Annotated in this window: 53 protein-coding genes (2 of these 53 cut by a window edge); 22 read left to right on the top strand and 31 right to left on the bottom strand. The window is 57.1% G+C overall.

From position 1 onward, the window contains the following. Together AC2FI9_RS07845 and AC2FI9_RS07840 are read right to left on the bottom strand one after the other, a co-directional pair. Positions 1–742: the 5' portion of a PQQ-like beta-propeller repeat protein gene (locus tag AC2FI9_RS07845; RefSeq protein WP_496766941.1), read on the bottom strand. Its footprint begins 581 nt before the window's first position; the window shows 742 of its 1323 coding nt (coding positions 1–742); it begins with the start codon at positions 740–742; its stop codon lies off the left edge, out of view. Between the two features lie 42 nt (positions 743–784). Continuing rightward, positions 785–1456, bottom strand: a complete 672-nt coding sequence (locus tag AC2FI9_RS07840; RefSeq protein WP_496766940.1) for a hypothetical protein — start codon at positions 1454–1456, stop codon at positions 785–787. Between the two features lie 225 nt (positions 1457–1681). Between AC2FI9_RS07840 and AC2FI9_RS07835 the strand changes: the two genes are divergently transcribed. Next, positions 1682–2914, top strand: coding sequence for an efflux RND transporter periplasmic adaptor subunit (locus AC2FI9_RS07835; protein WP_496766939.1), 1233 nt, complete (start codon positions 1682–1684; stop codon positions 2912–2914). After that, positions 2911–6708: an efflux RND transporter permease subunit gene (locus AC2FI9_RS07830; protein ID WP_496766938.1), complete on the top strand. Its 3798-nt coding sequence runs from the start codon at positions 2911–2913 to the stop codon at positions 6706–6708. The genes AC2FI9_RS07835 and AC2FI9_RS07830 overlap by 4 nt, the downstream gene beginning before the upstream one ends. Positions 6709–6767: 59 nt before the next feature. On the opposite strand, the gene AC2FI9_RS07825 is transcribed toward AC2FI9_RS07830, so the two are convergent. The 3 genes from AC2FI9_RS07825 to AC2FI9_RS07815 form a co-directional block, all read right to left on the bottom strand. Continuing rightward, the gene (locus tag AC2FI9_RS07825; protein ID WP_496740465.1) at positions 6768–7091 is read right to left on the bottom strand and encodes a hypothetical protein; all 324 of its coding nucleotides are present in this window, start codon (positions 7089–7091) and stop codon (positions 6768–6770) included. Between the two features lie 158 nt (positions 7092–7249). Next, entirely contained in the window at positions 7250–9049 is a 1800-nt protein-coding gene (locus AC2FI9_RS07820; RefSeq protein WP_496766937.1) for an ABCB family ABC transporter ATP-binding protein/permease, read from the bottom strand. 79 nt (positions 9050–9128) lie between these two features. After that, positions 9129–10466 (bottom strand): LysM peptidoglycan-binding domain-containing protein, encoded by a 1338-nt coding sequence (locus tag AC2FI9_RS07815; protein WP_496766936.1) that lies wholly within the window; start codon positions 10464–10466, stop codon positions 9129–9131. Between the two features lie 126 nt (positions 10467–10592). Between AC2FI9_RS07815 and AC2FI9_RS07810 the strand changes: the two genes are divergently transcribed. Further along, positions 10593–11144: an LOG family protein gene (locus AC2FI9_RS07810; RefSeq protein ID WP_496766935.1), complete on the top strand. Its 552-nt coding sequence runs from the start codon at positions 10593–10595 to the stop codon at positions 11142–11144. Positions 11145–11193: 49 nt separating this feature from the next. Here AC2FI9_RS07810 and AC2FI9_RS07805 read toward each other — a convergent pair whose 3' ends face one another. After that, the gene (locus AC2FI9_RS07805) at positions 11194–11646 is read right to left on the bottom strand and encodes a baeRF12 domain-containing protein (RefSeq protein ID WP_496740468.1); all 453 of its coding nucleotides are present in this window, start codon (positions 11644–11646) and stop codon (positions 11194–11196) included. Positions 11647–11925: 279 nt separating this feature from the next. On the opposite strand from AC2FI9_RS07805, the gene AC2FI9_RS07800 reads away from it, so the two are divergent. The 3 genes from AC2FI9_RS07800 to AC2FI9_RS07790 all read left to right on the top strand — a co-directional run bounded on the left by AC2FI9_RS07800 (position 11926) and on the right by AC2FI9_RS07790 (position 15378). Continuing rightward, positions 11926–12411 carry an IS110 family transposase gene (locus AC2FI9_RS07800; protein WP_496740469.1) on the top strand — a complete coding sequence of 162 codons (486 nt, stop codon included), beginning with the start codon at positions 11926–11928 and terminating at the stop codon, positions 12409–12411. A gap of 287 nt (positions 12412–12698) precedes the next feature. Continuing rightward, entirely contained in the window at positions 12699–13988 is a 1290-nt protein-coding gene (locus AC2FI9_RS07795) for a M16 family metallopeptidase (protein ID WP_496766934.1), read from the top strand. A 1-nt stretch (position 13989) separates the two neighbouring features. Beyond that, positions 13990–15378 carry a hypothetical protein gene (locus AC2FI9_RS07790; RefSeq protein ID WP_496766933.1) on the top strand — a complete coding sequence of 463 codons (1389 nt, stop codon included), beginning with the start codon at positions 13990–13992 and terminating at the stop codon, positions 15376–15378. A 223-nt stretch (positions 15379–15601) separates the two neighbouring features. On the opposite strand, the gene AC2FI9_RS07785 is transcribed toward AC2FI9_RS07790, so the two are convergent. Then, positions 15602–16513: a LysR family transcriptional regulator gene (locus AC2FI9_RS07785; RefSeq protein ID WP_496766932.1), complete on the bottom strand. Its 912-nt coding sequence runs from the start codon at positions 16511–16513 to the stop codon at positions 15602–15604. Between the two features lie 105 nt (positions 16514–16618). On the opposite strand from AC2FI9_RS07785, the gene AC2FI9_RS07780 reads away from it, so the two are divergent. Further along, a complete protein-coding gene (locus AC2FI9_RS07780; RefSeq protein ID WP_496766931.1) occupies positions 16619–17539 on the top strand; it encodes a tyrosine-protein phosphatase in 921 nt (306 codons plus the stop codon). 200 nt (positions 17540–17739) lie between these two features. Here the strand turns inward: AC2FI9_RS07780 and AC2FI9_RS07775 are convergent, their stop codons facing one another. Next, positions 17740–18339: a superoxide dismutase gene (locus AC2FI9_RS07775; protein WP_113789565.1), complete on the bottom strand. Its 600-nt coding sequence runs from the start codon at positions 18337–18339 to the stop codon at positions 17740–17742. Between the two features lie 101 nt (positions 18340–18440). Here AC2FI9_RS07775 and AC2FI9_RS07770 point away from each other — a divergent pair, with 101 nt between their 5' ends. Next, positions 18441–19202, top strand: a complete 762-nt coding sequence (locus AC2FI9_RS07770; protein WP_496766930.1) for an FkbM family methyltransferase — start codon at positions 18441–18443, stop codon at positions 19200–19202. Between the two features lie 331 nt (positions 19203–19533). Here the strand turns inward: AC2FI9_RS07770 and AC2FI9_RS07765 are convergent, their stop codons facing one another. The 5 genes from AC2FI9_RS07765 to AC2FI9_RS07745 form a co-directional block, all read right to left on the bottom strand. Further along, positions 19534–20100 (bottom strand): sarcosine oxidase subunit gamma, encoded by a 567-nt coding sequence (locus AC2FI9_RS07765; protein WP_496766929.1) that lies wholly within the window; start codon positions 20098–20100, stop codon positions 19534–19536. Continuing rightward, positions 20093–23107, bottom strand: a complete 3015-nt coding sequence (locus AC2FI9_RS07760; RefSeq protein WP_496766928.1) for a sarcosine oxidase subunit alpha family protein — start codon at positions 23105–23107, stop codon at positions 20093–20095. Before AC2FI9_RS07760 ends, AC2FI9_RS07765 begins: the two co-directional genes overlap by 8 nt. 43 nt (positions 23108–23150) lie before the next feature. Further along, entirely contained in the window at positions 23151–23480 is a 330-nt protein-coding gene (locus tag AC2FI9_RS07755; protein WP_496766927.1) for a sarcosine oxidase subunit delta, read from the bottom strand. A gap of 19 nt (positions 23481–23499) precedes the next feature. Next, positions 23500–24297 carry an FkbM family methyltransferase gene (locus AC2FI9_RS07750; RefSeq protein ID WP_496766926.1) on the bottom strand — a complete coding sequence of 266 codons (798 nt, stop codon included), beginning with the start codon at positions 24295–24297 and terminating at the stop codon, positions 23500–23502. Between the two features lie 109 nt (positions 24298–24406). After that, positions 24407–25651 carry a sarcosine oxidase subunit beta family protein gene (locus AC2FI9_RS07745; RefSeq protein WP_108860433.1) on the bottom strand — a complete coding sequence of 415 codons (1245 nt, stop codon included), beginning with the start codon at positions 25649–25651 and terminating at the stop codon, positions 24407–24409. A 196-nt stretch (positions 25652–25847) separates the two neighbouring features. Here AC2FI9_RS07745 and ccmI point away from each other — a divergent pair, with 196 nt between their 5' ends. From ccmI to AC2FI9_RS07730, 3 genes are read left to right on the top strand one after another with little or no spacing between them, the layout of a single operon-like run. Beyond that, on the top strand, positions 25848–27074 hold the full coding sequence (gene ccmI, locus AC2FI9_RS07740) for a c-type cytochrome biogenesis protein CcmI (protein WP_496766925.1): 1227 nt from the start codon (positions 25848–25850) through the stop codon (positions 27072–27074). Beyond that, positions 27071–27535: a Holliday junction resolvase RuvX gene (ruvX, locus tag AC2FI9_RS07735; RefSeq protein WP_496766924.1), complete on the top strand. Its 465-nt coding sequence runs from the start codon at positions 27071–27073 to the stop codon at positions 27533–27535. Before ccmI ends, ruvX begins: the two co-directional genes overlap by 4 nt. Positions 27536–27553: 18 nt before the next feature. Beyond that, a complete protein-coding gene (locus tag AC2FI9_RS07730) occupies positions 27554–27787 on the top strand; it encodes a DUF1289 domain-containing protein (protein WP_282151557.1) in 234 nt (77 codons plus the stop codon). A gap of 267 nt (positions 27788–28054) precedes the next feature. On the opposite strand, the gene AC2FI9_RS07725 is transcribed toward AC2FI9_RS07730, so the two are convergent. The 11 genes from AC2FI9_RS07725 to AC2FI9_RS07675 all read right to left on the bottom strand — a co-directional run bounded on the left by AC2FI9_RS07725 (position 28055) and on the right by AC2FI9_RS07675 (position 39190). Next, positions 28055–28783, bottom strand: a complete 729-nt coding sequence (locus AC2FI9_RS07725) for a SpoIIAA family protein (RefSeq protein WP_496766923.1) — start codon at positions 28781–28783, stop codon at positions 28055–28057. A gap of 33 nt (positions 28784–28816) precedes the next feature. Continuing rightward, positions 28817–29599, bottom strand: a complete 783-nt coding sequence (locus tag AC2FI9_RS07720) for a hypothetical protein (RefSeq protein WP_496766922.1) — start codon at positions 29597–29599, stop codon at positions 28817–28819. Beyond that, positions 29596–30420: a sulfite exporter TauE/SafE family protein gene (locus tag AC2FI9_RS07715; RefSeq protein ID WP_496766921.1), complete on the bottom strand. Its 825-nt coding sequence runs from the start codon at positions 30418–30420 to the stop codon at positions 29596–29598. The genes AC2FI9_RS07720 and AC2FI9_RS07715 overlap by 4 nt, the downstream gene beginning before the upstream one ends. Before the next feature lie 40 nt (positions 30421–30460). Further along, entirely contained in the window at positions 30461–31498 is a 1038-nt protein-coding gene (gene dusA / locus AC2FI9_RS07710) for a tRNA dihydrouridine(20/20a) synthase DusA (protein ID WP_496766920.1), read from the bottom strand. A gap of 185 nt (positions 31499–31683) precedes the next feature. Next, positions 31684–32130 carry a phasin family protein gene (locus AC2FI9_RS07705; protein ID WP_496766919.1) on the bottom strand — a complete coding sequence of 149 codons (447 nt, stop codon included), beginning with the start codon at positions 32128–32130 and terminating at the stop codon, positions 31684–31686. Positions 32131–33548: 1418 nt separating this feature from the next. Next, complete coding sequence (locus AC2FI9_RS07700; protein ID WP_496767051.1) at positions 33549–33740, bottom strand: IS66 family transposase zinc-finger binding domain-containing protein; 192 nt, start codon at positions 33738–33740, stop codon at positions 33549–33551. A gap of 149 nt (positions 33741–33889) precedes the next feature. Next, the gene (locus tag AC2FI9_RS07695) at positions 33890–34054 is read right to left on the bottom strand and encodes a hypothetical protein (RefSeq protein WP_496766918.1); all 165 of its coding nucleotides are present in this window, start codon (positions 34052–34054) and stop codon (positions 33890–33892) included. Positions 34055–34151: 97 nt separating this feature from the next. Continuing rightward, complete coding sequence (locus AC2FI9_RS07690) at positions 34152–34244, bottom strand: hypothetical protein (RefSeq protein ID WP_496767050.1); 93 nt, start codon at positions 34242–34244, stop codon at positions 34152–34154. A 517-nt stretch (positions 34245–34761) separates the two neighbouring features. Beyond that, the gene (locus AC2FI9_RS07685) at positions 34762–35949 is read right to left on the bottom strand and encodes an alpha-hydroxy acid oxidase (protein ID WP_496766917.1); all 1188 of its coding nucleotides are present in this window, start codon (positions 35947–35949) and stop codon (positions 34762–34764) included. 12 nt (positions 35950–35961) lie between these two features. Further along, the gene (locus AC2FI9_RS07680; protein ID WP_496766916.1) at positions 35962–38025 is read right to left on the bottom strand and encodes a TRAP transporter large permease subunit; all 2064 of its coding nucleotides are present in this window, start codon (positions 38023–38025) and stop codon (positions 35962–35964) included. 115 nt (positions 38026–38140) lie between these two features. Then, complete coding sequence (locus AC2FI9_RS07675; RefSeq protein ID WP_496723567.1) at positions 38141–39190, bottom strand: TRAP transporter substrate-binding protein; 1050 nt, start codon at positions 39188–39190, stop codon at positions 38141–38143. A 350-nt stretch (positions 39191–39540) separates the two neighbouring features. Here AC2FI9_RS07675 and AC2FI9_RS07670 point away from each other — a divergent pair, with 350 nt between their 5' ends. Continuing rightward, the gene (locus tag AC2FI9_RS07670; RefSeq protein ID WP_496766915.1) at positions 39541–40323 is read left to right on the top strand and encodes a FadR/GntR family transcriptional regulator; all 783 of its coding nucleotides are present in this window, start codon (positions 39541–39543) and stop codon (positions 40321–40323) included. 20 nt (positions 40324–40343) lie between these two features. Here AC2FI9_RS07670 and AC2FI9_RS07665 read toward each other — a convergent pair whose 3' ends face one another. Genes AC2FI9_RS07665 through AC2FI9_RS07640 form a run of 6 tightly spaced genes read right to left on the bottom strand, consistent with a single transcriptional unit; the run spans position 40344 to position 45076 of the window. After that, the gene (locus tag AC2FI9_RS07665) at positions 40344–41156 is read right to left on the bottom strand and encodes an energy transducer TonB (protein WP_496766914.1); all 813 of its coding nucleotides are present in this window, start codon (positions 41154–41156) and stop codon (positions 40344–40346) included. Then, positions 41153–41548: an ExbD/TolR family protein gene (locus AC2FI9_RS07660; RefSeq protein WP_496766913.1), complete on the bottom strand. Its 396-nt coding sequence runs from the start codon at positions 41546–41548 to the stop codon at positions 41153–41155. Before AC2FI9_RS07660 ends, AC2FI9_RS07665 begins: the two co-directional genes overlap by 4 nt. After that, complete coding sequence (locus AC2FI9_RS07655; protein WP_496705078.1) at positions 41545–41916, bottom strand: biopolymer transporter ExbD; 372 nt, start codon at positions 41914–41916, stop codon at positions 41545–41547. Before AC2FI9_RS07655 ends, AC2FI9_RS07660 begins: the two co-directional genes overlap by 4 nt. Further along, positions 41906–42550 carry a MotA/TolQ/ExbB proton channel family protein gene (locus AC2FI9_RS07650; RefSeq protein ID WP_496766912.1) on the bottom strand — a complete coding sequence of 215 codons (645 nt, stop codon included), beginning with the start codon at positions 42548–42550 and terminating at the stop codon, positions 41906–41908. Before AC2FI9_RS07650 ends, AC2FI9_RS07655 begins: the two co-directional genes overlap by 11 nt. A gap of 28 nt (positions 42551–42578) precedes the next feature. Then, positions 42579–43025, bottom strand: a complete 447-nt coding sequence (locus tag AC2FI9_RS07645) for a hypothetical protein (RefSeq protein WP_496766911.1) — start codon at positions 43023–43025, stop codon at positions 42579–42581. A gap of 20 nt (positions 43026–43045) precedes the next feature. Continuing rightward, the gene (locus AC2FI9_RS07640) at positions 43046–45076 is read right to left on the bottom strand and encodes a TonB-dependent receptor domain-containing protein (RefSeq protein ID WP_496766910.1); all 2031 of its coding nucleotides are present in this window, start codon (positions 45074–45076) and stop codon (positions 43046–43048) included. A 233-nt stretch (positions 45077–45309) separates the two neighbouring features. On the opposite strand from AC2FI9_RS07640, the gene AC2FI9_RS07635 reads away from it, so the two are divergent. From AC2FI9_RS07635 to AC2FI9_RS07620, 4 genes are read left to right on the top strand one after another with little or no spacing between them, the layout of a single operon-like run. Then, entirely contained in the window at positions 45310–46365 is a 1056-nt protein-coding gene (locus tag AC2FI9_RS07635; protein ID WP_496766909.1) for a hemin-degrading factor, read from the top strand. Continuing rightward, positions 46365–47240, top strand: a complete 876-nt coding sequence (locus AC2FI9_RS07630; RefSeq protein ID WP_496766908.1) for a heme/hemin ABC transporter substrate-binding protein — start codon at positions 46365–46367, stop codon at positions 47238–47240. Before AC2FI9_RS07635 ends, AC2FI9_RS07630 begins: the two co-directional genes overlap by 1 nt. Then, positions 47237–48313 carry a FecCD family ABC transporter permease gene (locus AC2FI9_RS07625; RefSeq protein WP_496766907.1) on the top strand — a complete coding sequence of 359 codons (1077 nt, stop codon included), beginning with the start codon at positions 47237–47239 and terminating at the stop codon, positions 48311–48313. The genes AC2FI9_RS07630 and AC2FI9_RS07625 overlap by 4 nt, the downstream gene beginning before the upstream one ends. A 3-nt stretch (positions 48314–48316) precedes the next feature. Next, positions 48317–49093, top strand: a complete 777-nt coding sequence (locus AC2FI9_RS07620) for a heme ABC transporter ATP-binding protein (RefSeq protein WP_496766906.1) — start codon at positions 48317–48319, stop codon at positions 49091–49093. 62 nt (positions 49094–49155) lie between these two features. Here the strand turns inward: AC2FI9_RS07620 and AC2FI9_RS07615 are convergent, their stop codons facing one another. Beyond that, a complete protein-coding gene (locus tag AC2FI9_RS07615; RefSeq protein WP_496737727.1) occupies positions 49156–49758 on the bottom strand; it encodes a TetR/AcrR family transcriptional regulator in 603 nt (200 codons plus the stop codon). A 139-nt stretch (positions 49759–49897) separates the two neighbouring features. On the opposite strand from AC2FI9_RS07615, the gene AC2FI9_RS07610 reads away from it, so the two are divergent. The 6 genes from AC2FI9_RS07610 to AC2FI9_RS07585 all read left to right on the top strand — a co-directional run. Further along, entirely contained in the window at positions 49898–50362 is a 465-nt protein-coding gene (locus AC2FI9_RS07610; RefSeq protein WP_496766905.1) for a (2Fe-2S)-binding protein, read from the top strand. Positions 50363–50365: 3 nt separating this feature from the next. Next, complete coding sequence (locus AC2FI9_RS07605) at positions 50366–52552, top strand: xanthine dehydrogenase family protein molybdopterin-binding subunit (protein WP_496766904.1); 2187 nt, start codon at positions 50366–50368, stop codon at positions 52550–52552. A 129-nt stretch (positions 52553–52681) separates the two neighbouring features. Next, positions 52682–54001, top strand: coding sequence for a glutamine synthetase family protein (locus tag AC2FI9_RS07600; RefSeq protein WP_496766903.1), 1320 nt, complete (start codon positions 52682–52684; stop codon positions 53999–54001). Between the two features lie 59 nt (positions 54002–54060). After that, positions 54061–54741, top strand: a complete 681-nt coding sequence (locus AC2FI9_RS07595) for a type 1 glutamine amidotransferase (RefSeq protein WP_496766902.1) — start codon at positions 54061–54063, stop codon at positions 54739–54741. Further along, a complete protein-coding gene (locus AC2FI9_RS07590; RefSeq protein ID WP_496766901.1) occupies positions 54741–56099 on the top strand; it encodes a glutamine synthetase family protein in 1359 nt (452 codons plus the stop codon). The genes AC2FI9_RS07595 and AC2FI9_RS07590 overlap by 1 nt, the downstream gene beginning before the upstream one ends. Before the next feature lie 8 nt (positions 56100–56107). Further along, positions 56108–57058 carry the 5' portion of an NAD(P)/FAD-dependent oxidoreductase gene (locus tag AC2FI9_RS07585; protein WP_496766900.1) on the top strand. The gene runs 354 nt beyond the window's last position, so only the first 951 of its 1305 coding nucleotides appear in the window; its start codon is at positions 56108–56110; its stop codon lies beyond the right edge, outside the window.

The raw sequence follows: 57058 nt of genomic DNA, 5'->3' as shown, positions 1-57058 counted from the left end.
ACACGGAAAAATCTGATGCTATCACTGGCGCCGGCGCACCCAGAACGTTTCCAACGCTTGGGGTGCCCTGAATTTGCCAGGCAATGCGGCCGTCCTTGGTGTTGACCGCCCAGCCAGTTTCGTCACCAGCCACCAGATACAGCAGACCGTTGCTGACCAATGGCGCGCCGCTGCCGGTCGCGTTCAACCTTTTTTGCCAACGAACTGCACCGGTTTTGGCATCCAGCGCTGTCAGGCGGCCGTAACCGGAAGACACATAAAGCACACCGTTGTCATAGGCCATGCCGCCACCCGTGGCATCCGAGTCGCCATCACTTGGCGGAATAAGATCGGTGTTCCAAACGACCTGCCCTTGCGGCGACACGGCAGACACCGTTGCGCCGGCATCAAGCGTGTAGATCAACCCGCCCGCAACAACGGGATCAGCCGTGATCCGCTGCTTGCGCGAGTCACCCTGACCGATTGAAGCGGACCAAATGCGCTGCGGTGTTGCGCGCAACTGTGCATTGGTGGTCCGGAACGCGGCCGTGCCCGGGCTTTGCGGCCAACTCGCGTTGGCTCTTTGCGCCGGAAGGCTGATCGGTTTTGAGCCGCGGGTTTCCACCGTTTCGGTATCGGCAGCAGGCCGGATATCTTCTCGCGGTCCCGGCAAGATAACCTCGGGTTCCCGGCAGGCGGCGACCAAGGTCAATGAAAGGGCTGCCATCGACAATCCAATACGGGAGAATAGACTTGCTACCATGATATTCCGAACTCGCCTGTAAGTTTTCCTGCCGCCACCGGATCAGCCCTGTTGGGCGATCAGTGGCTCTGGTTCACCGCCCAGCGCTACAATCAACTGAGCCGCACGCTGTTGCAGATCCACGCCAATTTCTGCGTCCTGACGCAAGGCCTGAAGCCGCGTGATGGCCGCGTCAACATTGCCCTCGGACACATCGATCAGGGCCAATTGTTCTTCGGCCAGCAACCGCAGCGGAGCACCCGGCGCAGCCAACGCTTCGAATTGAAGACGGCGATCGGCTGCAGGCAGAGTTTCGCTCTGCAGCAGCAGCGCCTTAAATGCCGCGATCGCGCGATAGATTTCCGGCAGATCCCCTTGGGACGCAATGGCATTCAGGCTGGCAACCGCATCCTGCTCTGATCCGGCCTCAACCTGAGAGGCCGACAACAGCATGTTAAGAACCGCATCCCCACCCGGCGATTGTGTTTCGACGGCGGCAAGACTAGCTGCACGGTCTTCTGACTGATTCTGTGCCAGCGCCGCCAGGATTGAATCACCCAAATCCTGCGCCTGACTGGTAGCGCGCGACTTGCGGACTTCATTGAACGCAGCACCGCCCACGATCAGGACAACCACAAGCACACCGACCCAACCCCATCTGCGCAATAGCAAGAACAGACGGTCCCGGCGCACCTCTTCGGTCACCTCATCAATAAAACTGTCGACGTCGCTCATCCCTGCCCTCCGGGGCTGCATCCTTGGTGTATGGCGCCATGTCATACCCCGGCGCAATCGCCAAGCCAAGAGCCCGATTTTTTACAATCCCGCCGGTGGCCTGCCCTCTTGTAGAAAAAAATAAACCGAACTATTCAGTTTAGTGTGGAAACGATACATAATCGTCCCCACTTTCTAGCATGACCGCAAAAAATATGTGGCGCAGAATTCTGGGAGTAGTCCTGCATGCGATTGATTTCATTAGTAAACGCCGCTTTGGTTATTGTTGTTTTGTTTTTTTTGGTTTTCGAACGGGACAGCCTGTTCTCTTTCGCCGGGCGCGCGGAAGCCGAGGCCAGCCCTGAGGTTGCCAGCGAATCTGGCGAAGTCGTGGACGTGGATCAGGCGACGATCGGCGTCGTTGCCGTAAGGTCAACTGCACGTGAAATTGACAGCGCCGTGTTGTTGCGGGGCCAGACCAAGGCCAATCGTCAGGTCGAAGTACTGGCCGAAACCACATCGACCGTCATCTCAGAGCCCAAGCGCAAAGGCACGTTCGTCGAAGCCGGCGATCTTCTGTGCGAGCTTGACCCAGGCACCCGCCCCGCCAGTCTGGCCGAAGCGAAGGCTGCCAAGTTAGAAGCCCAAAGCCGCATTCCAGAAGCCGAAGCCCGCCTGGAAGAAGCACATGCGCGTGTCGCCGAGGCCGAGATCAACCTGACGGCTGCGAATAAACTGTCTGACTCCGGGTTTGGATCTGAGACACGCAGAATCTCAAGCGAGGCGGCGATGAGAACCGCCGAGGCCGGTATCAAGACCGCCGAAGCCGGTCTTGAGGCCACCCGCGCCGGGATCGAAGCCGCAACTGCCGAGGTCAAAGCCGCGGAACGCGAAATCGATCGCCAGACGATCACAGCACCCTTCAAGGGATTGTTGGAAAGCGATACCGCAGAATTGGGCAGCTTGATGCAGCCCGGTGCGCTATGCGCGACCGTTATCCAACTGGACCCGATCAAGCTGGTGGGTTTTGTGCCAGAAACCGAGGTTAACCGCATCATCGTCGGAACCGAAGCCACGGCGCAGTTGGTCACTGGCCTGCAGGTTTCTGGTCGTGTGACATTCCTGAGCCGCTCGGCCGATGAAACAACCCGCACGTTCGAGGTCGAAATCACTGTTCCGAACCCGGAACTGGCCATTCGGGACGGCCAAACCGCCGACATCCGCATTTCGGCCGCCGGGGCCAAGGCGCATTTCCTGCCGCAATCGGCACTGACCCTGAGCAATAACGGTCAACTCGGTGTCCGCACCATTGGCCAGAGCAACGTGGTCGATTTCCAGCCCGTCGTTCTTCTGCGTGATTCAGCCGAAGGCGTTTGGGTCGGCGGCCTGCCCGAAACATTGGACGTGATCGTCATCGGGCAAGAGTTCGTGACCCGCGGCGTCACAGTTGAACCCACATATCGGGAAGCTTCGAAATGACTGGAATCGTCAGTTGGGCCGCCGGCCGGGCCAGAATGGTTCTGGCCTTCATCGCCATCTCATTGGTGGTTGGCGGCTTTGCCTATGTCAGCCTGCCGAAAGAAGGCGAGCCCGACATTGAAATCCCTGCCCTGTTTGTCTCGGTTCAGTTTCCGGGCATCTCAGCCGAGGACTCGGAAAATCTGTTGGTCAAACCAATGGAGACCGAACTTGCTGACCTAGATGGGCTGAAAGAGATGACCTCGACCGCCGCCGAAGGGTATGCGGGCGTGGCGCTGGAGTTCGATTTCGGCTGGGACAAGACCGCGATCATGGCTGATGTGCGCGACGCGATGAACAGCGCGCAGGCCGAATTCCCCGACGGAGCCGAGCAATACTCGCTGACCGAGATCAATTTCTCAGAGTTCCCAATCGTTATCGTCAACCTGACGGGTGCAGTCCCCGAGCGCACTATGGCGCGAGTCGCCAAGGCGTTGCAGGACGACCTTGAGGCGATGGATTCGGTGCTCGAAGCCGGTATCGCGGGCAACCGCGACGAATTGCTTGAGGTCATTATCGACCCTCTTCGGCTTGAGGCATACAACGTCACCGCCGCCGAGCTTATCGACGTTGTGCGTAACAACAATCAGCTGATCGCTGCCGGTGAGGTCGAAACCGCACAGGGCACATTCTCGGTCAAGATCCCCTCTTCCTTCAAAACCGCGCAGGATGTTTATGGCCTGCCGGTCAAAGTGAATGGCGACCGGGTCGTCACCCTGGGGGAATTGGCGCAGATCAACTATACCTTTGAGGACCGCGAAGGCACTGCCCGTTTCAACGGCGAACAAACCGTCGCGTTGCAGGTGGTCAAGCGCAAGGGCTACAACCTGATCGACACAGTCGAGGGTGTGAAACAAACCATTGCCGCTGCGCAGGCCAAATGGCCGCCCGAGATGCAGGCCGCAATCCAGCTGGGCACCTCGAACGACCAAAGCCGCATCGTCGGTTCGATGGTCAGCCAGCTCGAAGGCTCGGTTCTGACGGCCATCGCACTGGTGATGATCGTTGTTCTGGCCTCTTTGGGCACACGCGCGGCATTGCTGGTGGGTTTTGCGATCCCGACCTCATTCCTGCTGTGTTTCGCCTTCCTGGCAGTCATGGGCATCAGCATCTCGAACATCGTGATGTTCGGCCTGATCCTTGCAGTGGGTATGCTCGTCGACGGGGCCATTGTTGTCGTGGAATACGCTGACCGGCGCATTAAAGAGGGCGTTGGCCCGATGCACGCCTATGTCGAGGCTGCGCAGCGTATGTTCTGGCCTATCGTGTCATCCACGGCCACAACCCTATGTGCCTTCCTGCCCATGCTGTTTTGGCCGGGTGTCCCGGGTGAATTCATGGGCATGCTGCCTGTCACGCTGATCTTCGTTCTGTCCGCTTCGTTGATCGTTGCACTGATCTATCTGCCTGTCATGGGTGGTGTTTCAGGCCGCCTGAGCCGCGTCTTTGACCGCACATCCGACTGGCTGCGCGCACGCACCCGGTGGTGGGTTCGTGCGGTTATGGTGCCGCCATCGCTGTACCTGATCTTCCTTGGTGCGATGCAACTGCTGAATCCGACCTATCTGTTGCCCGAAGGCGCATTCGGAGCAGTTCTGCTTGGTGCCTTCCTGTTTATTTTCGGAGCATTTGCTGGTTCTGTTACGTTGAGTGCCGCGAAAATCGAACGCGCGCCCGATCAGCATGTGCATACGGCGCGCGAACACACACCCTTTGGCTATGTCATCAAGTTCCTGGTCGGCAACCCGATCATGCCGATTGTTTCGATTGTCGTCATTGGCTTCGCTGTGATGTCAGTCATGACCGCATTTGGGAACAATAACCGGGGCGTAGAGTTCTTCGTCGAAAGCGAACCCGAGCAAGCCACGGCCTATGTTCGTGCACGTGGCAACATATCGCTGATCGAAAAGGACCAGATGGTACTGGCGGCCGAAGAAATTATCAGCGCGCACCCCGCAGTCGTGAACGTGTTTTCCTTTGCCGGAGAAGGCGGGCTCAACCAAAACAATGGAGGTGCGCAAGCACCGGCAGACACTGTCGGTCGCGTCCAGTTCGAAATCATCCCGTGGGAAGACCGGCCCAACGTGTCCGAACCGATCTTCGGCGGGTTGATCGACCGTGAAACGGTTGCCCCGGAATATGACGGTGACTTCGTGCTCGATCAGTTGAACGCCGAACTTGCAAAGATTCCGGGCTTCATCGTCGAAATCCTACCGCTGGAACAAGGCCCGGCCTCGGCCAAGCCCGTTCATCTGCGCATCAAGGCGGACGGCTGGGAAGAACTGAACTCAGCCACTGTTGCGGCCCGAAAGATGTTCGATGAAACACCCGGCCTGATCAAGATCGAAGACACCCTGCCCTTGCCCGGCATCGACTGGCAGATCGACGTGGATGTTGCCAAAGCGGGTCGTTTCGGCGCGGATGTGGCAACCGTCGGCGCGATGGTGCAACTGGTCACGCGCGGGCTGCTGCTGGGCGAAATGCGCCCCGACAGCGTGGACGAGGAAATCGAAATCCGCGTTCGCCTGCCCGACGAAGATCGGGTTTTGTCGACACTGGATACGCTCAAAGTGCGAACGCCTGATGGGCTAGTGCCTTTGTCGAACTTTGTCACCCGCAAGCCAGTGGCCAAACTGGCCGAGATCAACCGGATCAACCAGCAGCGCTATTACGATGTGAAGGCCGACGTTGAGCCGGGTCTGAGCAAAGTTGTGATAGATAATGCGGACGGCACGGAACAGCGGCTGGCAGTTGTGAGCGGCGTCGTGGAAGGTACAGAACCCACAGGCGCGATCATCACTGGACCGACCGGCAACAATTTCGAGCTTGTCATGTTGACGGGTGCGGGAGATGTCGATGCAGTGCGCGCCGATCTGGAATCTGGAAACGCCCGGATTAGCCTGATCAATGCCAACGAACGCATTGCAGTGCTGACCGAGTGGCTTGAAACCAATCCCTTCGGCAGCACCGTCAGTTGGGAATGGACCGGCGATCAGGAAGATCAGGCAGAAAGCCAGGCTTTCCTGTCCAGCGCTTTCTTGGCTGCTTTAGGCCTGATGTTTGTGATCCTGCTGGCGCAGTTCAACTCATTCTACAACTCGGTGCTGGTTCTGCTGGCCGTTGTGCTTTCGACCACCGGCGTTTTGATCGGGATGATGGTCATGCAGCAGCCTTTCTCGATCATCATGACCGGGACAGGGATTGTGGCCTTGGCGGGGATCGTGGTGAACAACAACATTGTTCTGATCGATACCTATCAGGAATACAGCCGGTATATGCCCCGGATCGAAGCGATCATCCGCACGGCAGAGGCGCGTATCCGCCCGGTTCTGCTGACCACCCTGACCACGATGGCCGGTTTGACGCCGATGATGTTCGGATTGTCGCTGGACTTCATCAATGGCGGCTACTCCATCGACAGCCCAACTGCGCTGTGGTGGAAACAGCTGGCTACGGCGGTTGTGTTCGGGCTGGGTATTGCAACGGTGCTGACCCTGATCGTGACGCCATCGTTCCTGGCGCTGCGGGTGTGGGTCACCACCTATGCGGTATGGCTGGCCAAGGCGCTGGCACGGGCCACTGCAGGTCGTTCCAGCCAAATCGCTCAGGATATGGCGGTTGGTCATGCTGCCCGTCAGGTACAGGCCACCGAGGTTGTCTGGGGGGATGAGACGCCGACCGCGCCCGCACCGGATGCAGACAAGGATGAGCGTCCCGATCACCCGCCAACGTCACCCCTAAAGGCGGCCGAGTAATGCAAATGGCGAACCGCAAGGTTCGCCATTTTTCTTCGCCAGGACTTAGTCTCTAAGACTTAGTCGGTGAATACATATTCACCCAAATCACACAGGTTTAGACCGAAGTCTTCAGCCGACGACCCATCGTCGAACGCCCCCCGAATATCGTAGACACATGTGGTCAGGCCATCCGCGATGACAACATCGATTTCATAATCGGGCGCGACATAGCCACCGCTCAGCAGGTTTCCCTCCCAGCTGCCGGAAGACCCAGGCGAGACATTGAACTCGACCAGATCCGCGCTGGATTCATTCACAACCAGAAATTCAAGATCCTCGGCAAATGCCGAAGTCGCCGTAAGAACAGTTGCGGCCAAGGCTGCTGCTGCACGCATTTTCATTAGATATTCCTTTAGTTAAGGTCCGGCCAAAGAACCTGGCACCGTGTCTTTAGGTGATTTGTCACCAAGGAAAATGAACGTCAAATTAAACTTGGAGGAATGAACGCATTTTTGCTGCGCTGTTCTGCCTGGTCTCCTGAAATACCCCTGTGACCGGATCAGGCCGCGTCCGCTTGCTGGCGACTCCAGAGCTGCGCGTAACGGCCCTCGCGCTGCAAAAGCTGGTCATGGGTGCCTTGTTCAAGGATTTCTCCGCGTTCCAGAACAACAATGCGGTCCGCTTCGGCAATGGTGCTCAGGCGGTGCGCGATCGTCAGCACGGTCCGTCCCTCACCAGCCCGCGCCAATGCGTCCTTGATGTCCTGTTCGGTATCTGTGTCCAGCGCCGAGGTCGCCTCATCCAACAGCAGGATCGGCGGGTTCTTCAGCAGGGTACGCGCAATGCCCACCCGTTGTTTCTCGCCACCCGACAGCTTCAGACCCCGCTCTCCAACCTTGGTGTCATAGCCTTCTGGCAAGGTCACGATAAAGTCGTGGATCTGCGCAGCTTTGGCAGCAGCTTCGACATCTTCCTGAGTGGCCCCGTCCCGGCCATAAGCGATGTTGTAGCGGATGGTATCATTAAACAGCACTGTGTCCTGCGGCACGACGCCGATGGCTGCGTGCAGGCTGTTCAGGGTCACGTCGCGCACGTCCTGCCCGTCGATCTTCAACGCGCCCCCGGTGACATCGTAGAACCGGAACAGCAAGCGGCCTATCGTCGACTTACCCGAACCTGTGGCACCGACAATTGCAACAGTCTGGCCAGCAGGTACCGTCAGCGACACACCTTTGAGGATCTCGCGGTCCGCATCATAACCAAAGCGCACATTGTCCAATGCCACCTCACCACCACTGACCACCAGATCTGGCGCGCCGGGCTTGTCCTGCACCTCGGTCGGTTGTTCCAGCAAGTCGAACATCTGCCCCATATCCACCAGCGATTGGCGGATTTCCCGGTAGACAGTGCCCAGAAAGTTCAGCGGCACGGTGATCTGGATCATATAGGCGTTGACCATGACGAAATCGCCGACGGTCAGCGTTCCCTGTTGCACCCCCATGGCCGCCAGAACCATCACGCCGATCAGCCCGCAAGTGATCAGAAGGGACTGACCGAAATTCAGGAAGGCCAGCGAATACGCCGTTTTAAGCGCAGCCCCGGCATAGGCCTTCATCGACACATCATACCGTGCCGCCTCGCGCGATTCAGCATTGAAATACTTGACGGTTTCAAAGTTCAGCAGGCTGTCGATGGCACGTTGATTGGCCTCAGTATCCTGATCGTTCATTTCGCGGCGCAACTTCACGCGCCATTCCGTCACCGCAAAGGTGAACCAGATGTACAGCGCGATGGTGACAGCAACGACAACCAGATACCAGACGTCGAACAGCCACATCAGGATGATCGCGACCAACAGCAGTTCCAGGATCAGCGGACCAATCGAAAACAGCAAAAAGCGCAACAGGAATTCCACGCCTTTCACACCACGCTCGATAATCCGGCTAAGCCCTCCGGTGCGACGCGTCACGTGGTAACGCATGGATAGTTGGTGGATATGCTGGAACGTCTCCAACGCCAGCGCGCGCAAGGCCCGCTGCCCCACCGGAGCAAAGGCCGCATCGCGAAGCTGCTGGAAGCCGACGGTCATCATCCGCGCGACGCCATAAGCCACCGTCAGACCAATAGCACCCAACGCAAGCGGCGGTACGCCCTCACCCGCCAAACTATCAACTGCGCCCTTGTAAAGGATCGGAGTATAGACCGCGATAAGCTTGGCCAAAACAAGCATGCCCATGGCCAGAACGACGCGTCGTTTTACCCAAGGCTCGTCCTCGGGCCACATATAGGGCGCAACTTTCCGGATCGTGCGCCAGCCAGAGCTGCGTTCGTCGGACGTGGGCGTATCGGCTGATGTCATTGGCGCTGCTCGTCTCATCACGTACCTGATCTGCGGTCAGAGATAGACCGCCGGCCCACCGAGGGCCAGCGGCAATAGTTTATTCCGGGATGGTGAATATCTGACCGGGATAAATCAGGTCAGGATCGCGGATCGCGCCGCGGTTGGCCTCGAACAGTTTCACGTACAGGATACCATCACCGAACCGGTCGCGCGAAATGGCCCAAAGCGTGTCGCCTTCCTGCACGGTGACCGCGCGGATCGGGGGCGTATCTGGTTCGCCCTCGGGCTCATCACTGGCCTCTGCCGCGCGCAGCACCTCTAGCGGTTCGCGCTTGAACGGGGTTTCCAGGCGGCTGACCACTGTACCATCCGAGGCGATTTCATCGACGCGCAATGTATATATACCGGGATCAATTCCCTCGAGTTCGCTGCGCCATTTACCATCATCAACCGGCGACAGATCATCAACAAGCTGGTTATCCAGATACAGTCGCACCGCAGACCCGTCCGGGACCCGGCCGGTAAGCTCTACGTCGCCAACGTCGGAATAGCCGATCGTGTCCAAAGCCACCTCGTCCGAGGCGTCGGGTTCGGCGGTTGGAGACTGAACCAACTCAACCCCGTCCTCGCCGGAACGCAGAATGGCAACTTGTTGATTTTCATCGCCTTCTTCAGCGGTTTCTTGTGCCGTCTCCTGGGGTTGATCCGCAGACGGTTCTGCGGGCGCATCCGCCGTTTCGACATCCCCGGTCGTCGTTTCATCTGTTGGCTCTGACGAGGGTGTGTCTTGTGCCCCTGCTGTTTCGTCGCCGGAGGGCGCAGCGTCACCCGTTTCGGCAGCGGCGACCTGCTCGGTCGTCGGTTCAGGTTCAGGTTCAGGTTCAGGTTCAGGCAAGGCTGCAATCAAATAGTCGTCCGAACGAACGGGTTGATCCTGGCCCGCAGTTTCCAACGTAAGCCCGCGCGCATCGTCTGAAAATGGAATCGAAAGGAACTCGGCAAACTGACCGGTGTTATCGACGGTAAAGCTGTGCACTTGCTCACCATCCAGCAGGACACGAACATCCGTGCCTGGCTCTGCATTGCCAGAAAGAACGGTATTGCCGTCCGGCTCAACAAAGATCTGGTCCAGAGTCGGTGGCGCGACACCCGGGTCAGCCTCAGCCGTTTCCGTCGCCGGTGCGGTCTCGGAATCAGACGGATCAGCGGTTTCCGGTTCCTCAATTGCCGTGCTCTGATCCTCGGACGGGGTGGAAACCGAACTGGCCTCTTCCGTGGTTTGGACAGAGGTGTCTTGCTGCGGTGAAGCTTCCTGAGGACCCGTCCCGAAGACGCCGGACAGGTACAACCCGCCCGCCCCGACTAATGCAACGATGCCGGCAATCACCCCCCAGATGAAAGTACCGGAGCTTTCGCTTCCCGACTTGGAGTTCATTCTTTTCCTTTCGCTCCGCAGCGCAAGTGCTTTGAGTAAAACACAATCTGTCTGACGGTTGAGCCAATCTATCAATCCCGCTATCACGGGTCAAAACACCATATACAAGCCCGGAGAAGCCAACCCATGTCTCAGAAATCTGTCTGTGTGTATTGCGGGTCACGAAATGGCGCGAATCCGGCCTATTCCGACGCGGCGCAACACTTTGGAACCCTTTTGGCCAAAGAAGGCTGGCGGCTGGTCTACGGGGCCGGGGATGTGGGGCTAATGGGCGAGGTCGCGCGAGCCGCGCAAGCCGCTGGTGGTGACACGTTCGGCGTCATCCCGGTGCACCTTCTGCGACGCGAAGTCGGCAAGACGGACCTGACCCGTTTCGTGGTCACCGAGACGATGCACGAGCGCAAGAAGGTCATGATCATGAATGCCGATGCGGTTATTGTCCTGCCCGGCGGTCCGGGGTCGCTGGATGAGTTGTTCGAGGCGCTCACTTGGCGGCAGCTGGGCCTGCACGACAAACCCATTCTAGTCATGAATGTGGATGGCTATTGGGATACGCTGCACGAGCTGTTGCAACAGGTCATCGGCCAAGGCTTTGCCGACGCATCGCTGTCGGATTTCATCACTTGGGTCGATGGCCCGGAGGCTGCAATGTCAACGCTCAGGAAAGTTCTGACTTAGGCTGACAGATGTACGGGCGGCCAGAACCGCCCGTTTGCCATCGTCAAATTCAAGTCGCCGGAGCAAGGCGCTGTCGCAGCACCTGTTCGACCTTATGCATCGGATGATTGGTCAGAGTTTTATCGACCTCGGCAACCACTTTGCCCAGCACTTCGCTGTGCAACCGCCGGCGCAGCAACCCTAGAACATGCGGGCTGGCTACCAGGACCAATCGTTTATAGGCCCCTTTTAAACCCTTACGGTTCAACAGGTTGGCGACATCCTGCACGAACAGGGATTTCGCATGGGTTTTCCATTTGCTCTCTTCCACGGCCGATTTCTGATGTGGTGCCGTGTCAAAACGACGACCGGCCCGGTCCGAAGGCTTGGTCCTTGGTCCGTCGCTTTCTTCTACGGATACGACAACCAGATTGGGATCATCAGCGTCGGTGATATTCTCCATGAACAGCGCCTTTTCCCCGTCGGCGATGACAACCCATGTTCCCTGTGCAAGTTCGACCATTGTATTCTCCTGTAATGGCGTTTTTTTGGCCATCCCTCATGCGTCAGGCACAGCTTACCCGAGACGCGCCAAAGTCATTCAGCGCGGTGCCTGACCGTTTTCTTAGTGGTTTGCGGCTCTCTCCCTCCGCATACTTTAGCTAGGTATTGCGGGGCGGCGTACAATAGGTCTCAATTCGAAAGTTGACGTGAAGGCAGGTTTTCTCCTGCGGCGGAGTTGCAGGGTCACGCCGGCTCTGTCGAATAGCTTTTCGGCTAATATCAGCTTGCGGGACGAAGCATGGGTATTTGGGCTAACCAGATTGATGGGTCTGCCAGTCAGTGTCGGATTGAATTTGGTTCTGCTTCGATGAGCCTGCACCTGCGTCATGGGCTTCGGGCCGCTGGTCTTGATGTGGTCTGGATGGAAGCACGGCAAGTGAACGCGGCTCGTTCAGCGATGCGTAACAAGACCGACAAAACGCATGCGCGAGGGATTGCAGAGGTGTTGCGATCTGGGTGGTTCAGTAAATTTTTCATCAAGAGCCGCATGGCACACGCGTTAAGAACACTATTGAGAAGCCGCACGGCTGTTCAAAGGAAATGCATCGATTTGACCAACGAAGTCCGCGGCTTGTTCAGGGTCTTCGGCCAGCAATTGCCGTCGCATGTTGATCAGGGGTCTTTCGACGAACGGGTCATACCATTGATCGAGGCAGATCCAGATCTCGCGCGTGCACTTCTGCCGCTCCTAGGTTCACGCGTGATGCTGTACAGAACCTACTGAGAGCTGGATCGCCGGGCAAAGCAGACACTTCCCTCTTGATCTCTGGATAACTGCCACTCGCTGCTGCTCTACGATGTATTACTTTTGGGTGATCTCTCCATAGAGAGCTGAGGTACGGGTTCCGCGCGTATTTAGTCCCGTGTCGAACACATTTCGGCAAGTTTTCAATTGGCGGCTTGAAATAGCAGCTCGTATCCCACAAGCATTTAGTAAATCACTGTCGCATTCGTTAAACGCCTGATGACGGACGTTTTTTTGGACTAAGTGACATAATTTAAAGGATTATGATGCGCACAGTCGTATTGTTTTTTTCGCTTGTCCTCTTGGTGTTTTCTGGAACTGCTCATGCTCAAGGCGTCACCCCTCTTTCTGAGAAAGGCGGATTATACGCAGCCTATGTGGTTCCGAGGGATGACTTCGACCGTGTGGACGTGCAGCTAATTGTTCTATCGGGAGCGTATGATGATCCGGAACCATCCGGTACAGCTCATCTAGCTGAGCATCTGGCTGCGTTTTCAGCGGACGCCACAATACTCAGAAAGCCCCGAGAGCGCGATATCTACGCGACAACGCATAACGTATCAACGGTGTACACGAATTCCGGCGTACCTTCTGACATAGAAATGTTGCTGCAGCTGTCTCGGGCCGTCCTTGACACGCCATCGCTGCCAGAAGGATTTGCGGAAAGCGAAATTGGTATCGTACAGCGTGAAACATTTCTTCGTGAAAGGCAGTCTCCGCTTCGTTGGCTCAGAAGAATTGCACTTCAAAACCTCTACGGCACTTTGCGCGGCCGTGCAGACAACACCATTGAAGATCTTCCGCAATTGAACCTTGAGAAGGCCTATCAGTTTCACAAAACTCACTATACGCCGTCCAATGTGACGTTAATCGTGTCGGGAAAAATTGAACCTAGTAAAGCCGAAGAACTCGTTGCTCGTATATTTGGGGACACAGAACCTTCTGAGGCCCCTCAAAAACGCTGGTTAGACGACAAACCAGACCCTGAGGTTCGGTTTGTTGAACGCATTCGGTCGGACAAGTTGGCGCATGACACAATCCAGTTTGCGAAATTCGTGGACTTCGAAGATCGATCAACCAGCATCGATATGCAGGGCGCATTTTTTATCGCCACCGATGTTTTGAACGAAAGGCTTTACAAGGCCCTGTACTATCAAGACGAGCGCGTTTTCAGCGTCGACGCTGACTGGTTTTTTGCCAAAAATGCGGATCTGGAACTTACCATAGATTTGCACCTAATGCCCGGCTTCAGCTTGGACGCGGCGCATAACCATCTGACAGAAACTCTGGCCAATTTGTTGAACGAACCGATCACCAGGGATGAAATCAATCAAGCGCGCCGGATGCAGGTCGTTGGATCCAGAAATGCCGCGCGCCGGCCCACAGAGTTTCTATCATTCCTGTCGAATGTGGCTTCTGATGGTTTCCCCCCTCTCACACCGACTGTATTTGTCGACATCTTGAACGATACGACAGATCAGGACGTTATTGATTTTGCCGAAAAGGTCATCAAGCCATCAGCCACTTCGGTCGTGTTGGCCGAAAAAGCAGAGTAACATGCAGACATTAAAAAGCCGGTTCATTTCCTCTCTCTTATTGGTTCTCAGCCTGCTGTCAGCGCAGCAGGTCCGTGCGGAGCTGATCGCAACGACCGGTGATGCAAATTTTGCCTATCTGATGCCTCTGGAAAACGGCATTTCTGAGCTCACCTTGGTTTGGCCGATAGATCGACCGACGATAGACCGGGTGGCCGCATTGCGTGCAGGTCTCTCAAGTGTAATTTCTGGAGGAACATCAAGCCGTTCTTCCTACAAAATTGCTGAGTACAAGCAGTTGAAAGGGATCAAGCATTACGTCGAAACAAGTCGCCGTAGTCTGATGCTCACGGTCTCGGCGCCAAACGAAGTCTTTCCAGAGACCATCGTTCACCTCGAAAACCTCTTGCTTGAGGCGGAATACTCGGACGACTGGTATGCAAGAGAGCTGCAGTATTCCAACTCTACCAAGTCTACCAGAACCAGGAGGCCAGAAGATGTTCTGAAGGAAGTGGCGCATTTCCTGGAGTACGAACCTGGCGACGCAGATGCTGAGGTTGGGGGTGGCGAATTTCGTTTTGGTCAACCCATTCAGGCAATCCTAAGATCCGGAGACCAAGAAGTAGAACGCCGCACTCTTCGATTGGTCAGCAAGCTTCCGCGCCTGAAGGGAAAGTGGAATTTGCCTTTCGCAAAATGGGCTGAAGCGTTGATTGGCACGAATGAGGAAGATTTCAGCCTTCCGACGGGTGTCATTCACTTTGCCGATCCTGACTCTACCGAGATGCTGATCCTTTTTGTCAAAGCTGAAGAGTTTGAAGATGAGATTGACCAGGTTGGGACAAATGTCTTGGTGGATTACATCGGTGCCAGTCAAGGATCCGAGATGTTTCGTATTATCCGCCAGGAATTGCGCGCGGCTTACGATCCACGCTCAGACTTCGTTGTCATGGGTAAGAAAAAGGCGATTATCTCGCTAAGCGCCACAGTTGAGGCCGTGAAGTGGCCCGAAGTCTATGAGAGAATAACGGACATTTACCAGAGTGTCCGCAGCGGGAAAATTGAACAAGAAGGTTTGGGGATTCAGTTCAGTCGGTTGGACCGGGCTTACTATCGCGATTTTTTTACTGAGCCTGTCTGGGGTGCGCGACAATACCTGCACGAATATCCCGAGGGTACTGACGGCACTATCGAAATTCCGCTTTTTAGCGCTTTTCAATCACTGTCATTGGAGCAGACGGCAGCAAACTCACGTGAGCTTTTGCCGCCTTTGGAGGATTTCCTCCTTATATTGATCGGAGGCGGAAGCTCACCTTCGGACATCTTGCCGTCAAAAGGTTACTGTGCGCTGCCCAAAAGCACTCCCTTAAGGTTTTGCCTTGATGCGCTGCCGAGTGCTGAAAACCTTTAAACGAAATGCAATTGTAGTTGGCCTTTTGAAAGGAAGCACTAGCCCCTGCGAAGCTCATTCGCCGCGCAAAGCAGCCATAGGTGTTTAGTGCAGCATTGTGCAAATTAGGCTCAGACCGGACTTGCGGCAGTACAGAAAGTTGAAATGGCAGGTTTTCTGCCGATTCAATTCAGCTTTGCAGACAAACAGTGAATTCGCTGAATTTGCTTGAATGTCGGCATTGCTATCGCCTGCCAACCTGATGATCGCCAATCCAGGCGCGCTGATCCCAAGTTGTGATTTCACTCGTCAGCCACCTCATCACAGGCCCTTGGTTGGTCGCGTTTGTTGTGAGGAAATCCACCGTCCTCAGGATCGCGTTCTGCGCGAATTCGTACTCCAGAACCCTCAACTCGCCGCCTAAGATTTCTCGCTCCACCGAAACGACCGGCAACTCTGCCCAGCCCAAGCCACCTATCACAAGCGCCTTTCTGGTGATCGAAGTACTTGAGATCCAAACGTCCGGGCTGAATATGCGGTCTCCAGCGACTGAGGCTTCTGAACTCGGTTCCACCGCTTGACGGTATTGGGACAGGTCTTTCCGCCCCACGGTCGCCAGTTTAGCCAGCGGGTGGTCAGCGTGACACACGGGCACCACCCTCTGAAACCCGACGCCCAGGCATCTGTAGCTTTGCGCCTCCTTGGGCGCCTCACATACGAAAGCAGCGTCTGCATCACCTGATTGAACTGCCTTTAGAACAGAAGGCCTCGAAAGCTGCTCCACCCGGAGTTCCAGGCTTGGGAACCTATCGGCTGTGCCTGTTAACAAACTTCGAACACGATCCACCAACAACCCATCTTCGACAAAGAAGGAAAACCTTGGCTCAACAGATCCGCTTAACGCCTCGGCTTGCCCCCGAAGCATGTCCATGCTGCTCAATACCGACCTTGCGTGCTTTAGCAGTGACTCACCGGCTTCCGTTAACACGGGGCGATAACCATCTCTGTGGAATAACGACAGATCCAGATCGATTTCCAGATTGGAGATCGTCGCGCTAATGGCAGATTGAGCTTTGCCCAGCTTTCGCGCAGCGGCCGAGAACGAACCACACTCAACAGCAGTGACAAAAGCGCGTAACTGCTCGATTTCGGGCATTCGTAACTCCATCTAAAAATCCTATGGACTTTAACTTTCTATATCTATCCTTCCTCTGATTAAAGAGCATCTGATCAAGAGATTTTTGCATTGAGGACAAACGGTATGAAAGCGCACTCCCCATTGAGCTTGGCAGCGGTAATTGCGTGCACATTCACTGGCGGAGCAGCGACCGCGCAAACAACAGCCTGCAATACTGCTTTGGACATTGATCTGCCATCGGAGTGCGAAGACGTGATAGTTACCCATCCGGTCCATGGGCTTGAGAATTTTCGCGAACTCACAACTCCTGATGCGGGGATCAGGCCCGGTGTGCTCTTTCGCTCGGATCAGTTGGATGGCCTTTCCGATGCCGCCATTGCCGAGCTGAATGGCCTCGCTATCGAGACCATCGTTGATTTGCGTACCCCGGAAGAACTGGAAACGCACCCAAACGCGCAGATTCCTTCGGTGGATTTCAACGCCAATCTGCCCATTGGCTCGGATCCAGCCGACATCGCCAAGATCATGCCCATCGAGATCGCGTCTCAAATCCGCCCAATGTGGTTTGACGGCAAGTTCGATGAGATCGACCAGATGCTTGCGGATCACGATGTCGACCTGCGCCAGATCAGGATTGACCGCTACCGGGACTTTGCGACCAAGTTTGATCCGCAGGTGTCCCGGTTCCTGCATCTGCTCACCGATGCGAACAACTTTCCGATGCTATTTCACTGCGCAGGCGGAAAGGACCGCACAGGATACATGGCGGCCGTCACCATGTTGACGTTAGGCTATTCCGAAGAGGATGTCGTGCGCGATTACCTGACCACCAATGCCTTCACCTACGACGAGCTCGAGCAACTGGTTGGCAAGGGCCCCCACTCGCTGCGCCCGGCCTTCGGTGCGCATCCGGAACAAATCACAGCCTCTCTTCAGGCGGTCAAGGATGCTCATGGCTCTTTTGACACTTATCGCCGCGATATTCTTGGCATCAGTGATAAGGAGGTGGAGGCGATCAGGCAAAACCTACTCGTGCAGAACTGAGGCGCTGACAAACGAAAAAAACGGTTTTCTAATTGCCGACAATCGTACGACCTGAAGCATCAGTTGCTTCGGGCTCGAAGCAGTCAATCGATGCGGATTGCAAAACGCAGCATCACCATCAAAAACAGCTATCTAAACAAGAAAGGACCTGCCAGCGTCACCGCCAACAGGCCCTTGAAAAACCCTTATTGGGTTAACAATCACATCCGCGATGCAACGTTTTCCCAGTTCACCAGATTGTCGAGGAAGTTCGACAGGTAAGCCGGACGCTTGTTGCGGAAATCGATGTAGTAGGAGTGCTCCCACACGTCGCAACCCAGCAACGCGGTTTGACCAAAGCACAGCGGGTTCACGCCGTTTTCAGTCTTGGTCACAGCCAACGAACCGTCTGCGTTCTTGACCAGCCACGCCCAGCCCGAGCCGAACTGACCGGCACCAGCAGCGCTGAACTGCGACTTGAACTCGTCAACCGAGCCAAAGCTTTCAGTCAGTGCTTTTTCAAGCTCACCGGGCATTGCGTTGCCGCCGGGCCCCATCATTTCCCAGAACTGGTTGTGGTTCCACAGCTGGCTGATGTTGTTGAAGATGCCGTTTTGCGCGACGGCGTTTGCGTCGTAGGTGCCAACGATGATCTCTTCCAGCGACTTGCCGTCCCACTCGGTACCAGCGATCAGCTTGTTGCCGTTGTCGACATAGGCCTTGTGGTGCAGGTCGTGGTGATATTCCAGTGTTTCCGCGGACATACCCTTGGCTGCCAGCGCGTCATGTGCATAAGGAAGATCAGGAAGTTCAAAAGCCATATCGGCCCCCTGTTAAAAATGTAAGTTGCGGTTCCCAAGGTTAAATGCTTTGGCAGCCGCCGCAGGTCAAGAGCCGAGACAAGAAAACCCGGAGGCAGGCGATGCTTACACAGGCGCGCAAGATGTTTTACCGCGCCCGCGGATACTATGCGGGCCAGCTGAATGGCGAGCCGTTTCGTCTGGACCCTTATCATTCGAAATTTTGGCGCAAGGCGTCTGATGGCAAGTGGGAGCCTGAAACTTTCGCGGTGCTCGACAAGTATCTGTCGGCAGATCGGGATTATCTGGACATCGGTGCGTGGATTGGCCCCACGGTTCTGTACGGTGCCCGTCAAGCGCGGCACGTCTGGTGTTTCGAACCGGATCCGACGGCTTTTCGGCATTTGGCCTGGAACCTCGACCTGAACGACATCCGCAATGTTTCGGCCTTTGGCGTGGCGTTGTCGGATCAGTTCGGAGTGGCACGCATGGCGTCGGTACGCGGCGAGCCGGGCGATTCCACCAGCTCACTTTTGCATGACGGAACACACGGCAACGACGCCTTGACGATCGCATGGGACCAGTTCGAGGCCGCGAATGACCTGTCGGGTGTATCTCTGGTCAAGATGGATATTGAGGGGGCTGAGTTTTTTGTGCTGCCAACGATCCTGCCCTGGTTGAAACGGACGCGACCTACTCTGTACCTCTCACTCCACTCACCGCTTTTGCCCGAAGAAGACAGGTACCAGCGGACATCGGACCTGCTGGAAAGCCTCTCCTTTTATTCTGAAGTAAGCGACGAAACCGGAAGCCCGCTGGATGTGCAAAAAGCGCTCAGCCCAACGGAAATAACGCGGTACCGCACGGTACTTTTTTCTATCTAGTAATGCGGCCGCTAGCCCTGTCTAAGTAGTTGTTTCCTCACTTACCAATCTGGCGGGTGCTCGTTGAATAGCACCCACGGAAGAGTTTTTGAGAAAGCAAAATGACAGCATCGCCTACGGGGATTGCTGAGACGATCTTTTCCGCACAATCAGTTCTGGCGGATACTGTCGAATACAAATGTGAAATCACGAAGTCGGACGGCCATGGCTGAATCGCGCCAGTTTTGCGCATACAAGCGCTGCCAACAAACCATATGGTTCGGGAGTTTGCAGCGTAACCACCGGGTAAAGAAAGCCTCGGTGTGGCCGGGGCTTTTCACTTCACTTCGGTTCAGTAAACCCCGACTTCGCTGCCGGGCTGCGCCGCAACTTTAAGCAGCTTGAACACGTAGTCTGCGGCCGACCGGAAACAGACAACACGGAAGGTATCGGCGTCATCCATCCAGAACGCCCCTGCCACCTGCGCCAAGCGCGAGCGGCGGATCTGACCCGGTTGAAATACCTCAGCCGACAGCTCGACCGGGGCAAGTTTGCCCAGCACCTCACGCGCATTGCTGCCCGAGATACGGAAAACCGCGCGGGCGTCCGAGACGTTAACCGCCAACGCGTGTGTACCGCTCAGCGCGTTGGTCAACGCCGCCAGTTTGGCCTCAACCTCGGCGTAAGGAACAAGCACCAACAATTCATCGGTGGACATCCAGCAGACGCCGGACTCACCGTCGACCAAGGCTTCGCGCTGATCGGGCATCTTCTGACCCGTTGCGTCCTTGACGGCCTTGGCCAACACCTTGTCGGACAGGTCGCCGCGCAAGGTAATCATACCCTGCAGGCCACATTCCCGGACCTTGGCGATGCCATCATACCTTGCATGGTTCAGTGCGCTGATGGGTTCAGACATTCTGCTTCTCCCCGTCCTTATCGAAGAAGATCGGGTCCACGATCTTAGCTTTGTAGGTTTTGCCATCGGTACCCGGGAACTCGACGATCTCGCCCATGCGGTCGGGACCGTGCTTGATCAGACCCATAGCGATGCCCTTGCCCAGATTGGCCGAGTAATAGGTCGAGGTCACCCGTCCGATCATATTGCGCTGCCCGTTGGCGTTGACGCCCTCGCCGACTGCGTAAGCTCCGTCAGGGATAACCGAACCATCCACAGTCTCTAGACCAACCAGTTTCCAGCGGTCCGGATCGGCCATGTGGCTGCGTGAATGGGCACGTTTTCCGAGGTAGTCCTCTTTCTTTTTCGAAAGCGCCCAGTTCAGCCCCAGATCCTGCGGGATCACGGTGCCGTCGGTCTCGTCCCCGATCATGATAAAGCCCTTCTCGGCCCGCAGGATGTGCAGACATTCAGTGCCGTATGGCATGACGCCGAACTCTTTACCTGCGTCCATCAATGCATCCCAGAATGCCTGACCCTGGCTGGCGGGCACTGCAATCTCATACGACAGTTCACCTGAGAACGAGATGCGGTAGGCCCGGCAATCGAAATCTCCGATCTTGCCATCACGCCATTCCATGAAGGGCAGCGCTTCTTTCGAAACATCCATACCGCCCAATTTCTCCAACACCTTGCGGGCGTTGGGGCCAACAACCGCGACCTGAGCGTATTGCTCGGTCACGTTGGCGACGTAGACTTTCCAGTCCCACCACTCGGTCTGCAGCCATTCTTCCATATGGGCATGGATGCGTTCGGCTCCGCCGGTGGTTGTGTGGCACAGCCAAGTGTTCTCGTCGATACGAGCAACAACACCGTCGTCGATCAGGAAACCGTTTTCCGAGCACATCAGGCCATAGCGGCATTTGCCGACCTTCAGCGTGGACATCATGTTGGTGTACATCATGTCGAGGAACTTGCCGGCGTCCGGGCCTTTGACGATCAGTTTACCCAGTGTCGACGCGTCCAGCAGACCAAGGTTTTCGCGGGTATTCTTGACCTCGCGGTTTACTGCGTCGTGCACAGATTCACTAGGACGTACATAAGCGTAGGTCCGGCGCCAGTGGCCGACCGGCTCCCAATCCGCGCCGTTCTTGTCGTGCCAGTCATGCATCGGCGTTTGACGGATCGGTTGGAACACGTCGCCCCGCGCTTCGCCGCCAATCGCACCCATCGAAATGGGCGTGTATGGCGGACGGAACGTGGTGGTGCCTACCTTTGGAATTTCCGATTCCAGCGCATCAGCAAGAATCGCCAGTCCGTTGATATTGCTCAACTTACCCTGATCTGTCGCCATACCCAGTGTAGTGTACCGCTTAGTATGCTCGACGCTTTCATAGCCCTCGCGCGCGGCCAGTTGCACGTCAGAGACTTTGACGTCGTTCTGGAAGTCCAGCCAGGATTTCATGCGTAACTGCACTTCGGCATTGGCGGGCATCAGCCAGACCGCTTGCATAGCGGCCTCTTGCGTGGCCTCACCAGCCGGAGCTTTGGTGTTCTTTGGCTTGAAGCCAGCAGCTTTGGCGGCCGCTTTGCCCGCAGCGTGCGCGTCCGTCAGAACATCGCCCAATGCCAGAGGGCCATTAGACGCACCAGCAGCCACAACAAATCCCTCGCCGTTCGCGCCCAGTGGTGGCCGTGCCGGATCGGGGCGGAAATGCGCGTGTGCCTCGTCCCAAATCAGCTTGCCGCCGCAATGCGACCACATATGAACAACCGGGGACCAGCCGCCAGACATGGCAACCGCGTCGCACTCAACTTCTTCGCGAGCGCCACCGATACCTTCCTGATTGCAGATTTCGACCTTTTTGACGCGCTTGCCGCCTTTGACTTTGGCAATGGCCTTGCCGGGGTCGACCCGGATGCCAAGCTGTCGCGCCTCTTCGGCCAGCGGTCCGGCTGCAGCGCGCGCATCAATAACACGCAGAACATCGACACCTGCCTGTTTGAGGATGATCGCTGTGCGATATGCGTCGTCATTGTTGGTCGCGACGATCACACGCTCGCCCGGGGTGACGCCCCAATTCACCACATAGTCGCGCATGGCCGAAGCCAGCATGACGCCCGGAACATCGTTGCCCGCAAATGACAGCGGGCGTTCGATGGCGCCTGTCGCAGTGACGACCTGCTTGGCCCGAATACGCCACAGGCGATGACGGGGACCTTGTGTGCCCGGTTTATGATCGTTCAGACGCTCATACCCCAGCACATAACCATGGTCATAGACACCCGCGCCCATGCAGCGGTTGCGCATGATAACGTTGTCCATTGTTTCCAATTTGGAAACCAATTGTTCCACGAACTTATCCACAGGCTCATCATTGATGGTCCCGCCATCGACCGGAGCGCGCCCACCCCAATGCGCGGTTTGCTCGATCAGCAGAACCTTCGCACCGGTCTCGGCCGCCGCCTTGGCCGCTTGCAACCCGGCGACACCGCCACCGATCACCAGAACGTCGGTGAAGGCGTAGAAGTGCTCGTAGGTGTCTGCGTCGCGGTTGTCTTTGTCGGGTGCTTTACCCAGACCGGCCGACCGCCGGATGATCGGCTCATAGACGTGTTTCCAGAATGGCTTGGGGTGGATGAACGTCTTGTAGTAGAAGCCCGCTGGCAGGAACCGCGCCAGCGCCGTGTTCACGGCACCGATGTCGAATTCCAGGTTCGGCCAGTGGTTCTGTGAAATTGAGGTCAGACCGTTGAACAGCTCGGTCGTGGTGGCGCGCTGGTTCGGCTCGAACCGGTTACCCTGCCCCAGGCCGACCAGCGCGTTCGGCTCTTCCGCGCCGCTGGCCACAACACCGCGCGGGCGGTGGTATTTGAACGACCGGCCCATCATCATCTGATCATTGGCCAGCAGGGCCGAGGCAAGCGTGTCGCCCTCGTACCCCTGCATCGAGGTGCCGTTGAAGGTGAAGGTGACCTGTTTCGACCGGTCAATCAGCCGGCCTTGTTTTGCGAGACGGGTGCTCATGTTGCTGACCTTTCGCAGGCGGAATTAGGGATGGCAGCGTGGATCATTCGTACTCTCTCCACGTCCAGCCAGGACGCTTTGCAGTGATCGCGTCCTTGAGTTCTTTCGGCGGCTCGGTGGTCTGGGCGGAATAGGTTCCGAACACTTCGAGCGTTTGTGTGCAGCGAGCGGCGTGGAACCACTTGCCGCAGCCGATGCTGTGGCGCCAGCGTTCGAAATGAACGCCTTTGGGGTTTTCACGCATGAACAGGTAGTCGTGGAATTCGCCATCCGACGAGCCGGGACCGAAGCGTTTCAGATGCGCCTCACCTCCGGCGGACAGTTCAGATTCTTCGGCGTCAACGCCACAGTAGGGGCAATTCAGGATCAGCATTTGTTCATCACACCTATTTTCATTGAGTAGGTACGGGCTGTTCTTCGACAGCCAATGGAACCATGTTTTCAAAGTGGAACATGGCTTCGATGGGGATAGTGATGGCGTTCGGGCGCACTCCGACAATGTCATCCGCAATCTGATACGCAATCATTCCAGCAGCATTCAATGTGGAAACGATCGATCCCTTGGCTTCACGATTGCCAACATTGCATTCGATCAAGGCAACCTTGGCTTCGAGGCTGGAAAAGTCGACGCTGTTTAGGACAGTGACTTCGTGTCCCTCAACGTCCACCACAAGTACATCAGCTTTGCGAGTTCCATGCTCAGTCAGAATATCATCCAAACGTCTGGTACGCACTTCTGTGCTGACAACCGCGCTTTCCGGAATGGTTAATCCCTGTTTGCGATTGGCACGTTGCACCGCGCTTTCCATTCGACCTTTTTCGACGGAGGCACATCCACGCAACCATCCCGGGCAGCTGCTCTTCAGGCGTTCATCCATATGATACAATGCCATCTTACCCGGTGTCTCAGAAACCGCAGCGTTCACCAAGACAACGTTTGGATTATTCCCATGCAAGCCCTCAAGTTCCTGGAAGTACACCGGATGCGGTTCAATGAGCACACCTGACCAAGTGTCTTTTGACCAATAGCGAAAAAGCGGGTCTTCCAGCTTACCGTCATTTGCACCGACTTGGACAACGTGCACGTGCTCGGCCCGAGCATCCAAACAGGCAAGCAGGAAGTCCCGCATGGCAAGCTTGGATTTGCGGGGTCGCCCCGGCACGGAAGACGGTAGGTCGTTCAGGTTCACAGCCGTGCTCCTTGCGCCAAACGAACGAAGCCACAAGCGCGATCTGACGGTATCGCAACGCAACTATTGTGTGCAGGGGAATATGCAGGGATTAACATTAGTCCACACATCAGTGTGCCACCCCGGCCGCGACGCTTTCGTCGATGAAGCGGCCCTCTTTGAAGCGGTCCAGCGTAAAGGCTTCGGTCAGCGGTGAGTGACCTGTGGCCATCAGCTGCGCCATGCCCCATCCCGATCCGGGGATCGACTTGAAGCCACCCGTGCCCCAGCCACAGTTGATAAAGCAACCACCCAAAGGCGTTTTTGACAGGATCGGAGACCGGTCGCCGGTCATGTCCACAATCCCGCCCCACTGGCGCAGCATTTTCAGGCGCGAGATCATCGGGAAGGTTTCGACCAGTGCGCGAACGGTTTCCTCAATATGATGGAAGCTGCCGCGCTGGGTGTAGTTGTTGAAGGCATCAGTGCCGCCGCCGATCACCATCTCACCCTTGTCGGACTGAGACATGTAACCATGCACGGTGTTGGCCATTACGACCACGTCCATGCAGGGCTTAATCGGCTCGGACACCAATGCCTGCAGCGCGATCGCCTCCAGCGGCAGACGGAAGCCCGCCATTTCGGCCAACTGTCCTGAATGGCCCGCAACCACCATGCCCAGCTTGTCACAGTCGATCGAACCTTTGGTGGTATCGACGCCAACAACGCGGCCGTTTTCGGACCGAACGCCTTTAACCTCGCATTGCTGGATGATGTCCATGCCCATCGCGGAACAGGCGCGGGCATAGCCCCACGCCACGGCGTCGTGACGCGCGGTACCTCCGCGTTCCTGCCACAATGCGCCCAGAACCGGATAGCGTGGACCGTCGATGTTGATGATCGGAACCAGCTCCTTAACGCGCTCAGGGGTGATCCACTCGGTCTGAACACCTTGCAACGCGTTGGCATGAGCCGTGCGCTGATAGCCGCGAATTTCGTGCTGAGTCTGGGCCAGCATCATGACGCCACGGGGGCTGAACATGATGTTATAGTTCAGTTCCTGGCTCAGATCCTCGTACAGGCTGCGCGCTTTTTCGTAGATCGCTGCCGAAGGGTCCTGCAGATAGTTTGAGCGGATGATCGTCGTGTTCCGACCGGTGTTACCACCGCCCAGCCAGCCTTTTTCGATCACGGCGACATTCTGGATGCCGTAGTTCTTACCCAGATAATAAGCTGTGGCCAAACCATGGCCGCCCGCACCGACGATGATTACGTCGTATTTCTTCTTGGGTTCGGGCGAACGCCAGGCGCGCTCCCATCCGGTGTGATAGCGCAACGCTTCGCGCGCTACAGCAAAGGCTGAATAGTGTTTCATAGGCGAATCCATCCGGTTCGGTGATTGCGCGAAGATATGCCGCGTAACGCTAGCGCGCCCCTGCCGTTCAACGCCGTAATATCGCACTATTGCGACATAGGCCCCATTATTGCGACATGAAGGCGACCAGCGGCCATTTGTCCCTTTTGTCGACCCGCCGAGAGGTCTAAGTCAGGACAGCCAATTCGGAGAAACCATGTCGTTCTGGGTCCTGATCATCCTAACCGCTGCTGTGATTGCAGTGTTCTTGGGCTATTCCATCCTGCGAACGCGCGACGCACGCGAACCCGCAGCGGCGTATGACCTGCGTGTCTATCGCGAACAGCTGGCGAGCGTCGACAAGGATCTGGCCCGAGGTGTCATCGGCGAAGCAGACGCCGAGCGTGTTCGCACGGAGATTTCACGCCGTATTCTGGCTGCAGACGCCCAGATGCAGGCACAGTCGACCCGACCGGGACCGCCAATTTGGGCCTCTGTCGCCGCGATCGCAGCTGTGGGTCTTATCCTGGTTGGCGGCGCGGCCTGGATGTATGACCGGATGGGTGCGGCGGGGTTGCCGGATCAGCCCCTGTCGCTGCGTATTGCACAGGCGGAAAACTTGCGCGCGGAACGCCCCAGCCAGGCTGAATTTGAGGCCACCACAACACCTGCGCCTTTGCCTCAGCTTGACGAGAGCTATGCCGCGCTTTTGGAGCAGTTGCGTGAAACCGTCGAAGCGCGTCCCGATGATCTGCAAGGTCATATTCTGCTGGCGCAGCACGAGGCGAACGCAGGCAACTTTCCGGCCGCATACAAGGCGCAGCAGCGCGTGATCGAACTGTCCGGTGACGCTGTCCCAGCAGATGCTTATTCGCATCTGGCCGAAATGATGATCCTGTCGGCGGGTGGATATGTATCCCCCGAAGCCGAAGCTGCATTGCGCGAAGCGTTGAAACGCGATCCGCGACATGGTCCGGCACTGTATTATCTGGGCCAAATGATGGTGCAGGTCGGGCGCCCCGACATCGGGTATCGCATCTGGACCGACGCGCTGCGCAACGCACCAGCTGGCGCGCCATGGGTCGACGCAATTCTGGCCCAACTGGATGAGCTGGCGTTTCGCGCTGGCGTGTTCAACGCGCCTGAGATGTCAGCCCCGGCAGGCCCTGGCCCAAGTCAGGAAGACGTCGAGGCTGCGGCCGCGCTGACACCGGAAGAACGACAAGAGATGATCCGCGGCATGGTCAACCAGCTTTCTGACCGGCTGGCCACCGAAGGTGGCACGCCCGAGGATTGGGCCCGTCTGATCGCCGCGTTGGGCGTTCTGGGCGAAGGACAACGCGCCATCGACATCAAAAACGAAGCCATGGCAGTCTTTGCCGGCAATGCCGATGCCCTTGCAATCATCGACGCTGCCGCGCTTCAGGCAGGTATCGCGCAATGATTTATGACGAATTCGAAGACTTCGCCGCCGCATTGTCGTCCATGACCGCCTTGATGGGGTTGGATTTGGGCGAAAAAACCATCGGCGTGGCTGTATCCGACCGGATGCGCGGCGTGGCCAGCCCGCTTGAGACCGTTCGGCGCAAGAAATTCACCCTGGATTCGGCCCGATTGCTGGACATCATCGCGGACCGCGAGATTGGTGGTGTCGTACTCGGCCTGCCCAAAAACATGGACGGAACCGAAGGCCCCCGCTGCCAATCGACCCGTGCATTTGCCCGAAACCTGTCACGCCTGACCGAAGTTTCGATCGGATTCTGGGATGAACGGCTCAGCACAGTTGCGGCGGAAAAGGCACTGCTTGAGGCGGATACGTCACGAAAACGTCGCGGACAGGTTATCGATCACGTTGCGGCAGGCTATATTCTACAAGGGGCGCTGGATAGGCTGCGTTTTCTTTAAGTGTAACGGGGTACACCGATGACAAACATGGTCTGGAAAAGGAACGAAGTCGAAAGCCCTTGCATCCAGATATGCGTCGTGCACCCGACCGAGCGCATCTGCACCGGCTGTTATCGCACCATTGATGAGATCACGCGCTGGTCGAAAATGGATAGCATTGAGCGCGCTGAAATCATGGAAGATCTGCCTGAGCGCAAACCCCGCCTCGCCAAACGGCGCGGTGGACGGGCCGCGCGCATGAACAAATCTTGATATCCACTTCTGGCTTTAGGCTGAATTCGCGCTGCTGCGGGTTGGTCTGAACTCCGAGGGGGGATCAAGTTCGAAGACATGCGTAAGTGAGTGGCAACCCACAGCAGCGCCTTTCAGCATTTAAGTTCATCCGAAGTGGTCATACGGAAGACTAAGACACGTTTAATATTTTTTTGACCGACTGATCAAGAAAAAATAAACAGCCGAAAATCTAACCTTACGTAATGGTAAAGCTAGACGAAATCTTTAGCTCTGCCGGCCGCCGCCTTACCCGGCTGAAAGCCAGGATTTTGCGTTTTCGAAATCCTCAGACGGGAAGAACTGCGTGCGGGCACCCAGAACGTGACTGGCGACACGCTGCGCCATATGCTGCCACGCTTTGTCCCCGACGATGGCGGCGCGATCCAGCATTCCTACATGCCCTCGGGCCAGGCGGAAATGCGCGGCCAGTGCGGTCAGCCCCTGCCAGCCATCAAACTCGCGCAGGTCGATCAACAGACGGAACCCGTTCTTTGAACTCAGCAAGGTATCCAGATCACGCTCAGCCTGTTGGTATTCTTCGGGGTCCAGTTTGCCCATCAGGCTGATCTGCACGCAGGGTCCGCCCAAATCGGTCACGTGGATGGCCCCCAGAGACTCGCGCATCCAACGGCGCCCGGCCTCAAGTTCCGAAAGTTCAAACACATGAACGGGGCATGGCAGGATCGGCGCGGCCAGACGGATGCTTGTCTGTACCCAGCCCTGATCAGCCGCAACTGCGATACGGTCAAACCCGCGCCAGTGGCTGAGACCCAGCTTGGTATCGGACCACGCGGCCCCAAGATCATAGCCTTTGAACTCTGGCTGCACGATTGCCAGCAGACGCACCGCATCATGAGCCTCAAGTGCCGCTTCGATCGCGGGGACCAATGTCTCGCTGTAGTCTTTGCTTGTCACTTCGCCGGACAGCTCGACCTCGATCTGGGCCCCATCAGAATCCGTGTGAACCGTAATCATCGAAAATCTCCAAACCTGAATAATGGCAACAGGTTAGGGGGATTCGATCCACTCGGCTACTCCCCCGGCGCATTCGGGGCGAAAATAGGCGATCATCCGTCCATCCCGGCCAGCGGTTGCCGCCTCGGCCCAAGGCGCAACGCCGTGCAGGCAGTGGCGATGCAGCAGATAGGCCTCACCCGGTTTTGCTGGCAGCTCGATCCGGGGGCAGGTCTCAAACACCTCGCGACGGGCCGCCTGATATATTTCGGTTACGTCGATCAAGTGTAGGCTGTCCTTGGGTTGGCCTTTCATCGCTTGTGCGAATGCAGCCCCCAGTATCTTGTGGCTGCCTTCCCACAGAACCATCGGCGCGGCATCCGCGCTGGCCTCGGTCAGCGGGATGCCAAGAATCCATGCGTGCGGTTCATCTACCCGGCGTCGACGATCCGGCCCCATGGGGCGCAATCCATCCACATGCGCCGCATCACGGTTCCGCCGGTATCTGGTAGCCGCTTCACCTTCGCCGCGACGCGGACGGGGATAACCGGGATAAACGACCGAGACCTGCCCCTTGTGCAGCGGCAACCGCCCATAGTGTTCAGAGATAAAGTCCATGGCCTGACCCGACAAAACGTCCGATCGCGCCACCCTGCCCTCTGGATCGTTGTCCAGTGCGTCCACGCCGATGAACCACGTGCCTTCGCAATCCAACCATTCCGCAAAGGCCGGATCGGTAATCGAGGCCCGCGCCCGCGGCAAAGCATGTTCAACCCATTGGGCCAGCGTCGGGTCGTGCGGAAACCTGATCCAACCTTTGTTCCAAAAATCGGTCACAGCCCCAGCGCCTTACGCAGCATATTCAGGGCGACCAGCGTCAGAAAAACCGCGAACACACGCTTCAACGGCTTGGGATCCATCGCATGCGCCAGCTTTACGCCCCAGGGCGCAGTGATCATCGTCATGGCTACAACAATTGCAAAAGCGATCAGGTTGACCGCGCCGATTGTGTACGGAGGGCGGTGTTCAGGCGCGATGTCCAGGAACAGGAAGCCCAAAACCGAAGGCACCGCGATGATCACGCCAAACCCGGCCGCCGTTGCAACCGCCCGATGAATGGGCGTGTTGAACAGGCTCATCAACGGTACGCCAAAGCTGCCGCCGCCGATGCCCATAAGAACGGATAAAAACCCGACCGAGGGCGACAAAACGGCCCGCTTTACGCCTTTTGGCATCGCATCGCCAAGCCGCCATTCTGATTTGCCCAAACCCAGATATGCGCCAATGACCATACCCAACACGCCGAACAACGCCTGCAACGCCTCGGTTCGCAGTGCCGAAGCGACCAGCACACCGACAATGGCACCCACTGCAATTCCCGGCCCCCAACCGCGCAGGATATCCCAGTCCACCGCGCCTTTCTTGTTATGCGCCAGGACGGATCGTAGTGATGTGACGATGATGGTTGCCAGCGAGGTCGCAAGACACAGCTGCATCAACTGTGGGCCGCCATATCCAAGTGTTTGGAACGCATAGAAAAACGCGGGCACCAAAACGATGCCGCCGCCGACACCCAGCAAGCCAGCCAAGACACCGGCCAGCGCCCCGATTACAAGCAAAAGGCCCAACATCTGGGCCAGTAACATCGTCTCGGGCATCATCCCCCCAAACCGGCCATTTGGCCGTATTCCGTTCTCGTCAAACCTCTGCCAAAGGCGCGATACTGTCCAGAGCTTGCAGCATCACTTCGGGGCCTGCCCCGTCGTGGACCGCGCCCTCGGAAAGGGCTCGACGCCACGCGCGCGCGCCGGGACGTCCGGCAAACAGGCCCAGCATGTGACGCGTGATCTGGTGCAAACGCCCGCCCCCGGCAAGGTGGTTTTCGACATAGGGCACCATTTTGTGAACGACATCAATCGGATCAGCCACCTGACCGCCGCCAAAAATCAAGGCATCCGCCTCGGCCAGAATATCCGTGGGTTGATGATAGGCCGCGCGGCCGATCATAACCCCGTCCAATCCGGCATCCAGTTGCGCCTTCGCCTGATTCAAAGACGTGATACCGCCATTGATTGAGATATGCAGGTCCGGGAACGCCCCCTTCATCCGGTGCACAAGATCATAGTCCAAGGGCGGGATATCCCTATTTTCCTTAGGGCTAAGCCCTTGCAGCCAAGCCTTGCGCGCGTGGATTGTCACACGTTGGCATCCGGCCGCATGAATGGCCTGCAGAAACTCAGGCAGGGCCTGTTCCTGATCCTGATCATCAACCCCAATACGGCATTTGACAGTGACTTCAACATCAACCGCATCGCGCATCGCGGCAACGCAGTCGGCAACACGGACGGGGTCCTTCATCAACACGGCCCCGAAAGTGCCCGATTGCACCCGATCCGAGGGGCAACCACAATTCAGGTTGATCTCATCATACCCCGCTTGCGCGCCCAACCGGGCCGCCTGCGACACTTCCTCTGGGTCTGAACCGCCCAATTGCAGCGCGACGGGGTGTTCCTGCGAACTGAAGTCCAACAAATGCAATGCGCCACCTCGCACCAACGCCGGGGCGGTTACCATTTCCGTGTAAAGAAGTGTCTGCTGACTGAGCAGTCGGTGCACAAATCGGCAATGCCGGTCTGTCCAATCCATCATTGGTGCGACCGACAATCTCGCCGCCTTGGCGACAAGGACATTTGAAGCCGGTTGGCGCTGTGAAACAGGGTGTGACGATGCGGTCATGGTTGGGTCTCGGTGTACACTGAATAGGTGGCTTACTGTACCGGACGGCGTTTCGCAACCAAGGGCGCTGTGGTCAAGACGCGTACCTAAAAGGCACTCCAGCACAAAAAGAAAGGGCAGGTCTTTCGACCTGCCCTGCGCGATTGCACCGATTGGGAGGAGTGGGTGCGCCTCGCGGCGTTTGCTTACTTGGCAGCAGCGGCTTTCTTGGCAGCTGCAGTCACGTCGTTGGTGGCTTTTTTGACGGCCGCGGTTGTGTCTTCGGCGACGTCTTTGCCAGCTGCCATCAGCAGCTCAACGGTTTCGGACTGAACTTTTTTCGCGATCTCTGCGAAGGCTGCCATGTTTTCAGCTGCAACTTCAGCCGATGCGCTGGCGAAGTCGGTGGCCGCTTTGGCGTAATCTGCAGGCTCTGCCTTGGCTTTTGAGATCTCGGTCAACTTGGCCAGGGTGTCCTTGGTCCATTTGTTCGAGATCTCGGCCGACTTTTCAGCCGCTTCCAGTGCAACACCCGACAGCTTTTCGTTCAGCGTCGCGGTCGATTTGAAAGCACCTTCCAGAGCGGTGGTGTCAACGGGGAACGCGCCCATAACGTCTTTCAGGGTCGCGGTGAAATCTTGCGTCTTTGCCATGTCTAAAATCCTTTTGCCGAACCAGGCCCACCCCGGTTTTCATCAGCTTGAGGACAATATGGATGCCGCACCGCAGCATTGCAAGATTTTTCTTGCTGCATTGCGGAATTCTTCCACGAAAGACCTTAAAATCAACCGCTTACATTAACCTGCACATAGGTCACCGACGCCGGCTAAACGTGTCCGCCCTGTGAGCCCAACCGTTCTATTACATTTTAGGAACGCGGCACACGGGACTACGGCAACACCTGGTTTTTCGGTTGGGCGCTAGCCACCTCATGACGAATTTGAGGAGGTTGGTTTGCCTGTCGTCCTGCTTATGATCCTAAAGAATGAATTGAGATGAGGAACCGGGTTGAAGCCATCCGTGGTAACACCAAAGTTAATTTCACCCTAAAAATGGTATTCCCAACACAAGCCGGGTTCAGTCAGAGTACGCAGGGCCAAGTTCTCCTGGTCCAAGATGCGTGTTGCGTTTTCTTAATTTCAGCACCCTCAGCCTCAATCGAAATAGCGTCGAGCGATCTGGCTCACATTGATGTTTTACGGAGATGGTACGGACCGACCATTGTCATTGTGGATTTCACCTCTTGTTCGCCTGATCCGCCCAAATGGATTTCGTTGGGAACGAAACTGCGATTGTTGGCCACAACGCGGCCGATCTGGGTGCGGTTATCTCTATGATCATCATGGTTTGAGCATAGGATGTATCCATGCCGCAAGGACAACGCGTATGCTTTGAAAGCAAAACAGGCTGCAATGATGCACAAACAAACACCGAATGATTACTTAAGCGATCCGACCCGCGCCTCTTTTTTCATGACGTAGTGCTTCGCAATACGGCGGATGGCTTTCCTGGCAATTGCCGAACCCTGTGCAGCATAAATCCGATGAACTTGTGCCGGACGTGCGCCAATCAGGTCACCTCGCGGGCAGTATTTTCTTCGAACAACCCATTGAAGCCCGAATAGACTTGGCGTGAATCCAACCCTTGTATCCGGATAGATGACTAATGGAATTCTCCCCCTTCCAGTCGACAGCAAACTGATACCAAGAACATGGTGGAGCCCGTCTAGCAAAGCTGGACAGGTGGTCAGATTGTGCACCTTTGGCGCACAGGCCCAGCTACGGTCGTTCATCCCGAACCTAGGTTTAGACTAGCGCGGTTCTGGTCTTTTTCTGACCAAGCGCCCGCGTCTTCACCACCATATCATCAGCAAAAACAGCCTCACCCTGTGACACTATAGGCTCGTATGGCATCTGCCAGTGGTTCCAGCACGGCAATGGACTGGCCCACCCAGTCGGTCAGGATCGAGCGTTCCAGATCGATACCATCGTGGTATTAATTCTGGGTAGAGTGGAAGGTAGTCCGCATACTTTGAGGCCAGTATATGGGCCGACAAGCCTGGCCCTGATCGCTAGCGTTCTATCGGGTGCGAGTGAGGTGCGGATTGAATAAAAGCCACACAATCCGGACAAGCCTTGCCGGGCCAGACGCTACAGTTCACGACAAACCGGCCCGAAACATATTCCAGTTCTTCGGTCACATCTTCGCCCAGAGACTTCAGTATTCGGCCACAATGCGTGCATTCCTTCCCTAGCGAAAGGATCTACTGCTGCCGATCTAGATGCTCAGGAAACGGTTTGCGGCTGTGTTGCCGGGTGGGCTTGCTTTCTTCAACAGTAGGCGTGAGATCAGCCTGTACCTTGGCTCACGTTGAAATCCGTTTATCTTCTTCGAACGAAAGTTAGCGCTGAATCAGGTTCTCCAAATTGACCCGTAGCGATGCCGGTTGTGGCCAGTCAGTTGTTGCTGGAGCTTCTCTATCGCCAACGCCTGAGAGTTGACCTCGACCGCCAGCAGCACTTTGGTTCGGCGCAGTTCGGCAGGGTCATTGGATCCGATGTCAATGTCATTCGGCATCGCTGATCATGTACTGGATCGGCGAAGCCAGGTGAATCCTAAAAAGGACAAAAGACCTATGTTTATTGATCTATTCCGTGTTGAGCCGCGGTCAGGTCTATTGCGGCAGCCGCCGGTAGATGCCCTCCAGCAACATCGACGAGTGCGCAAGCGTCACGCTGATCTTGCCATCCTTCGCTACGGGCCACATAAATCGGCCTTTCTCCAGCCGCTTAGAGAGCAAGGACCCTAGCTGATATCTCACCAGATGATCTTCAGAAAATGGCCACAACGGCCCCCGGAACCAATCGCCGCTGGCAAAAAGACCGGCTGTACCAAATGCGTAAGTTTGAGATCACCGGACGGGTACAGCTGAACGGAGGTACAAGCCGGCATAAGATCAACCAACGAGCAACCAAAAATTGTTGCAATCCCCAACCCACGAGCATCATCACAGACTGTGGTATGTTTCCCACTGGATCAGCCAGCTTTCCCAAAACAAACAACGTATCATCCTGGAGGCTGACGATTTGGCACCCGTTGTTCGGTGGCGACACAGGCCTGCAGTACATTCCACTGCTCCAGCAGGGTACCGGGTAGAACAACGCTCAGCGCCTAACCCTCAACCGTTGTGAATCCTTGGCGGAACGGTTCGGTCGCGCCTGCGTCTGTTGAGACATAGCGCGGGCCAACGATGGCGCGGAAGTTGGCTATGAGGGCTTTATTGGTCATGCCGCGTTCCGCTGCACTTTGCCCAGATCCGTCGCTGGTTCACGGACGCGCAGGTTACCGCGCGTCAGTTGATCGATCCGCGTAACGCCCATCAGCTTCATATCGCGCTCGATCTCAGCCCGCATCAATCCCAACGCCCGTTCGACACCCGGTTGGCCAGCGGCGGCCAACGGATACAGATAGTGCCGCCCTACCCCGACCGCCTTGGCGCCCAGCGACAACGCCTTGAGCACATGGGTCCCGCGCTGAATTCCGCTGTCCATCATCACGTCCACACGGTCGCCGACCGCATCGACGATTTCGGCCAACTGGTCAAACGGGGTGCGCGAGCCGTCCAACTGTCGACCGCCATGGTTTGAAAGGATGATTCCGGTACACCCGATCTCAGCCGCGCGGCGTGCGTCCTCGACTGTCATGATACCTTTAAGGCAGAACTGGCCATCCCACTCACGCACCATCTCGGCCACATCATCCCAGTCCATCGACGGGTCCAGCATATCGGTGAAATAGCCGCCGATCGAGCTGGCACCGCCACCCATATCCACATGTTCATCCAGCTGCGGCAGGCGGAACTTTTCATGCGTGACATAATTGATGCCCCACATCGGTTTGACCGCGAATTGGATCATCCCACCCAGAGTCAGGCGGAATGGGATCGAGAATCCCGTTCGCAAGTCACGTTCACGATTGCCGCCGGTAATGCTGTCGACGGTCAGCATCATGACCTCGACGCCCGCCTCTTTGGCGCGCTGCATCATGGCAGAGTTCAGGCCGCGATCCTTGTGGAAGTAGAACTGATAGACCTGCGGGTTCTTATGCTTCTGGCGCAATTCTTCTAGCGAAACAGTGCCCAGCGACGACACACCAAACATGGTCCCGAATCTCTCGGCCGCCGCGGCCACTGCACGCTCCCCCTGATGGTGGAACAACCGTTGCAGCGCAGTCGGCGAGCAATAGACCGGCATATCCAGCTTTTGGCCCATGACCGTGACGGACATGTCCACTTCTTTCACCCCGCGCAGAACGGAGGGCAACAGATCACATCGTTCAAACGTCCGGGTGTTTTCGCGATACGTCACTTCATCGTCCGCGCCGCCGTCGATGTAGTTAAAGATCGGCCCCGGCAGGCGGCGCCTGGCCAGCCTGCGGAAGTCCTGGAAGTTATGGCAGTCCTTCAGGCGCATGTCTCTTCCTCCTCAATAGGCGACTGATGGCAGCCAGGTGGCAAGCGTGGGCCACAGGAAGACAAGCGCCAGCCCGGTCAATTGCAGTAAGACAAACGGAATGATGCCCTTGTAGATATGGGTCAGCTTTATCTCGGGCGGGCAGACGCCCTTGAGATAGAACAACGCGAAACCCACAGGCGGCGTCAGGAAGCTGGTCTGCAGCGTCACTGCCACCAGAATGACGAACCACACCAAGGCTGGTTCATCCAGAACACCGAAACCTGGGATGTCGATGCCCAGCCCATTTACGATGGGGCGCATCAGGGGCAGCACGATCAGCGTGATCTCGATCCAGTCCAGTACAAAGCCCAGCAGGAAGACGATGAACAGGATGAAAAGGATCGTGCCATTGGCCCCAAAACCGGTGGACTGCACGACATGTTCAATCAACTCATCCCCACCGAGTTCCCGCAGGACATAAGAGAATACGGTCGCTCCCAGGAAGATCGCAAAGATGTAGGCGGTGGTGTTGAAAGTCGATACCAGTACGTTCCAAAGCTTGGAGAACGTCAATTTTCGATACCCCAGCGCCAACAGCGTCGCGCCCAGCGCACCGATCCCCGAGGCTTCGGTAGGTGTGGTCATACCGGCAAAGATTGAACCCAGAACCGCAAGGATCAGCAATAGCGTCGGTATGACTGCGATCAGAACGTCCTTCACGGCGGCCCAGTCTGGGGCCGTTGCGCCCTCGGGCACAGGAGCCGCATCGCGGTTCACCAATGCCAGGATGAAGATGTAAGTCAGGTACAGGCCACCGATGATGACGCCTGGGAAGACCGCAGCCATGAACAGATCGCCCACAGACAAAGCCATCTGGTCTGCCATGATCACCAGCATGATTGACGGCGGGATCAGGATGCCCAGCGTGCCAGAGGCTGAAACCACCCCAGCGGCCAAGGTGGGCTGATACTTCTGCTGCATCATTGACGGCAGTGACAGAACGCCCAGCAGCACAACGGAAGCACCGATGATGCCCGTAGAGGCTGCCAGAATGATCCCGATTAGCGTGACCGTGATCGCCAGACCGCCACGCACGGTGCCAAACAGGCGCTGCATCGAAGACATCAGACGTTCGGCTACGCCGCTTTCGTCCAGCATCAGGCCCATGAAGATGAACATCGGCAGGGCCACCAGAACTGCGTTGGACATGGTCGCATAGACACGGTTCACCACCGCGCCAAGAGTCAGATAGTCGAGTCCGGTAAAGGTGCTCTCAAGCCCCGTCCACAGCATCAGGTCGTTGTCAAAAAGATAGGCCAGCCCGCAATATGCAACGCCGACTCCGGCCAACACCCAGGCCACAGGATATCCTGTAAATAGCAGCGCAATGAATGTCAGGAACATTGCGATGACCAGTTTTTCCTCGGTCGTTTCGACCAGAAAAGTCAGGCCAACGCAGACAGCTGCGAATACAGCAAGGACCAGCAGAATGCGACGCAGCGATGCGCCATCGCGCTCTGATGCCGGTCCGTACATCAATGCGTGCCCATCATGGATCAGCCGCGCCATCGCAGCCAAGCCCAGCAGAACAAAACTGATCGGAATGACCGCCTTGAAGGCCCAGCGCGCAGGCAGACCAGTGGGGCTGTCCGAGCGCTCGCTAACGCGGAAGCTTTCGTAAAAATAGTCGTACCCCTGATCGATCATCAGATAGATGAACGGAGTCAGCAGGGTCAGGATGCCGGTCACTTCTATCACTCGCTGCGCGCGACGGGACAGTTGCATGTGCAAAACGTCAACGCGCACATGGCTGTCTGTGATCAAGGCATAGGATATGCCGATCATCGTGACGACGCCGTAAAAGTGCCACTGGATCTCGTCCAGTTTGGGATAGTTCTGGCTGAACAGATAGCGCAGCGAGACCTGACTGAAGATCGCGGCCATCAACAGGACATTGGCCCACATCACTACGTGCCCGACGGCTTTGACACCTGTATCAATAACAACGGCGATCTTCTGACGGTCGGTGTCGGGATGTTCCAGGATGCCTTCATAGGCTTCGACTGGATCACTTAGGGTCTTTTGCGTGGCCATGGGTAATCCTCGCTCAGTTGACCGGCGCGAGCGCGGTCAAGGGAATGCAGGTTTGAAATCCTGATAATGTCCGAGGCGGAGGAGCCCGCCGCCCCGGACGCGTCAGTAAGTCAGATTACTGACGGGGGAGGAACGCATTGGTTTTCCACAGGTCATAACCGTCGCGGAATTCGTTCAGATCGGCCAGAACCTTGGCAAAGAAGGCATCGTTGGCGGCCTCTTCGGCAGCAACGTCTTCCCAGGTCGCTTGGAAAGTATCCAGCATCTCGGGCGACCACTGCTTGATGGTGACGCCGTTGTTTTCAACGTTGTCGATCAGCGCTGCGTGCTGGATGGCTTCGCCTTCGGCAAAGCTGTCAGCCATCGATGCCTTACAGGCGTTTTCGATGATCGCCTTGTGCTGCTCGCTGGTCTCGTTCCAAACGTCCTTGTTAATCATCAGCTCAAACACGGTCGCCTGCTGGTGCCAGCCGGGGAAATAGTTGAACTTGACCAGTTTATGAAAGCCCAAACGCGCGTCGATGGCAGGCATCGAGAATTCAGTCGCATCGATGGCGCCTTTTTCCAGCGCGGGGAAGATTTCACCACCCGGCAGCAGCGAGGTCGCCACGCCCAGTTTCTGCATGACTTTGCCGCCCAGTCCGAAGAAGCGCATCTTGAGGCCACTCAGATCTTCAGGAGAGTTGATCTCGGTTGCGAACCAGCCGGACGTTTCAGGGGCGATGACAGCACAGGGGATGACGTGGACGTTGTATCCCGCCTGATCATACATCTCTTGGTACAGCGACATTCCGTTGCCGTAATACAGCCACGCCATGTATTCTCCCGCCTCAGGACCAAACGGAACCGCCGAGAACAGCGGCGCAGCCGGGATTTTACCTGCCCAGTAACCAGCAGTGGTGTAGCCCGAGTTAATCTTGCCGGTCGACACGGCATCCAGAATTTCGAACGGAGGGACCAGTTTGCCCGGCTCATAGACCTTCATCTTCAGTGTGCCGCCGGACATCAGGTCAAGCTGCTCGGCAACACGAGGAATCGGGGAACCCAGCCCTGGAAGCTCGGTCGAGAACGCAATCGGGGTTTTCAGCAGCAGTTTGTCAGCAGCAACCACAGGTGCCGCCATCAAGCTGGCAGCCACGGCAAGGCTCGTCAGGGTCTTTTTCATGAAATCTCCTCCAGGGTCGGTCGGACATGGCGTCCGATCATTTTGTGACGCGAGATCTTCTGGCGTCTTAACTGGTAAATAAAGTTGACCAAACATTTCAGTCAACAACTTTATTTACCAATGGTTCGATTGTTAATTGCCTGAAGACGACCCAGACCGCCTAGACTTAAGAAAGTCGCCGCCGACGGAGTCTGGGCGCGTGTTCCGGCTTTTTTGTTTACTGGTAACCAGTTGCAATCCAAACAATCCGAGAGATTTCTCCGCTAAATCAGGCATTGAAAAACATACACTCAAAGGTTACTTTTATTTACCAAAGGGGTTCTGAATCTTTTTCAGAAGGGTAAACCACGATGAACACGACAGCGATTTTCGAACCGATCGGGCACGAATCACTATCGGATGCAGTGGTGGCTCAGATTGAAGACCTGATCGCTTCGGGCATTCTCAAGCAGGGTCGCAAGCTGCCATCGGAACGCGATCTGGCGGAAACCCTTCGCGTCTCCCGCCCCAAACTGCGTGAGGCGCTGGCCGTTCTGGAAGAACGCGGTTTGGTGACGACGCAGCATGGTGAAGGCACATTTGTAGCCGCACTGACGGGCAGCGCCATGCTCCCTGCCCTGTTGGCGCTGTATGAACGCCATGAGCCAGCGTTTTTTGATTATCTCGAGTACCGCCGCGAACAGGAAGGATTTGCCACCAAACTCGCCGCGCGACGGGCGACCAAAGCGGATAAGGAACGGATCACGGACATCCTGGCCGAGGATGAACGCGCCTGGCACGAGAAGGATGCATTGGCCTCACGCGAAGCTGATTTTGCGCTGCACGCCGCAATTGTGGACGCCAGCCAAAACGCGACGCTCATCCACATGATGGCGTCAATCTACGAGCTCACACGGCAAGGTGTATTCTACAATCGTGATTTTCTGAAGACCATCGACGGCACGGGCAAGCTGTTGATGGAGCAGCATCGCGAACTGGGAATGGCGGTCATCGCAGGCGACGAAGCACGTGCGGAAAAGGCTGCGTATGACCACATCGACTTTGTAGAAGAGTCCTTCAAGCTTGGCATTGAAAGACGCCGCCGTGAGGCAATGGCTGAAAAGCGCCGCCTTCTGTCTGATTCAAAACTCTGATCAAACAGTGCAAGTCGTCCTTATTTTCCAACGATCTCAATCATGTAATCACGACGGGCTGTGGCCGGAGGTGGCTGAAAAGGCGCTGCCGCGCGTACCTGGGCAAGTGCCACCTGATCCAGACGTTTCGACCCCGAGCTGCGTTTAACGGTGACACTGACCAGCGCCCCATTGTCGCTAATCCGAAAACTCACCAGCACCGCACCACGAATATTGACGCTCTTTCGTCGGGCACGGGTGATCTTTCGGATCACGTGGCCTCTGTAATTGCTGGCCTCAGCGTTACCCTGCCCGACCGCTACGGAACTTGTCTTTTTGGCCATCGCAGCGCCTTTGCTGGTTTTTCCCGATGCGTTGCCTTTTCTGGCGCTCTTTTCAGAATTGCCAGCCTGCGACGCAACCTGATCGACCTTTTGTTTGGTCGGGTCAGCCGGTTTCACGGCTGGGGTTTTCGCGACGGCTTCGGTCTCTGACGGCGCTGCTTCTTGCGCTTCGGCGGATGCTTGTCGATGGGTCACCGCGACCGCGGCTTTGGTGTCGGCGACAGTATGCTTTATCGCCCCGGGAACTGACGCCCGGGCCTGAGAGGTTGGGCTGACCGCAGTTTGTCGCTGTGTCGGTGCGACGGTCGGTTGATGTGCAGTAGCGGGTGCCGAGGCGGTGGCCCCGGTCACATAGTCCTTGAAAGCATCCCCCAGCGCAGCAACTTCGCCCGACCCGCCACCTTCGACAAGCACCTGTTCACCTGCAGAAAAGTCATGCAGGGCAAAAACATGGGTGGCTGCGGCCAGCGCCAAAGCGGCAACAGCTATGCCACGCGATCTGGGTATCATTGCAAACCCCTTTCTGTGACCACGTACACCCTTTTTGCACCCAGCGCGCGCAAGGCATCACTGACCTCTTTCAGCCGAACAGCAGGCAAAGCCCGGTCCGGCACGACGCGAACATCATCCAGCGGCAGGTTGATCGACGCGCGTTCCACATACGCCTCAACTCCAGTCAGTTCGGCGCCCCGGTATTCCAGTGAACCATCGCTACGAATGACCAAAGCATCGGGTGGCTCGCGACCGTCCAGATCACTGGTTTCCACCAGCTTCACCGATTTACTCAGCGGCGGTGCAAGCGTGCCTGCAATCATGAAAAAGATGAGTATCAGAAAGACGACATTGATCAGTGCGATCGTTGGCTCTCGACCCTGTTTTGCCTTGCGTTTGAGTTGAATCATCCGATCACCTGTGCGCGCAAATGGTCGATGCCTTTCAGCACCGAAAGCAAATCAATCAGCTGTTGCGAAGTCGCGTTCTGTCCAAGACTGATCAACGCGGTCTGAGGCTTATCGGTCGCCATCACCATGGCCATGTCTTCGAACGCGGCAAGCGTGCCATCAACCAAAATACGGTCGGCCTCAAGTTTGACAAAGCGGATTACCCGGTCAGTTTCCGCTCCTCCGGCAGCGGCAGTGGCAAATTCGATTTCGCCATATTTGGAGAACGTCGACGTCAGCATGAAGAACAGCAACAGCAGAAAGATGACGTCAATCAAGGACGTCATCGACAAGCGCCTGCGCCGTCTTCTGCGGACGTTAAGTGCCATGGGCGAAAACCTGTTGCGGGGTTTGATCAGCCACCGGCGCGTCCTCAGCATAGCCCGGTGCAAACACGGTTCTCAAAGCGCGGTTGGCAAAGGTACGCTCTCGGTTCATGCGTGCCTCGAACCACGTCAGGACCATCGAAGTCGGCATAGCGACCGCAAGGCCGGCGGCGGTCGTCAACAAGGCCACCCAAATGCCACCGGCAAGCAGCGATGGATCAACAGAATTGCCCGCGCCCTGTAGGGTTTGGAACGCCTCGATCATGCCCAATACGGTCCCGAAAAGCCCCAGAAGCGGCGCAAGTTGGGCGACCATATCCAAGACTTTGAACCCTTGCTCAAGTTGGGCAAACCGCGCTTCGGCCTCGGCGTCGGTACGTTCGGACAGGGTGCGATCCCCACCAGACAAGGCCATCGCGATTATCGGGGCAAGGTAGCTGCGACTTTTGCCCAGATGCGCCCTTGTCTCAGGAAGGTCCTGACGATCCCATGCCTGAATGGCCCGCGAAAGCTCAATATGACGACCGACACCTGCGACGCGAAACTGCCACAGCTTGTACAGAACCAACGAAAGTGTTGCGATTGAGGTCACGATCAGGATGGCAACAACCGGCCCGCCCAATTCCAGAATTTCCATTATTTTACTTATAACTGCGCCCATAACCTCACCCAATCACTTCCGTTTTAAGGCGGCTGGTGAGCGTGAGCCCGGACATGCAGGCATCGGCCATGTCAGATTGTGTCACACATTCCTGTGCACCGTTGATCAGTATTCGGCTGATCTGATCGCAAGCCATGTCGTTGAACTGAAACTGCCGCACACGGGGCTTGCCCGAAGGCAGCTTGGCGAAGTCCAACAGTGTCAGCAGGGCCACCTGACCTTCAGCATCGAAAAGAACGGTCTCGTAAACTGCGCCGTCGATATCGATGTCATGGGTGTTTTCAGCGACAAAACTCAGCAAACAGCTTTCGCCCTTTACCTCGGCGCTGCTGAGTTCGATTGATACGCCGTCGGGCTTTTGCGTTTCCTCTGCGCTGGCAATCCCTGCCCCCAAAATTGGGAGCAGGGTCAGCAGGACCACCCGAGCATTTCTTTTGATTGTTGTCTGCATGACTGGTCCTTTCGTATGGATCAGAAGGTTTTAGCCAAGGTCAGCTTGAAGTTCCTACCCGGTGAGTTGCGGGTCGAAAGGTTCGGCAGATAGTTCTTGTCAAAGATGTTCTCGACGCCTGCGCGAACTTCGAAACCTTGAAATGCGCCTTCCTGCGGCAGATAGGTCGCGCGCAGGGTGTTCACGCCGTAGCCAGCAACCGGATCTCCACTGGAGTCGGTGCCGGATTTGGCGCCGAACAGCTCCCAGCTGACGTCCAGAGTTTCGCCAAAGCGTTTGCCGACTGTTACCCGCGCTGAGTCTGTCGGCTCGTTCCGCCATGGTGAGTCCACGCCAAGCGAGCTGGTTTCAGTCCCTTTGACGATGTTTGCATTGAAGTCGACATAGTACCCAGCCGCGCTGGCATACGACGCCTCGATTTCAACGCCTTTGGTTTCAACTTCCTGCAGCGGGCGCGAAGGCCGGCCAGATACGTAAGACGTGATGTCCCAAAGATCTGTCTTATAGAAATTGACCTTGGCACGTACCACATCACCCGCAGCAAAAACATCGCCACGGTTATACGAGAAGCCCGCTTCCCATGTGCGCGACTTTTCAGGCTGCGTCATGTATGCTGGTGTGCCAAGATCGTCGATGATTGGCAGGTTTTCCGTGTATGCACCGCTGCCGAACACGGCAAAGCCGCTGGCAAATTCGTACCTTGCAGACAAACCGCCCATCAGCGCGTTGTTGTCATAGCTTTCATTGCGCGGAGCCGGTGCATCACCGTCGCCTTTGATGTCCTGCGTCTCGTACCGGATCGCCGGAGTGATGGTCAGCTGATCGCCGATCTGAATATCGTCCACGGCAAACAGTGCGACACGACGATCGGTACCACCGGGGGCCGAGGGCGCGTCCAGACGCTCGCGATTGATGAATTCGATCCCGGCGCGCAGGTCGTGCGAGGCGACGCCGGTTTGGAAGTACGACGTATTCTTGATCGTCAGCTTCGTGGTTTCATAGTTGTGCGTCGCGTCAGCCAGCCCACGAATGCTTGGGAAGAATGGCGTTCCTTCCAGGCTTGAGGACCCGGGCACGTAAGAGCTGTCAATCTCTTGCTCCGAGTAGCTAAGGTTTACGTCCAGATCGATCAGGTCATTGCCAGCCGGGCGGTATTGATACCGCAGAATGCCGATTTTCGTTTCGATATCGCGGTCTACGTTGCCAAATGAATCCGATGTCGTGCCGAACGAGTCATACGGAACATCGCGTTCTTCCGACGTCGACTGATTATAGGACGCGGTGATCGAGTGTTCGAGGTCGTCACCAAAGCTGTATTTACCCTTTGCCAGAAGCGACGGTAGCGTAAAGGCACTGTTACCGATCGTATCGCCATTACCGTCCTCCTGATCGTTCTGATCACGATAGGTATAGTTGAACAGGAATTCCGTCTGGCGGTTTGGCTGCCAGGCCAGGATGGACGACGAGGCAAAGCCATTCCCATTGGAATACCCTTCCAGCGTTTGACGGAACCGGAAGCCCGGCTCACCACCGGTGAAATCTGACGCGTCTTTGGTTTCCAACTGAACCACGCCGCCTACGACACCCGAACCGTATTCGAACGACCCCACAGTGCCGCGAATGACTGAAACGCTTTTGTATAGCTGCGGATCAGTGAACAACTGATTGCCGATCCGATACAGCTCTTCCGCGCCGGTTGTTGCCCCATCGACAAGGATCAGCACTTTCTGGTCGGTCCCAAAGGTGCCGTTGGCACCGAACCCACGGATATTGATCCCCGACCCTTGCGGTGTCGAGCCATTGACCAGCGTCACACCGGGCACCGTGTCAATCAGTTCTGCGACGGTGTTGGCCTGACGGTCGTTGATCTCTTCCTGATCGATATTGGTGACCGGCACGGCGGTATCCGTTTGGATTTCCCGTTTGCTTTCACCCAGTTCCAGCGTGCCCAGGAAGCCTTCATCCTGTTCCTGCGCCGAAGCACCAGCCGCTACCATGCTCAGGCACGACACCGTACCAAGCAACCCCATCTTTTGAATACGCGAACGCATTTCTGTCCCTTCGAAATTTTAAGAGGACCGGAAATGCTTGCTCCGCGCTGGCTTGGTCAGTCTTTTATGATTTTTGGAATCGCCTTTTTTGGCGACTTGTGCTCGTTAATAAAGCTGACTAAAACAGTCAACATAAATTCCTAGTCGTCCGTACGACCGCCGCCAGCAGTACACCGCGTTCAACGGTGGCCGTGCCAGCCCGACACCCATGACAATCGAAGATGGAAAAACCCATGACGGAACAGGTGCTTCTGGCCCCGGATCAAATTCGTGCAGCCTATGCTAAAAACACCGGAAAACGTGACCGCGATTTGGCGGAATCACTTGGAATAACCGAAGGTCAACTCGTTGCGGCGTTTGCGGGTATCGACGTAACGCGGCTTTCGGCAAGCCTTGATGACATCTTCCCGATGCTCAACGGGCTGGGTGAGGTCATGGCGCTGACGCGCAACCTCTCTTGCGTCATTGAAAAGGTCGGGCAATACGACAACTACCACTCCGGTGCGCATGCTTCGATGGTTCTGACCGAAGAGATTGACCTGCGCATGTTCCCCGGCCAATGGGTCCACGCCTTTGCCATCGAACGTGAAACGGACAAAGGGACAAAGCGATCCCTTCAGGTTTTTGATGCCGCCGGAGATGCGGTGCACAAGATCTTTCTGCGCGATGGCTCTGACCTGAACCACTGGGACGAACTTGTCAGCAAATTGAAGGCGAATGACCAGTCCCAGACTCTGAGTGTCGAGCCGCGAAAGCCAACCGGGGCCGCCAAAGTGAACACCGACAAGGTCGAACTTCTGCGATCGGAATGGGCCAAGATGACGGATACACACCAGTTCCTGCGTCTGACCTCAAAGCTCAAGATGAACCGATTGGGCGCCTACCGCGTCGCTGGTGAACCGCTGGTTCGCGCGCTAGAACCGGCAACGGTTTCCCAAATGTTCGAACAAGTCCGAGACCAAGGGCTTGAGGTTATGGTCTTCGTCGGCAACCGGGGGTGCATCGAAATTCACGGTGGGTCGGTTGAGACGCTTAAACAGATGGGTCCGTGGTTCAACGTGCTTGATCCGCGCTTCAATTTGCACCTGCGCTCAGACCATATTGCCGAGGTTTGGGCCGTGACCAAACCCACCCAACGCGGTCCCGCCGTGTCAGTTGAGGCGTTCGATGCCGAAGGTGGTCTTATTCTGCAGATATTTGGTCGCCGTTCAGGCGAAAACGATCACCGCCCGGCCTGGGACCAACTGGTGGCAGGCCTGCAATCCAAAAAAGAAACCGAGGTGGCGTGATGAGCCCCCTTTGCAGGTTTTCGTCGGTCGTCGCGCTAGCCGGCGCGCTGATCGGAACATCAGCCATCGCAGCAGATGAGCCAGAACCCAACCGCATCATCGCCATCGGCAGTTCCGTGACAGAGATCGTCTATGCCCTGGGTCAGCAGGACCGCCTTGTTGGGCGGGACCGGACCTCGACCTACCCGGTTGATGTGTTGGACCTGCCCGATGTCGGCTATATTCGTGCGCTGTCCCCCGAAGGGGTCTTGTCGGTGAAACCCGATCTGATCGTGGCGCTGGAAGGATCCGGTCCGCCCGAAGCGGTAGAGGTTCTGAAAGAGGCTGGCGTGCCGTTCGTTTCGATCAGTGAGGACTATTCACGCGACGGCGTGGTGGAAAAAATCCGGGCTGTCGGGGCCGCCCTGGGTGTCGAAGATGCCGCCGAAGAACTTGCCACTCAGACCGGTGCCAAGATTGACGGGGCCCATTCGAATGCAGTTGATGCTTCGGTGGGCGGCACACTCCGGGTTCTGTTTATCCTGTCGGCTCGGGATAATCGCATCATGGTTGGCGGCGCGGACACACAGGCGGACAGTATCATCCGTCTGGCTGGCGGCGTGAACGCGGCTGGGAACGTATCGGGTTTTAAACCCATGACACCCGAAGCGATCGCCACAACCGCGCCGGACGTGATTCTGATGATGGATCGACAAGGCAACCACATCACCGCCAATGAAGACCTGTTTGCCATGCCAGCCATCAAGCTAACGCCCGCTGGACAGAAAAAACGTCTAATCCGCATGCAGGGGGCCTATCTGCTGGGCTTTGGCCCCCGAACGGCCGAGGCGATTGCTGATCTGTCGGCGGAATTGCAGAGAAAGAGCGGCTCATGACCCTTGCAATGGATCACGATGGCCTGAACGTGGCCGGGCGCGACCGGCGGGTGACGGCGCGCCGAGTCACTCTGGCCCTTATGGCGCTGTTGGTCTTCACCAGCATCTGCAGCATCTCGGTCGGCGCGTCGGACGCATCCGTTCGCGCAGCATTCACGGACCTGATTGCAGGGCGGGACATGTCGGACCTCGACCGGATCGTCCTGTGGGATATCCGACTGCCCCGGCTGGCGATGGGAGTTCTTGTCGGCGCCGCTTTGGCGGTTTCCGGCGTGGTGATGCAGGGCCTGTTTCGCAACCCTTTGGCTGACCCCGGAATTGTGGGCGTCAGCGCAGGTGCCGGTCTGGGCGCGATTTCCGCGATCATCCTCGGTGCGTACCTGCCCGCCTCCATTCTGGCCTGGGTCGGTAATAGCTTGGTCGCCGTGGCGGCATTTCTGGGCGGGTGGACGTCCGTCTTGCTGCTCTATCGCGTTTCAACACGAGGCGGGCAAACATCGGTTGCAACCATGCTGTTGGCAGGGATCGCGTTGGGTGCGCTGTCGGGCGCTGTGTCCGGGGTTCTGGTCTACATGGCCGATGACCAACAGCTGCGCGACCTGACGTTCTGGGGCATGGGCTCGCTGGCCGGCGCAACATGGACCAAAGCAGCCACGGCCGCTCCGATCATCTTGATTTCCGTGTTCACGGCCCAGTTCCTTGCCCGTGCGCTGAACGGCATGGCGATGGGCGAAGCCGTGGCGCACCACATGGGAATCCCGGTTCAGCGCAGCAAAAACATCGCCATTCTGGCCGTGGCCGGCGCGACCGGAGCCGCCGTCGCAGTCTCCGGAGGCATTAGCTTCATCGGTATCGTTGTGCCGCATCTGCTGCGGTTGGCGACCGGACCGGACCACCACCGCCTGTTGATGAACTCGGCCCTGTTAGGGGCTAGCTTACTGCTGTGTGCAGACATGATCAGTCGCCTGATCGTGGCACCGGCCGAACTGCCGATTGGCATCGTAACTGCAATCTTAGGCGCACCGGTCTTCCTGTGGATTCTGCTGCGGCGTCACGGAACAATGGGAATGTAAGTGATGAAGGGCGAAAACATACACGTCAAACTCGGCCGTAAGGAGATTCTCCACGGCGTGGACTTTGACGCAGAACCCGGAAAAGTTACAGCCATCATCGGCCCGAATGGCTCGGGAAAATCTACGTTACTCAAAGCCTTATCAGGCGAACTTGAATCTTATGGAGCGATTTCTCTGAACGGGCACAGCATGTCCGAGCTGAAGCCTTGGCAATTGGCTGCAATGCGCGGGGTTCTCCCGCAATCGTCAACCGTTGCATTTCCCTTCACCGTGCTCGAGATCGTCCGGCTGGGCCTAGCAAACGGGCTAGCAGCGGCGGATGACAGTCTGCCAGCGCAGGCCCTGGCCTATGTCGACCTCGCTGGGTTTGAGCACCGGTCTTATCAGAACCTTTCGGGGGGTGAGCAGCAACGGGTTCAGCTTGCCCGCGTTCTGACCCAAGTCTGGGACGCGACATACCACGATCAACCCAGATGGCTGTTGCTGGACGAACCCGTTGCAAGCCTGGACATTGCGCATCAGTTCACTGTGCTGGGCGTCGCAAGAAACTTCGCCACACAAGGCGGCGGCGTTGTTGTGGTTATGCACGACCTGAACCTGACGGCGCTGTTTGCCGACTATGTGTACGTCATATCGGAAGGATCTGTTTGGGGCTCAGGCACACCAACTGCGATCCTGAACGACCAGACTATGCAGCAGGTTTATGGTATCGACTTGCCGGTCAGCACCCTTCCTAAGGCTCAAGTTCCGTTCATTCTACCGCAGGCCATGACGGCTTAAGAACAATACTGTGGCGGGCATTTTCTTTAGACTTAGATGCGCGCCCCGTCGTTGCATTGAACCTAGACGCCATAGCGACTGAGGATCATGGCGACGCTGCTTTCTATGGTCGCGGTCATCTCGGCTTCATTCAGAACATTACCAGTGAAAACCATGGGCCAGAAAGCTCTGGACTTAATCAGGCCGATGAATTCCTGTCCCGCCTGTTCGGGGTTTTCGATCCGCAACTGCCCGTCTTCGGCTGCATCCCTCAGCATCTCGATAAAGATCGCTGTTTTGTCCAGTTTGCCTTGCGCAGCGGCAGCAAGATCAGGGTTGCGCAGGGTTTCGCTGATCACCATCCGCGCCATCGCCATCACTTCGGGCAGCATCAGAATGCGCCCCTCGGCCCAGGCCAGATCGGTCAGCTGTTTACGAATGTCGCGCCCTTTTTCATAGCGGATGTCCCGAACGGCCGCGAACCGGTTAGACAGTTCCAACACGATGGATCTAAACAGGTTTTCCTTGCTTTCAAAGTACTTGTACAGCGTGCGCTTGGACACTTCGGCCTGCGCAGAAATGCGATCCATGCTGGCAGCGGCGAACCCCTTTTCTTGGAATTCCGCTACGGCCGCTTCGATGATCTGGGCATGTTTGGACGCATTCGGCGCTGTGCATTCGTTCATATTTTAAAGCTATAGACCCATTGACAGATCAAGGTCAAACACTACGTAAACTCTCCAGTTTACACGCGCGGATTTCTGGCCTAGTGTAAACCCGCCAGTTTACCGACTCAGGTAACCAGCCAACACGGAGAGCCCCCTCATGGCACTGACATTAAAACTGAACGGCGAAACCCACTCGGTCGACGCCGAACCCGGCACGCCCCTGCTATGGGTGATCCGGGACGAGCTTAAGCTGACCGGAACCAAATTCGGCTGCGGTGTCGCATCTTGCGGCGCGTGCACCGTGCATCTGAACGGCGAGCCTGTGCGCTCGTGCCAGACTTATATCGAAGATGTCGAAGATGCCGAGATCACCACAATCGAGGCGGTTGGAGACGACAAAATCGGTGCGGCCATTCAACAAGCTTGGATCGAACTCGACGTGGTCCAGTGCGGCTATTGCCAGTCGGGTCAGGTGATGTCGGCGGTTGGACTATTGTCCGAAAACCCCAAACCCAGCGTCGAAGAGATTGACGATTACATGCATGGCAACGCCTGCCGTTGCGCCACCTATCAACGCATTCGCGCCGGCATCCAGCGCGCATCTGAAATTTTGGAGGCCTGATCCATGACCATCAACACCTCCCGCCGTGGATTTCTGAAAGGTGCCGCTGCTGCCGGTGCCGTCCTGCTGGTTGGCGCACGCCCTGATGGGGCGCTGGCGGCTGCTTCGTCAGAGACCGCTCAATTCAACCCGTTCGTGAAGATCGATGCAGATGGCACTGTAACAGCCATCGTAAAACACTTTGAAAAGGGCCAAGGTCCAGCTACCGGTCTGCCGACGCTGATCGCCGAGGAGATCGGCCTGACCATGGACCAGATCGAATACGAATTCGCGCCGTCCAACCCGCAGGTCTATAACAACCTGCTGTTCGGTCCCTTCCAGGGCACTGGCGGATCAACCGCAATGGCGAATTCGTGGATGCAATACCGTCAGGCAGGTGCGGCGGCGCGTGAGATGCTGATCAATGCCGCCGCGCAAAGCTGGGGCGTGGACGCATCCGGCATCACCATTGAGGAAGGTATCGTCAAGGCAGGCGACAAATCGGCCCCAATCGCTGAATTCGTGGCCGCGGCCTCTCAACTGGAGGCCCCGGCCGAGCCGCGCTTAAAAGACCCGTCAGAGTTCCGTCTGATCGGCAACGAGACGGTGCGCCGCAAGGATTCGGCAATCAAAGGCAACGGTCAGGCAATGTACGCGATGGACGTCCATCTGCCGAACCAGATGGTCGCCATGATCAAACGGCCCGAATCGAAGGGTGGCATCGCAAGCGGCTTTGACGACAGCGCGTCAAAAGAGGTCAAAGGCTATATCAGTGCCGCCATCCTGCCCAATCAGGCAGGTGTCGCTGTCTATGCCGAAAACACCTGGGCCGCCATTCAGGCGCGCGACGCGCTTGAGGTAGACTGGGACATGTCCGGATCTGAGACCCGCGACTCGGACCAGATCAAGGCCGAAATCATGGCCGCTCTGGACGCCGAAGCCACGTATAACGTGAACAAGGCGGATATCGCAGCGGTGTCGGCGGCCATTGATGGCGCGGACACGGTCGTTGAAAAGACCTTCTATTTCCCGCTTTTGGCACATGCCCCGATGGAACCGTTGAACTGCACCATCGAGCAAACTGCCGAAGGTGACATTGTCCTGCACGATGGTGCCCAGATGCCGACCGGCCCGCATATGGCCTATCAGCAAATCTTCCAACTGCCGCCAGAAAAGATTCACATCAAAACAATGCTGGCCGGCGGATCCTTTGGACGGCGGGCGACGCCAGATGCGGATTATCAGGTCGAAGCTGCGCTGGCCTTTGTGGTCACCGACCGCTCGCGCCCGGTCAAACTGGTGTGGACACGCGAAGATGATATCCGCAGCGGTTACTACCGCCCCGCCTTTGGCCACAAGGTTCGCGTTGGCCTGGACGCCGATGGCAAAATCGTCGGCTGGCAGCATCAGGTCGCCGGTCAGTCGGTCATCAAGGGCACACCGTTTGAGGCCGTCGCGGTACATGACGGCGTCGACCACAGCTCTGTCGAGGGCATTGCCGACAGCCCGTATGACATCCCCGGAATGGCCTTGGGTTTAACCGACACCCCCAAGGCAACAACGGTTCTTTGGTGGCGCTCGGTGGGGCACACGCACACCGGGTATGTCATGGAGACGATGATGGATACCGTTGCCGAGGCCGCAGGTCGTGACCCGGTAGAATTCCGTCTGTCCCATCTGTCGGACACCAACAATGCGGATCAGCAACGCAAGGCAGAAGTTCTGAAGCTGGCTGTTGAGAAGGCCGGTTGGGGCAATGCTCCTGCGGGTCGCGCACAAGGTATCGCGGTGCATAAGTCCTTTGGGTCTTATGCCGCACAGGTTGTTGAGGTGTCCGGTGATCCGGAAAACGGCATCAAGATCGAGAAGGTCACATGCGCCGTGGATTGCGGGATTGCCGTGAACCCCGACGTGGTGCGCGCGCAGATGGAAGGCGGTATCGGATATGGTATCGGCCACGTCATGCGTGATCAGATCACGCTGACCCAAGGCGCGGTGGATCAGTACAACTTCCCTGATTATGAACCGCTGCGCATCGGCGATATTGCCGAGATTGACGTTCATATCGTGCCTTCCGCCGAAGCCCCCACTGGTGTTGGAGAACCCGGCACACCGCCTTCGGCCCCCGCGCTGGCCAATGCGATCCGGGCGCTATCCGGCGTGAAAGTCACCACTCTGCCGATGGTGGAAAACGGCGTCAGCTTCGTCTGACGGCCAACCCCGCGCCTGTCCCACTGGACGTGCGCGGGGTTTTTCTCAGCCAAAGAAAATTTGATCAAATTTCGTGACAACAGGTCACTCCTCTATTACACCTCGGGTAGCCAAGTAATGGAGTCAGTGATGGATCTGAGCGCCCTGCACAGTTTTCGCGTTGCCGCATGTGACCTGAATGGTCAGATGCGAGGCAAGCGTGTGCCGCCCTCTTACGCCGACAAGCTGGACAAAGGCACGCTGCGCATGCCGTTTTCAGCGTTGAATGTCGACCTGTGGGGCGCGGATATCGACGGCAGCCCGCTGGTATTCGAATCCGGTGACGCAGATGGTGTCTTGCTTCCGACCGAGCGCGGTCCTGTGCCTGTGCCTTGGCTGGAAACGGAAACCGCTCTTGTCCCCATGTGCCTGTATGACGACGATGGCACCCCGTTTGCTGGCGACCCCAGGCATGCACTTGCCTCTGTTCTTGATCGCTATGCACAGCGCGGTTGGTCGGTCATTGCGGCGACAGAGCTGGAGTTCACCTTGCTCGACGCCTCGGGTGCGCACCCGCAGCCGCCGGTCAATCCTGTGACCCAGCGACGACTGAAGGATGAAGCAGTCCTGTCGATGGCCGAAATGGATGCCTTCGATGCGTTCTTCACCGACCTTTATGACGGGTGCGCTGCGATGGATATTCCCGCGCAAACCGCCATCTCGGAAAGCGGTATCGGCCAGTTCGAAATCAACCTGAATCACCAAAACGCCATGCGCTGTGCCGATGATACATGGCTTTTCAAGGCCTTGGCGCGTGGCCTTGCCCGCAAACACGGGTTCACCGCAACCTTCATGGCGAAACCCTACGCCGATGACGCTGGTAACGGGATGCATGTCCATTTCTCGGTCGTGGACCAACACGGCCGAAACGTTTTCGATAATGGCGGCCCCGAAGGCACCGATCTACTGCGTTGGGCCGTGGCGGGATGCCTGACCGCGATGCCCGGATGTACGCTTGTCTTTGCGCCGCACGGGAATTCATACACGCGCCTGGTCCCGGGCGCGCACGCCCCGACCGGTGCGTGCTGGGCCTATGAAAACCGCACTGCCGCTGTGCGCATTCCCGGTGGTGCATCAGCTGCGCGGCGGATCGAACACCGCGTCGCCGGTGGGGACATCAACCCCTATCTGATGTTGGCCGCTGTTCTGGGGGCCGCTATGAACGGCATCGAAGATCAGTCGGAACCGCCTGCCCCGATTTCGGGCAATGCCTATGAGATCGACGGGCTGCCGCAATTGGCTGCCGACTGGACCCAAGCCATTGCAGCATTCGAAACAGACCCCAATGTCGCGCGCATCTTTCCGGCCGACCTGATCCGCTATTTCGCCATGACCAAGCGACAGGAAATCAAGCGGTTCGCCGAGCGTCCATCCGAAAACCATTGGCTGAGTTATGTCGAAGCCGTATGAGCCCCCTTGCCCGCCCGCATCCGCTGGGCTAGAATAAATTTGATCAAATTTGGTGACCCATGAAAATCGGCATCCTACTGACCGGCCATCCACCTGATGAACTGCAGGACAAATTCAGCGAATATGACGCGATGTTTGCCGCGCTGTTGGACGGCAATGGTTTTACCTACGAAACCTTCGCCGTTGTAGACGGCCAATTCCCCAAGGACGCGTTTCAGGCTGATGGCTGGATTATCACCGGCTCGCGCCATGGCGCGTATGAAGATCATGCGTGGATACCACCGCTTGAGGATCTGATCCGCGCCATTCAACGCAGCGGTCGTCCGCTGATCGGTGTGTGCTTTGGCCACCAGATCATCGCGCAGGCGCTTGGCGGCAAAGTCGAAAAGTTCACCGGCGGCTGGGCCGTGGGGCGCACCGAATATGACTTGGAAGGCCAATCCGTCACCCTGAATGCCTGGCATCAGGATCAGGTGGTTGAGCTGCCCGAAGGCGCGCGTGTGATCGGCACCAACGACTTTTGCCGCAATGCGATGGTAAGTTATGGCGACAACATCTGGACCGTGCAGGCCCACCCGGAATACGGCGATGCCTTTATCCAGGGCCTGATGGAAACGCGCGGCAAGGGTGTGGTTCCCGACCCGTTGATGGAAGCTGCCGCTAACCGGCTGCCCGGCCCCGACGACAACGCGACCATCGGACGGCACATGGCAGAATTTCTGAAGAAAGAGAGGGCCTGATGGCCGACTGGACAGACCAGCTGCCAGAAGCAGCAAGAACCTATATCTCCGGCCACCGGCTGGATGAGGTCGAATGCATCATCTCGGACTTGCCGGGCATTGCGCGCGGCAAGGCCGTACCTGCCAGCAAGTTCGCGCGGCAGACTTATTTCCACCTGCCCGACAGCATCTTTTATCAAACCATCACCGGCGATTGGGGCGAAGCAGCGGGTGAAGACGGCTTTATCGAGCGGGACATGATCTTGAAACCTGATTTCTCGACCGTATCTGCCGCGCCGTGGACGGGTGACTGGACATTGCAGGTTATTCACGACGCCTACGATCGGGACGATAAGCCGATCCCTTTCAGCCCGCGAAATGTTCTGAAACGCGTCGTGCAGCTGTATCATGACAAGGGATGGAAACCGGTCGTAGCACCGGAAATGGAGTTCTTTCTGGTCGCCCCCAATGTCGACCCGGCACAGGGCATCAAACCGATGATGGGCCGTTCGGGTCGTCCGGCAGCCGCGCGGCAGGCCTATTCGATGACCGCGGTGGACGAGTTCGGACCTGTGATCGACGACATCTATGATTTTGCTGAACATCAAGGGTTCGAGATTGACGGCATCACGCAGGAAGGCGGCGCGGGTCAGTTGGAGATTAACCTGCGCCATGGCGACCCGGTCAAGCTGGCTGACGAAGTGTTCTACTTCAAACGTCTGATCCGCGAGGCCGCGCTGCGCCACAACTGCTTTGCTACCTTCATGGCGAAACCGATCGAGGATGAGCCGGGCTCGGCCATGCACATCCACCACTCGATTATCGACATGGAAACAGGCCAGAACATCTTTTCCGGTCCTCAAGGCGGTGAAACGGATGCGTTCTACAACTTCATTGCCGGGTTGCAGAACCACCTGCCAGCTGGTCTGGCCGTGATGGCCCCATACGTGAATTCCTACCGCCGTTATGTGAAAGACCACGCCGCGCCGATCAATCTGGAATGGGCGCGCGACAACCGTACCACCGGCATTCGCGTACCCCTGTCCGGCCCCGAGGCCCGCCGCGTGGAAAACCGGATCGCCGGCATGGATTGCAACCCCTATCTGGGCATCGCGTTGTCTCTGGCCTGTGGTTATCTGGGCCTGACCCAGCAAGAGCGCCCGCGCCGCCAATTCTATGGTGACGCCTATGAGGGCGAAGGTGATATCCCGCAGGTTATGGGCAACGCTTTGGACCTGTTTGATGAGGCCACTGCCTTGCACGAAGTTCTGGGCCCTGAGTTCGCCCGCGTCTATGGCATCGTCAAACGGGCCGAATACGAGGAATTCCTGCAGGTCATCTCTCCGTGGGAGCGCGAGCATCTGCTGATGAATGTCTGAGGCACCCGATGAACCTGCTTTATTCCAATGACCGCAAGGCCGAGTACCCGGCCAGCTGGTACGCTGCGACGGCCAATCCGGTGGATCGCTTCCCCGCGCTGTCCGGCGATGTGAAGGCTGATGTTTGCATTGTCGGCGGCGGGTATACCGGCCTGTCCGCCGCATTGCATCTGGCCGAAGCAGGGTTCGATGTTGTTCTGCTTGAGGCGCACCGCGTTGGCTTTGGGGCCTCGGGCCGCAATGGCGGGCAATTGGGCAGCGCACAGCGGATGGATCAGGAAGACCTCGAGCGGCTGGTCGGCGATGATGACGCCGCCAAGCTGTGGGACCTGGCCGAAGACGCAAAAGATCTGGTCAAATCCCTGATCGCGAAGCACCAGATCGACTGTGATCTGAAACCCGGCGTGGCCGTTCTGGGCCTCAGCAATGGTGAACAGCAAGAGCTTCACGATCACGCGGCGCATCTGTCCGACCGCTATGGTTATAACCAGATCAAGGTTCTGGACGAAGGCGCAGGTCAGGCATTGTGTCCTTCGCCCTCTTATCAAGGCGGCTATTTAGATATGGGCGCGGCGCATCTGCATCCGCTGAATTTTGCGTTGGGGCTGGCTCAGGCAGCGGCAAAAGCAGGCGTACAAATCTATGAAAGCACCGAGGTTCTTGGCGTCGAAGAAACCACCCCAGCCGTTGTGAAATCCGCGCAGGGCAATGTGACGGCAGACCACGTCATTCTGGCCTGCAACGGATATCTCGGCGATCTGAACCGCAAGGTGGCCACCAAGGTCATGCCCATCAACAATTTCATCGCCGCGACCGAGCCTTTGGGCGCGGATACCGCCCGCGTTCTGACAAAGGACGTGGCTGTCGCCGACACCAAGTTCGTGGTGAATTACTTCCGCCTTAGCGCCGATGGCCGCCTGCTGTTCGGCGGTGGCGAAAGCTACGGTTACCGTTTTCCC

This window comes from Ruegeria sp. CDSA246 (genome assembly GCF_059611225.1).
The sequence above is the reverse complement of the archived record's forward strand: the minus strand, read 5'-3'. Positions and strand labels throughout refer to the sequence as shown.

What these genes read in the sequence shown, in the direction of transcription:
- AC2FI9_RS07695 (WP_496766918.1), bottom strand. Translation starts at nt 34,054, where the DNA reads ATGCCGAATGACATTGACATCGGATCCAATGACCCTGCCGAACTGCGC.
- AC2FI9_RS07630 (WP_496766908.1), top strand. Translation starts at nt 46,365, where the DNA reads ATGAGCCCCCTTTGCAGGTTTTCGTCGGTCGTCGCGCTAGCCGGCGCG.
- AC2FI9_RS07790 (WP_496766933.1), top strand. Translation starts at nt 13,990, where the DNA reads ATGCAGACATTAAAAAGCCGGTTCATTTCCTCTCTCTTATTGGTTCTC.
- AC2FI9_RS07680 (WP_496766916.1), bottom strand. Translation starts at nt 38,025, where the DNA reads ATGGCCACGCAAAAGACCCTAAGTGATCCAGTCGAAGCCTATGAAGGC.
- AC2FI9_RS07665 (WP_496766914.1), bottom strand. Translation starts at nt 41,156, where the DNA reads ATGATACCCAGATCGCGTGGCATAGCTGTTGCCGCTTTGGCGCTGGCC.
- AC2FI9_RS07800 (WP_496740469.1), top strand. Translation starts at nt 11,926, where the DNA reads ATGGGTATTTGGGCTAACCAGATTGATGGGTCTGCCAGTCAGTGTCGG.
- AC2FI9_RS07775 (WP_113789565.1), bottom strand. Translation starts at nt 18,339, where the DNA reads ATGGCTTTTGAACTTCCTGATCTTCCTTATGCACATGACGCGCTGGCA.
- AC2FI9_RS07840 (WP_496766940.1), bottom strand. Translation starts at nt 1,456, where the DNA reads ATGAGCGACGTCGACAGTTTTATTGATGAGGTGACCGAAGAGGTGCGC.
- AC2FI9_RS07760 (WP_496766928.1), bottom strand. Translation starts at nt 23,107, where the DNA reads ATGAGCACCCGTCTCGCAAAACAAGGCCGGCTGATTGACCGGTCGAAA.
- AC2FI9_RS07780 (WP_496766931.1), top strand. Translation starts at nt 16,619, where the DNA reads ATGAAAGCGCACTCCCCATTGAGCTTGGCAGCGGTAATTGCGTGCACA.
- AC2FI9_RS07715 (WP_496766921.1), bottom strand. Translation starts at nt 30,420, where the DNA reads ATGCCCGAGACGATGTTACTGGCCCAGATGTTGGGCCTTTTGCTTGTA.
- AC2FI9_RS07705 (WP_496766919.1), bottom strand. Translation starts at nt 32,130, where the DNA reads ATGGCAAAGACGCAAGATTTCACCGCGACCCTGAAAGACGTTATGGGC.
- AC2FI9_RS07670 (WP_496766915.1), top strand. Translation starts at nt 39,541, where the DNA reads ATGAACACGACAGCGATTTTCGAACCGATCGGGCACGAATCACTATCG.
- AC2FI9_RS07810 (WP_496766935.1), top strand. Translation starts at nt 10,593, where the DNA reads ATGTCTCAGAAATCTGTCTGTGTGTATTGCGGGTCACGAAATGGCGCG.
- AC2FI9_RS07835 (WP_496766939.1), top strand. Translation starts at nt 1,682, where the DNA reads ATGCGATTGATTTCATTAGTAAACGCCGCTTTGGTTATTGTTGTTTTG.
- AC2FI9_RS07605 (WP_496766904.1), top strand. Translation starts at nt 50,366, where the DNA reads ATGACCATCAACACCTCCCGCCGTGGATTTCTGAAAGGTGCCGCTGCT.
- AC2FI9_RS07645 (WP_496766911.1), bottom strand. Translation starts at nt 43,025, where the DNA reads ATGCAGACAACAATCAAAAGAAATGCTCGGGTGGTCCTGCTGACCCTG.
- AC2FI9_RS07660 (WP_496766913.1), bottom strand. Translation starts at nt 41,548, where the DNA reads ATGATTCAACTCAAACGCAAGGCAAAACAGGGTCGAGAGCCAACGATC.
- AC2FI9_RS07595 (WP_496766902.1), top strand. Translation starts at nt 54,061, where the DNA reads ATGAAAATCGGCATCCTACTGACCGGCCATCCACCTGATGAACTGCAG.
- AC2FI9_RS07685 (WP_496766917.1), bottom strand. Translation starts at nt 35,949, where the DNA reads ATGCGCCTGAAGGACTGCCATAACTTCCAGGACTTCCGCAGGCTGGCC.
- AC2FI9_RS07725 (WP_496766923.1), bottom strand. Translation starts at nt 28,783, where the DNA reads ATGATTACGGTTCACACGGATTCTGATGGGGCCCAGATCGAGGTCGAG.
- AC2FI9_RS07825 (WP_496740465.1), bottom strand. Translation starts at nt 7,091, where the DNA reads ATGAAAATGCGTGCAGCAGCAGCCTTGGCCGCAACTGTTCTTACGGCG.
- AC2FI9_RS07600 (WP_496766903.1), top strand. Translation starts at nt 52,682, where the DNA reads ATGGATCTGAGCGCCCTGCACAGTTTTCGCGTTGCCGCATGTGACCTG.
- AC2FI9_RS07620 (WP_496766906.1), top strand. Translation starts at nt 48,317, where the DNA reads ATGAAGGGCGAAAACATACACGTCAAACTCGGCCGTAAGGAGATTCTC.
- AC2FI9_RS07650 (WP_496766912.1), bottom strand. Translation starts at nt 42,550, where the DNA reads ATGGAAATTCTGGAATTGGGCGGGCCGGTTGTTGCCATCCTGATCGTG.
- AC2FI9_RS07675 (WP_496723567.1), bottom strand. Translation starts at nt 39,190, where the DNA reads ATGAAAAAGACCCTGACGAGCCTTGCCGTGGCTGCCAGCTTGATGGCG.
- AC2FI9_RS07795 (WP_496766934.1), top strand. Translation starts at nt 12,699, where the DNA reads ATGCGCACAGTCGTATTGTTTTTTTCGCTTGTCCTCTTGGTGTTTTCT.
- AC2FI9_RS07770 (WP_496766930.1), top strand. Translation starts at nt 18,441, where the DNA reads ATGCTTACACAGGCGCGCAAGATGTTTTACCGCGCCCGCGGATACTAT.
- ruvX (WP_496766924.1), top strand. Translation starts at nt 27,071, where the DNA reads ATGATTTATGACGAATTCGAAGACTTCGCCGCCGCATTGTCGTCCATG.
- AC2FI9_RS07655 (WP_496705078.1), bottom strand. Translation starts at nt 41,916, where the DNA reads ATGGCACTTAACGTCCGCAGAAGACGGCGCAGGCGCTTGTCGATGACG.
- AC2FI9_RS07730 (WP_282151557.1), top strand. Translation starts at nt 27,554, where the DNA reads ATGACAAACATGGTCTGGAAAAGGAACGAAGTCGAAAGCCCTTGCATC.
- dusA (WP_496766920.1), bottom strand. Translation starts at nt 31,498, where the DNA reads ATGACCGCATCGTCACACCCTGTTTCACAGCGCCAACCGGCTTCAAAT.
- AC2FI9_RS07615 (WP_496737727.1), bottom strand. Translation starts at nt 49,758, where the DNA reads ATGAACGAATGCACAGCGCCGAATGCGTCCAAACATGCCCAGATCATC.
- AC2FI9_RS07610 (WP_496766905.1), top strand. Translation starts at nt 49,898, where the DNA reads ATGGCACTGACATTAAAACTGAACGGCGAAACCCACTCGGTCGACGCC.
- AC2FI9_RS07805 (WP_496740468.1), bottom strand. Translation starts at nt 11,646, where the DNA reads ATGGTCGAACTTGCACAGGGAACATGGGTTGTCATCGCCGACGGGGAA.
- AC2FI9_RS07830 (WP_496766938.1), top strand. Translation starts at nt 2,911, where the DNA reads ATGACTGGAATCGTCAGTTGGGCCGCCGGCCGGGCCAGAATGGTTCTG.
- AC2FI9_RS07820 (WP_496766937.1), bottom strand. Translation starts at nt 9,049, where the DNA reads ATGACATCAGCCGATACGCCCACGTCCGACGAACGCAGCTCTGGCTGG.
- AC2FI9_RS07815 (WP_496766936.1), bottom strand. Translation starts at nt 10,466, where the DNA reads ATGAACTCCAAGTCGGGAAGCGAAAGCTCCGGTACTTTCATCTGGGGG.
- AC2FI9_RS07765 (WP_496766929.1), bottom strand. Translation starts at nt 20,100, where the DNA reads ATGTCTGAACCCATCAGCGCACTGAACCATGCAAGGTATGATGGCATC.
- AC2FI9_RS07785 (WP_496766932.1), bottom strand. Translation starts at nt 16,513, where the DNA reads ATGCCCGAAATCGAGCAGTTACGCGCTTTTGTCACTGCTGTTGAGTGT.
- AC2FI9_RS07625 (WP_496766907.1), top strand. Translation starts at nt 47,237, where the DNA reads ATGACCCTTGCAATGGATCACGATGGCCTGAACGTGGCCGGGCGCGAC.
- AC2FI9_RS07635 (WP_496766909.1), top strand. Translation starts at nt 45,310, where the DNA reads ATGACGGAACAGGTGCTTCTGGCCCCGGATCAAATTCGTGCAGCCTAT.
- AC2FI9_RS07590 (WP_496766901.1), top strand. Translation starts at nt 54,741, where the DNA reads ATGGCCGACTGGACAGACCAGCTGCCAGAAGCAGCAAGAACCTATATC.
- AC2FI9_RS07745 (WP_108860433.1), bottom strand. Translation starts at nt 25,651, where the DNA reads ATGAAACACTATTCAGCCTTTGCTGTAGCGCGCGAAGCGTTGCGCTAT.
- AC2FI9_RS07640 (WP_496766910.1), bottom strand. Translation starts at nt 45,076, where the DNA reads ATGCGTTCGCGTATTCAAAAGATGGGGTTGCTTGGTACGGTGTCGTGC.
- AC2FI9_RS07755 (WP_496766927.1), bottom strand. Translation starts at nt 23,480, where the DNA reads ATGCTGATCCTGAATTGCCCCTACTGTGGCGTTGACGCCGAAGAATCT.
- ccmI (WP_496766925.1), top strand. Translation starts at nt 25,848, where the DNA reads ATGTCGTTCTGGGTCCTGATCATCCTAACCGCTGCTGTGATTGCAGTG.
- AC2FI9_RS07690 (WP_496767050.1), bottom strand. Translation starts at nt 34,244, where the DNA reads ATGTGGCCCGTAGCGAAGGATGGCAAGATCAGCGTGACGCTTGCGCAC.